This is a genomic window from Paenibacillus ehimensis NBRC 15659, from assembly GCF_004000785.1.
GTDB classification, from domain to species: Bacteria; Bacillota; Bacilli; order Paenibacillales; family NBRC-103111; genus Paenibacillus_G; species Paenibacillus_G ehimensis.
On sequence record NZ_BILX01000058.1, the window covers coordinates 1 to 41,618 of the forward strand.

The following is a 41,618-nucleotide window of genomic DNA, read 5'->3' on the forward strand; positions in this document are numbered from 1 at the left end:
CGCCCCCTCACTTATGGGGGGCTGTTTGTTTAGTAAAATTTTTCTATATAAAGTAATGGATTTATTGTATATTTAGGATAATATTGTATCAAATTCCCTTTAAAGAGATTATTTTGCTGATATGTATGAAAACAACAACCTTAAATCAGATTGGGATTTTTGCCGTTAATCACAGGGCCCAGACGATCAACGGCTCCATCGCAGAGTGCAGGGGGAATTCATTCTATTCGGAGGTGCAAAAGATGGCGCGTGTGTTGGTTGTGATTACTCCGGCGGAAGGTCATGTTAATCCGACGCTAGGGTTAATAAAGCAGTTGACGGACAATGGCGAGGAAGTTGTCTATGTGTGCACGGAGGAGTATCGTACCCGTATTGAACAAACCGGAGCCGAGTTGCGGACGTATCCTTTTCCCGAGGACGCTTTTTCCCATGATCCGGTGCTAAAGCCGGCGGAGTACAAGCATCCTTATCAGTTCGTCTATATGATGGTTGGCGGGATTATTCGGAAGATGATCCCGGAAGTGCTGCGGGTTACGGCGAATGAGAAGTTCGATTATTTGATTTTCGACTCCTTGATGGGCTGGGGAGGCACGATCCTTGCAGAAAAGCTGGGAATTCCTGCGGTATGCTCCATCGCTTCCTTTGCTTTCGTAGAGCCTTTGGGGACCGATCAAGGCTTGGACGAGAAGCGTGCGGACGTCAAGGAGCTGTATGAGGCCACGATGAAGTTGACGCGGCAATTAGCCGACGAATTTCAAGTGCGTGCTCCCGCTATGGATGAGATTGCCAAACATGCGGGGCAATTAAAGCTCGTTTATACTAGCCGCTATTTTCAACCGCAAGCGGAAAAGCTGGACGATAGCTTTATTTTTGTCGGTCCTTCGATCGTACCGCGTCAAGATGCTCCGTTTTTCCCGTTCGAACAGCTGCGTGCCCGGTATCGTCAGACGGTTTACATTGCCATGGGAACCATCTTAAATAAAGACTTGGATTTCTACAAGCTATGCTTTGACGCGTTTCAGGATTTACCGGTGCAGTTCGTCTTATCTTCAGGCAAAAATACGAATATGGAACCGTTGATGGATCGGATCCCCGATAATTTTATTGTAAAGCCCTACGTTCCACAGCTGGACATGCTGCAGCACGCTGATGCCTTCATTACCCATGCAGGAATGAATAGCACAAGTGAGGCCTTGTATTACAATGTGCCTCTCGTGATGATTCCCTTAACCTCGGATCAGCCTCTCGTGGCGAAGCGGGTGCAAGAGCTGGGAGCGGGCATTACTTTAGATAAAAATAACCTCAGCCCCGCTGCTTTGAGAGCTGCCTTAGCGGAAGTACTGGGCAATCCGGCTTATAAGCAGCAAGCTCATGTGATCGGCGAATCTTTACGCCAGGCCGGCGGCTATAAGCGGGCTGCCGATGCCATAACGAATTATTTTGGCATTACCAACAGATAAAGTGAGGATATCCCATAGAACAGGTGCATCATGGCGCTTGGAACGAAACCGACGCCCGGTCAGGCCGAAGGCAGCGGACGGCCCGAGCAGACCGGAGCCGGAGTCCGGGCGGACAACGGCGCAGCAGCCAGGCCGCTTACCCCAAGCGATGTCGGTCCGGTATGGATGCGGTAGGATGACAGAAAGTTACGGCCGGTTTCCGGCGGAACCGCCGGCATGGTGCAGGCTCCGGTATTCACTCGGGGATACGGTCGTATACTTTTTGAACAGATTGGAGAAGTAAAAGCGCTCCAGACCGATTTTTCCGGCAATGTCTTCCACAGATAAGTTCGAGTGGGTGAGCAGCCACTTGGCTTTCTCGATCCGGACTTTGTTGATGTATTCGCTTGGGGATACGTGAAAGAGGGTTTTGAAATACCGGCAGAAATAATTCGGATTATAATGAAACGCGCCGGCCAGCCTTTTCGGTGTCAGCGACTCGGAAAGATGGTCCTCGATGTACCGCAAAATCTCGTTCGTCCGGAAGGCGGACGGCGACGACGTCAGGCGGAGCGTCTGAGACGGCGCGTTGTCCATGTAATATGACATAATCTCGTAGAGGATTCCGTTCGTTTTCAAGGAGGAAGTCATCTGATTTTCCGCCTGGCCGGCGATCACGAGCCGTTCGAACAGACGCACGAGCTCGGGCAGATCGCTTTCCTTCACTGGAATGAAATAAGGAAATTCGATCAGTTGGGACAGATGGCAGCTGCCGACCTTGGCCAAGAAGTGACACCAATACTTCGTGAAGGTGTTGGGACTTACCGTCCCGTAGCTAAGAGGAGTGTCGGCAGGCAAATAATAGAGCTGTCCCGGGGCGGGGAAATATTCCTGAAGGCCGACCTGAATCCGTCCCTCGCCGCCGAGGATCAAGTAAAACCGATTGTACCCGTCCTTCCTGAGCGGCCTTCCCCAGTTCGGAGAGACACGCTCGCTGAAGCGGGCGACGATGAGCTCCATCTGCAAATTTTTGAAGCAGTTTCGAATGACCTCGTTCTGACTTCCGCCCATGCGTAGGTCCCTCCCTCCAGCCCCTAGTGTATCACATCTCAGGCTGCCTCCGGTAGCGGGGGAAGGCGGGCCCGCTTTACAGGCGGACAGTGGACAAAGTCTGCGGCTGCCGGGAGGGAAAAGAGCAAGAAGAGGCTTTTCTCTCGATTCGTTTCCTGTATAATGGAATGAAAGCAATTACAATTGCTATCGGGGAAATGCGGGAGGCGTGCCAATTGCGACGAAAAGGAATTCGTTTCAACAAACATAGCGTGATCGTCACGTGGCTCATTTCCTACATTTCGGTGCTGCTTGTTCCGGTTATGATCAGCGCGATTTTATATGCCGCCGCTTGGCATGTGGTAGAATCGGAAATCAACCGCGCCAACGAATCGATGCTTCGGCAGATGGAGCAGGCGATTGACGGCAATCTGGCAGGGATCGAACGGTTAAGCCTCGAAATTTCGTTGAATCGGAGGGTAGCCGGATTTATCAATGCGCAGCAGCCGCTTACGGACAGCGACTATTACGATTTGGTCAGTATTGCGGGCGACCTGCGGGTGTATCAGGTGGCCAACGATTTTATCGAACAGATCTACGTTTATTACAAAAACAGCGACACCGTGTTGTCGGCCCGGGAACATATCGACAGCCGGACGCTGTACGGAAAATTGCGCGTGAAAGACGAAACAAGCTACGAGGAATGGAAGGCATTCTTCAGCAAGCGGTACATTCAGGAATATGTCCCCGTCACGATGCGCGGAGACGGCGAGCCGGTCAAGGCCGTCATGTACGCCAAATCGGTCACTCTCGACCATACGGATCAGCCGGGAGCGGTGATACTGTTCGTCATCAAGGATTCGAAGCTGCTGGACAATATCGCGCCGGCGAATCAAGCTTCGATCGCCGTCGTGGATAAGCAGAACCGCCTGGTTGCCTCGAACGGCTTTGACCATCACCCGGCTGCGCCGGTTTACGATCGTCTCTCGAACAAGCACGGCCTCTTGTATGAAACGATTTCCGGCAAAAAGGTTGCCGTGTCCTACACGACGTCGGACAGCACGGGCTGGAAATACGTTTCGATGATTCCCGCCGAGCTGTTCGACGACAAGATGAAAACGATGAAGCTGCTTATCTATTCCAGCATCGGCTTAAGTCTTATTGTCGGCGGAGTCGTAACGTTCCTGTTCTTGCGAAAAAATTACAATCCGATCAGTATGCTGATCCGCAGCCTATCCGTAAAATCGGGCATCTCCTTCGACGAAGGGTCAAACGAGTACGGGTACCTGGAGGAGGCGCTCAATACGACGTTTGCCGAGAAGGAGAAGATCGACCAGCGGCTTCGCCGGCATCGTGACGCCATCCGTTCCCATTTGTTCCAAAGTCTGCTTAAGGGCAGGCTGGAGCAAAACGTTCCGGTACACGAGTCGTTGGCCGCCCACGATATCCGGTTGGCTTCGCCATACTTTGCCGTCCTTCTGTTTCACGTCGATCATTACGGCAAACTTGATCCATCGGGTTATCCCGATCCCCGGATGGGCAGGCTGCTGCATTTTATCATCATGAACGTGGTGGAGGAAGTGGCCGGCAGCCGCCATCAGGCTTTTACGACGGAAATGGACGATATGCTCGCTTGCATCGTCAATTTTGGGACGGCCCCCGATGAGGAGGAGCTTCAGCGAATCGCGGCACAGGTCAAATCGTTTCTGCTCGATCATTTCCATATCCGCCTGACCGCAGCGATCAGCGGCATCCATCAGGAGCTGTACGGGATTCCGCGCGCCTATCAGGAAACGCTGGAGGCGCTGGAATACCGTCTGGTGATGGGGAGCGGGGAAATTATCCGGTATGGCGATCTGCCTGGTTCGGATACGGCGCATCCGGCCGGCAGCTACTACTATCCGTTGCATGTGGAGCAGCAGCTGATTAATTTCGTCAAGACCGGCGACAACGAGAAATCGAGTGCGATGATCGACGAAATTATCGGCCTTAACGTCACCGGCGCGTCGCTGTCCGTTCCGCTGGCCAAATGTCTCATGTTCGATATGATCAGCACGCTTCTGAAAACGATGGACGAAATCGGCGCAGGAGGCAAGCGGGATTTCCTCGAGCGGGTCAATCCGGTGGAGCGGTTGACCGGCTGCGAAACGATGATGGAGATGCAGGTACAGATCCGCGAGGTGCTGGGCGAGGTATGCCGCTTGATCCAGGAGGAGCGCAGCCAGGAGCAGAGCAATCTGCTGAGTCAGCAGGTCCTCTCTTATATAAGGGAGCATTACAACGATGAAAACCTCAACATCTCGATGCTCGGCGAAGCGTTCGGGTTGACTCCGTCTTATTTGTCGAAGCAGTTTAAGGCTCAGACGGGCCAGGCGCTGCTTGATGTGATCAGCATGACCCGGCTGGAGGCAGCGAAGCGGCTGCTTCCGGATGCGAAGCTGTCGGTTGCGGAAATCGCCAGAAAGGTCGGCTACGCCGACATCAATACGTTCAACCGGATTTTCAAAAAGTTCGAAGGCATTACGCCGGGAAAATACAGAGAGCTCTAATGATTGCTGGCCCGTCCAGAAAAAGCCGTTCAAGCATGCTTGCGCGGCTTTTTCGGTTTTTGCACAGGGATTGCGGAAAAGCGCGGCGCCCGACTGCCAATTTTAACGGTGGAGTTTCGATTTTGAATATAGCTTGGAGACGCGCTTCGTAGCATAATAGCGCTAAGGTGCAGCAAAGCGAGTGCACACTTTCTCAAATCGTAGGGGGATTCGCATGAAACAAAGCTCTGCCGGCAAATCGTTTCGCGCAGCGGCATGTATCGTCCTGGCTTCCAGCCTGGCCGTCGCATGCACCAAACAAAATATCGGGGATGGACAGAATGCGCCGAAAGCGTCGCCGTCATCGGAAGCAGGCAAGTACCCCATCCAAACGAAGGAAACGCTGACCTCGTGGGAGCAAATCAACACGAACCTGATCACTTTCGTGCCCAACCTGGCCGACTCGCCGTTCGGCAAACAGCTGGAGAAGGAAACAGGCGTCAAAGTCAAATATGCGCATCCGGCCGACGGACAGTCGAAGGAGCAGTTCAACCTGCTGATCGCGTCGAACAAATTGCCGGACGTCATCGAATACGACTGGAACAGCTCCTACCCCGGAGGAGCGGAGAAGGCGATCGCCGACAAGGTCATCCTGCCGCTTAACGATTATATTGACAAGTATGCGCCCAATCTGAAGAAAAGGCTGCAGCAGGACCCGGAGCTCGACAAAATGGTGAAGACGGACAGCGGCAAATATTATGTATTTCCGATGATCCGCCCCGACAACGGGCTTGTATTCCGCGGGCCGATGATCCGCAAAGACTGGCTGGACGAATTGAAGCTGCAAGTGCCGACGACAATCGACGAATGGTACACCGTTTTGAAAGCGTTTAAAGAACAAAAGGGAGCGTCGGCTCCGTTCACGGCGATGTACAGCAACGAGTTTAATATTCAAGACACGTTTATCGGCGCCTACCGTACGGCCAACCGGTTCTATATCGACGATCAAGGCAAGGTAAAGTACGGGCCGATCGATCCGCAGTTTAAGGAAGCGCTTGCTCTGCTTCGGAAATGGTATGCGGAAGGGCTGATCGATAAGGATTTTGCCTTGAACACGGACTCGAAGACGCTGGACAACAAAATGCTGGGCGAAAATTCGGGGGCCACCGTCTCTCTGCTCAGCGGCGGCATGGGCCGTTGGATGGAAACCGGGAAGAAGAAAAATCCGAAATTCCAGCTCGTTGCCGCGCCGTATCCGACCTTGAAAAAAGGGGAGCGGGCCTTCATCGGGCAGCGTGATTTCAAATACAATCCGTCCGCCAGCAAAGCGGTAACCGCCGATACGAAGCATCCCGAGCTGGCCGTCCAGTGGCTGGATTACGCTTTCAGCGAGAAGGGCAGCCTGCTGTTCAACTTCGGGATTGAGGGCGAGAGCTATTCGATGAAGGACGGCGCACCGCAATTCACCGAGAAGATGACGAAAAACGATAAATATAACTTCCAGCAAATGGTATCTCAATATACGAAGCCCAACGGGCCGTTCCCGGGGGACAGCCGGAAAAACTTCAACACGTTCCCGGAGCAGGATGAAGCCGTGAAGATCTGGTCCGAAACCGACGCCGCCAAGCATGTGATGCCGCTGTTCATTACGCCGACGGTCGAGGAAAGCAAGGAAGTGGCCAAGCTGAATACGGCGATCGCGAGCTACAAGGAAGAAATGTTCGTGAAATTTATTATGGGCAAGGAACCGATCGACAAATTCGACGATTACGTGAAGCAGATTCAATCGATGGGAATCGATAAGGTGACGAAAATTTATCAGGAAGCGCTGGACCGGTACAATAAACGATAATTCGGGCTTGGAAAGGAGAGAGAGGATGAGCGCAATGACCCCGGAAACGACGATTGCCGCCATTACACCGAAAAAACGTGCGGGCATCGGCCTGCTGGTCGATATCCGGAAAAATAAGCTGCTGTACGTTATGCTGCTTCCGGTGCTGCTCTTTTATGTGGTATTTCATTATGCTCCGATGTATGGGGCCGTCATCGCGTTTAAAGATTTTTCGCCCCGGCTCGGGATATGGGAGAGTCCATGGATCGGCTTCGAGCATTTCGAGACGTTTTTCACCGGGGCTTATTTCTGGAGAACGATAAAAAATACGCTGCTGATCAGCTTCTACGAGCTGCTGTTCGGCTTTCCGGCGCCGATCGTTCTTGCTCTGCTGCTTAATGAAGTGAGACATACGCTATTCAAGCGCACGGTGCAGACCGTCACCTATTTGCCGCACTTCATCTCGCTTGTCGTCATTTGCGGCATTGTGAAGGACTTTACAGCCAGCGATGGCGTCATCAACGATATTCTCGTCTACATGGGGGGAGAACGCCTTTCGCTGCTCCTTGAACCGGATATGTTCCGCACGATCTACGTCTCGTCAGGGATATGGCAGCATATCGGCTGGGGAACGATCATCTTTTTGGCTGCCTTGACCGGCATCGATCCCGAGCAGTACGAAGCTGCCAGGATGGACGGTGCCGGACGGTGGAAGCAAATGCTGCATGTGACGATTCCGGGCTTGATGCCGACGATCGTCATCCTGCTTATTTTGAACATCGGACGGCTGATGAACGTCGGATTCGAGAAGATCATCCTGCTGTACAATCCGAGCACGTACGAGACAGCCGATGTCATCTCGTCGTATGTGTACCGGGTCGGCTTGCAGGATTTCAATTACAGCTTCAGCTCGGCGGTCGGGTTGTTTAATTCCGCAATCAATTTCCTTCTCGTGATCTTTTCCAACTGGCTGAGCCGCAAGCTGAACAATACAAGCTTATGGTAGAAAGGAGGAGCAGCCGATGCTGAACCGGCGCACCGTTTCGGAAAGATGCTTCGATGCCGGCAACGTCGTCTTTTTGACTTTGCTGATGGTGCTCACCATTTACCCGATCGTGTACGTAGCGTTCGCTTCCGTCAGCGACGCCGCAAGCTTGATGGCGCACAAAGGCATGCTGTGGAAGCCGCTCGGATTTTCGCTCGAGGCGTACGCGAGCGTGTTTAACAACCCGATGATTTTGAAGGGCTACGGCAATACGCTGTTCGTCGTCATCGTCGGCCTTGCGTTCAATCTGTCGCTTACGGCCTTCGGGGCGTATGCCTTGTCGCGCAAAAGCTTGCGCTACCGCAAGCCGCTTATGCTGTTCATCGTCTTCACGATGTTTTTCAGCGGAGGACTGATCCCGTTTTATTTTACAGTCAAAGGAATCGGGCTTGCCGACTCGCTGTGGGCGCTTATTATTCCGCATGCGATCAATACATTCAATCTGATCATCATGAAAACGTCGTTCGAGGCGATCCCCGACAGCCTTGAGGAATCGGCCAAGATCGACGGAGCGAACGATTTCGTCATCCTGTTCCGCATCATGCTGCCGCTCTCGATGCCCGTCATCGCGGTCATGATGCTGTATTATGGCGTCAGTCATTGGAATTCCTGGTTCCATGCGATGATTTTCCTGCAGGACCGGTCGCTGTATCCGCTGCAGCTCGTGCTCCGCGAGATTTTGCTCCAGGGCGAAGCCAGCTCGATGGCCGTCGGCGCGACGGACAGCGATGTGGCGATGCTGTCGGTAACGCTGAAATATGCAACGATCATCGTCGCGACGGTGCCGATTCTTCTGGTATATCCGTTCCTGCAAAAGTATTTCGTGAAGGGCGCGCTCGTCGGCGCAATCAAAGGATAAGGAGCGAAACCCGAGGGATGAGTGGAAACGAAACGGAAACTGTCCGCCTGGAGCTCGATTGGGAGCGGTTTATGGCCGATAACGATATGGAATGGGTCGTTAAGCCCGTCAGCTGGGACGAAGGGGCTTTTATCGGCAATGGGCTGATCGGCGCGATGATTTATGGGGAGGAGAACGCCAGGAAGCGGAACGTGCTGCGGTTCGTTGCAGGCCGGACGGACGTGACGGCGACCCGGACGGACTGTGCAGGCTTCCGCCCGCGCGTGCCGATCGGCGAGCTCGATCTGGAGCTGGAAGGGATGATTTATCATCCGACCTCGCTGCGGCTGGATTTGTGGCATGCCGAGCTGCGGGGCGTATTGACGACGACCCGCGGAGAGGTCCGGGTCCGGGCTTTCGCCCACAGCGAAGCGGAAGTGATGGCTATCGAGCTTGAAACGACGGAAGGAGAAGCGGACGCACGCCTGGTATGGTATGCGAATTCCGAGGTGGACCCGGTGCTCAAGCATGCCGACGGCATCAATATGAACCAGTACATTCCTGCGGAAACGGTGGACAAAACGGCCGGAAGCGGCGGGATATCCTTCTCCGTCCAGCGGTATGCCCCGAGCGAGAGCGAAGGCTGCGTCACGGCTTGGAAGGAAATACGGGCGTCCGAAGGCCGCCGCAAGATCTGGTACGTCAGCATCGTCAACGGCCATGACGAGAGAGCAAAGGAGCAAGCTGCGGCCGCGGTGAGGAAAGCTTCGGAGAACGATTTCGGCGCGTGGGTCGGTGCGCACCGCCGATGGTGGCACCGGTATTACCGGCAAAGCTTCGTTTCGATCCCGGACGGGCGGCTGGAAAGCTTCTATTGGATTCAGATGTATAAGCTGGCCTCGGCCACGCGGGCCGACCGGCCGCTGATCGACAATCAGGGACCGTGGCTTGCCCCGACGCCTTGGCCGGGAATCTGGTTCAACATGAACGTGCAAATGAGCTATTCGCCGGTATATGCGGCCAACCGGCTGGAGATCGGAGAATCGCTGGTGCGGGCGCTCGACGAGAACAGGGAGCATTTGACCGCGAACGTGCCCGAGCCGTTCCGGCATGATTCGGCGGGACTCGGCCGCAGCTGCAGCTTTGATCTGAAAAGCGAGGTAGACGACGAGGTCGGCAACCTGGCCTGGATATGCCACAATGTGTGGCGGCATTACCGGTATTCTATGGATGACGAGATGCTGAGAAACGTGCTGTATCCGATCTTGCGGGGAAGCGTGAATTACTATATCCACCTGCTGGAAGAAGAGGAAGACGGCAGGCTGCATCTGCCGCCGACCATCTCCCCCGAATACGGCTCGTTTATGCGGACGAGGGTGCGCGATTGCCATTACGATCTGGCGCTTCTCCGTTGGGGCTGCGAAACGCTGCTGGCGATAAGCGAGCGATTGGGGGAAGCGGACCCGTTGTGCTGGAAATGGCTGCACGTTCTGGACCGGCTGGCTCCGCTGCCGGTGGACGAGACCGGCTTCATGATCGGCCGCGATACGCCGCTTGCGTACGGCCACCGGCACTTCAGCCATCTGCTCGCCGTTTTTCCGCTGCACCTGATCGGCTGCGACAAGGAGGAGGACCGGGAGCTGATCGCCACCTCGCTTCGCCATTGGATCGGCAAGGAGGGCGATCTGCGCGGCTTCAGTCTGACCGGCGCCGCATCCATCGCCGCGACGCTTGGCTGGGGGAATGAAGCGCTGCGCCTGCTGCAAGCGCTGCTGCTGATCGTCAAGCCGAATACGATGTACAAAGAAGCGGGACCGGTCATCGAGACGCCGCTTGCGGGAGCGGAGGCGATTCATGACATGCTGCTGCAAAGCTGGGGCGGCACGATCCGCATTTTCCCGGCCGTCCCGGACGAATGGCGGGAAGCGGCGTTTCACGATCTGCGCGCCGAAGGGGCTTTTCTCGTCAGCGCCGTGCGCAGCGAGGGCAGAACCCGGTTTATCCGGGTGAAAAGCTCGGCCGGGGAGCCGTGTATTGTCCGGACCGGGTGGACGGGCGTTGTCCGGTGGCGGAAAGCCGGAACAGCCGTCCCGGAAGCGACGGTTGATTTGGGAACGCAACAAGGGGAAATCGCTTTGAATTTGCAAAAGGGAGAGGAAGCGATTCTGTATCCGGACGGCGAGCTTCCGGATCTGCGAATACGGCCGGTATCGCCGTCCGGAAGACCCGTCCGCTATTTCGGCGGGCATAAGCCTTGGCGGCTTTACGGCTTTCCGTTTCGGGATCGGGAATGACCGGCGCCGGGGAGAAGGCCGAAAACTGCAGATTTTAATGATCTTTTTGGCATTTTGATGATTTCTTTTGCCCCGTTTTTCTTTGTACAATAAAACCGGAGTGCACTCTGCAATCAAAAAAAAGAAGGAGCGATGAAATGATACGACGAACAAAGCTATTTACCGTTTTTGCATGCGCTTGCTTGCTTCCTGCGCTTATTCCTGCCGCCCCCGGCTACGCAGCGGATGCCAAGCTGCCGGTTCCGGCGTCTGCCGTAACGGCAAGTAAGGACGACGGCAACGTTCCTGCCAATACGGTAGACGGCAATCTGGCCACACGCTGGTCCGCCAGCGGCGACGGGGAATGGATCAAATTCGATCTCGGCGCCAACAAGAAGGTCAGCTATATGAAAATGGCATTTCTCAACGGGGATACCAGAACCTCCAAGTTCGATATTCAAACCTCGACCGACAATGTGAGCTTTAAGACGGTGAAGGCGAATGTGACGAGCAGCTTGAACGCGGGCCTGCAAACCTTTGATTTTCCCGATGTCAACGCGGCCCGGTACGTAAGGGTTATCGGACACGGCAACTCGGCCAATGCCTGGAACAGCTACACCGAAGTGGAGATTTATGGGGAGGGCGCCGAAGGCGTGCCGGTTTCCACCTCTGAAGAGCTGACTGCGGCTATTAAAAATGCGGCTGCAGGCACGACGATTGTGCTCGCCGACGGTACCTATACGCAAAATGGTCCCTTCGTCGTAAGCGGCAAACACGGCATGGAGAATAGCCCTATTACGATCAAGGCGGCGAATCCGGGACGGGCCGTTATTTCCGGCGGGGCCTCGTTCAAAATTCAAAATTCGTCCTACGTTACGATTGAGGGCTTGAAGTTTACGAACACCGGCAACAAGGCCGTCCTCCTTGACGGCTCCAACAATATTCGGGTGACCCGGAATCGATTCGCTTTGCCGGCAACCGGAAAAGACTTGATCTGGCTGCAGGTGAGCGGAGCGAACAGCCATCACAACCAGATCGACCATAATGATTTTGGTCCCAAGAGCGACACTGGCCCGCTCATTGCCTACGAAGGCGACGGCGATGGGAACATTTCGCAGCACGACAAGATCGAATACAACTACTTCCACGATATCGGCCCGTGGGTAGACAACGGCAAGGAAACGATCCGCCTGGGGCTATCCAAAATCTCGTTATCCAAAGGCGACAACTTCATTCAATATAATCTGTTCGAGAACTGCGACGGCGAACCCGAAATTGTCTCCGTCAAAAGCGGCGGCAACACGGTCCGTTACAATACCTTCAAAACCTCGAAAGGGGGACTGACTTCGCGGCACGGCCATAAAAACGAGTTTTACGGGAACTTCTTCCTTGGCGACGGCGTAGAAACGGAGCAATCGGGAATTCGGGTATATGGCAACGATCATAAAATTTACAACAACTACTTCGAAAATCTTACGGGAACCGCCATCCATCTCGACAGCGGCAGCTTTGACGGCGGCGCCGACGGGAACCCGCCCAATGTGACGCCCGATCAATTGAAAGCGCATTGGAAAATTTACCGCGCCCAAGTCGTCAACAATACGATCGTCGGCAGCAAGACGGGAGTTGTCATCGGATCCGGGAAGAGGTCTTTCGCTCCTCAAGACAGCATCATAGCGAACAACATCGTGAAAAATTCCACGGGCACGCTTTATAACGAAGCGGTCGCCAGCAACACCGTATTCGAAGGCAACCTCGGGTATGGCAGCAAGCTGAGCAATAAGTCGAGAACGGCTTCGGAGATTCGTAACGCCGACCCGTTATTTCAAACCGTGAACGGATTGCAAAAATTATCCTCCGCCAGCAAGGCGGCGATTGACGCCGCCGTTGGAACGTACAGCTATATCAAGGAGGATATGGATGGCGAAGCCCGCACCTCCGCCCATGATATCGGAGCGGACGAATATTCCACGGCTTCGACCTTCAAGAATCGTCCGCTGCAGAAGACCGATGTAGGGCCGGACGCGCCATAATTTCAATTTTACATTTGCCGCAGAAAAAAGGAAAAGTGCCATCCCCGCGGGGAGAGGCACTTTTTCTCGTCCAGAGCTGCCTGATGGCAGCCTTATTTCGCAATGTAAAAGGCATTATTTTCAAACTTTGTCGTCAAGCCCAAATCCTCGACGGCCAATTTCCAGGTCATCGGGAAATAGGTCACATCATTGAGAACAAGCAGCGGATACGCTTCTGCCGAATTGTCGAACCAGGCATCGTTTACAAATACGTTGAAATCGGGAAGCTTGGCATATAGCTTTGCAGGCGGGGAACCAAGATCGGGATTCAGTTTGGCTGCTTTATTGGCCGTCTTCCGGATCACAAATCCCGTCTCTTTATCCCATTTGGTTTCTAGCCCCAAAGCCTGCGTATAGCTCCAAGTCATAGGGAAGTACGTAATATCCTTGTATGTGATGAGCGGATACTGCGCAGAAGCATTGGAAACCTCCTGATTATTTACATACACCTTAAAAGCCGGTAAATTCACCTTAATCATGCCGTCCGGGACTTCTTCCTTTGCCGGGGAAGGTGGAGCGGGCTTCGGCGAGCTTGTTGTGGAGCCGGAGGCGCCGCTGGAACCGCTTCCTCCGTTGTGATAATGATATTCGCCGTCTTCAAGCCCCCATTTTGCACAATTGGTTCTGCACGTGTGCCCTCCGTTTTTATCCGTTCTCCCGGGATGAGCGTTCGCGATCGGGGAAAAAGAAAGACTGAGTAGTGCAATCCCTAAAACGACATGCTTTAGTCTCATGAATACGACCCCCTATGTAGTTCTATCTTCTTATGATTTTACCATCCATAGGAAAATAGAACAATTGGATCAAGCAAATTTTAACCATGATGAAATAGATTAAATCGACGTGACGGGTTTTTGCTCATTATTCAACGACAATCCGCGAAAAAGTTATCATTTGCATGAATGTGATACGATTTAGGGGAAATCAACTTTTGAACAAAGGATGTGTTATACGATGAAACTGAATCATCTCAATTTGACTGTCACGGACGTTCCAGCCGCACAACAGTTTTTGGAAACTTATTTCGGACTCAAACCGATGGATACGAGCGGAGATGCGCGCGGCACTTCGTTCGCGGTGCTGTTTGACGATAACGGCATGGTGATCACGTTAATGAAAGGAGCCCAGGTTGAATACCCTAAGACGTTTCATATTGGCTTCATCCAGGAGAGCGAAGAGAAGGTGAACGAGATCAACCAACGGATGAAGGACGACGGATTCGAGGTTAAGCCGCCGCAAAGGTCGCATGGGTGGACGTTCTATGTGAAAGCCCCAGGCGGTTTTACCGTCGAGGTGCTCGCTTAAGGGAAACTTCGATAGTGCAAGAGCAAGAGTACGAGCCGGTCGAAGGCCTATTCCTTCTGCCGGTTCGTTTTTTTGCTTTCCGATTGAGAATTTTGTCGAAAAATGCAACAAAAAGTACGCCTTTAGTTTTGTTTCGGCTTGGGAAAAACAGGACAAACGACGGATGGATTATCTTATTATAAGTCTACCGGTTCAAAAACATTGGCATAACTTGTCATCGGAATCGTTTGAATGGAATAATGAAAGGGTCGTGTCGGCCGCAGAGGCTGAAGCCGAAGAGCATGAGGCAATGCTGCCGGGCATCCCCCGGCGGTGGAAGGACAACAGCCCGGTGCGGATCGAGTCGGCCGACGTTGCGGAGGATAAGCGGTCCGTCCGCATCCGGTCCCGGAATCAGCTGCGGACGTTGGAGTATACGAAGAAAGACGGCAGACTGCCGCCTAGGGGCAACGGAAACCGGAGGAAACGGCATTCCGCCAAGGCGTCAACGGCGATTACCTTCTTTGGGTGGAGGACGGAAGGTTTTGCATGTATGACCGCGGTTGCATCGATAACGAAGAAGAGGAGCGAACGAAATGACAGAGATGGAAGACCGATTCGAAGAGGATGGAACCGAGCAAGAGGCGCAGGACGATTCCGGTTTTGCCCGGGTTTATATGGTGGAGCTGCTGTATAAGACGAAACCGGAGCTGTCCCGCGAGGCGCTGTACGCGAAGATGGAGGCTTATACGGGGCACGTTGACGTTCCGAATGATGATGCCGAGAACGAAGAGGACGAGGCTGAAGCTGAAGACGATCCGGCGGACGTTCCTGGTCTTGCCGTCTGGGAAGCGGAAGCTTCGGACCCAAACAACGACACGCTGATGTTTTTCCATCTGAACTATAAAGTCGCTTATGAGGAAGGCGAATTTCCGGCGCAAACGTGCGTATTCCGGGCCAACGGGGAGACGAAGCCGGAAAAATACGAAACGGCCATGCAGCAAGCCTGGCATTGGCCGGAAGCCCGCGGGACGGTGGAAGCCTGCCGGCATTCCGTGCTGCTTACCGATTTCTGCGCCGCAGGCCTTCCTTATAAAGAACGGCTGGAGCTGTTCCAGAATGCGCTGCGGGCTCTGCTGGAGGTGGCCCCGTGCGACGCTCTCTACTGGAGCGCGAGCGACAAACTCGTAGAACCGGAGCAGTATCTGGGCGCTGTGGCGGAAGGGCAAACGCTGTATGGAGCGATGAACGTCAGATTTTATAACGTTCAGGGCAGGGGGACGGAGCGCCGGGAATTTTTGATGGATACCACCGGACTCGCCGCACTGGGACTGCCGGACCTGCAGTGTCATTTTTACGATATGGAGCCGGGAGAAGTCGCCTCTGTCCTGGGTGATCTCGGCTATTACTTGTATAACCGGGGAGACGTCATTCAGGACGGCGAGACGGTTGGCTGGACGGAGCAGCAGCGCTGGCGCTGCGAGCATCAGTATGCATTGGCCGAGCCGCGCCGTTACGTGCTGGACTTGGATCCGGGCGAGCCTTACTATGCTGGCAGACAGCATCACGACGGAAACCGATAAGGCGGGAGGCGGAACTATCGTATGGATAGCATGCTGGAAGATCTCATCAACGAAATGAAGCAAGCCATTGAGCAATGGTTCGACTTCATTGGCGATAAGGATGCGCAGCACATCGTGAAGCGTACCCCGCTGCAGGTCGGGATTTATGACTACGGCCTGCTGGAGTACGCCAAGGGCAGGGTCAGCGTGACGGACACGGAGCTGGATTTCTTGTCGCCCAAAGTCAAAACCCCACTGGGCGAGCCTGCCGAGCTATTGTCCGAGGAACAGGTCCGGGAGAAGATCGTCCCCCGCTTGGCTGCATTCATGCAGCAGCAATTGGACAACCTTCCGTCCCCGGCCATCATCGATTATAAATTTACGTTCTGGGGAAAGTTTCGCGTGCGTGAAGGCGAAGTGAGGCTCCCGATTCTCCGGCATATCGATGAGGCGAAGAAGGAGCGGCTGCTGGAAGCCGTCGCGTCCTATATTGAAACGAAGCTCGATGGCGGCAAGTATCCTACCAAGCCGCTAGAGACGTTTTTTCTCTCCAGACACCTGCTCGACGAGCAATTATTTCCCGATCCGGATGCAGGACGGATCATCTCCGTGTTCGAGAACATTTTGGAGCTGAATAAAGGGAAGAAGGAGCGGCTTGCAGAGCATCGGTCGAACATCGTGAACGCGCTGCGGAATTGGGTGGAGGAAACGTTTCTTCCCCGTTATTTCGAGATTCGCAAGGATGATTGGCGTCAAGCAGAGTATACGAGAAAAAGCGATGTCCAGCTTGAAGAGACGGAGCAAGGACCGATTGAGCTGTTGTTATATACGGCGGTGTCCATTATTAAATATGAGCCTTCTTACAGCAGAAGTACAGGTCTTGCCTTCCTGGATCGGGCGGTCGAGCTGGGAAGCGCCCGGGCAGCGCGTTTCATGAAGGAAGGCAGCGGAACGTTGGCCAAGGAAGATGTGTATTTCCGCGACGAGCTTGTGGAATGCGCCGCCAATGACGTATTTGCAACGGTAACGATTACGATGAAGCAGGAAACCGAGGAAAGCTACGCGCGTGCGCTCCGGTTTATTTGCCGCTTGCTGCGGCAAGGCTTCCCCAAAAGCTATCAGATTAAGCTGAAATCCGGCGTGAAGCAATTTTTGCCCGTCAAAGGATTAGCGAAGTCGGGCACGCACCGTTTCTTCGCCAACGCCACGGCATACCCGAATTTGTACCCGCTGCTGGAGGAATATGCCCGCGAAGCGATGGAAGAGTTCGAATGGTATGTGGATACGGAAGGCGAGAAGAGCTGCATGCCGGGGAGCTATGCCGTCTTCGGTCTCGGATTGGCGGACCGGAGCTATTTTGCGCTGGTCGAGGAGTATATGAAGCAGGTCGATGACGAGCACCAGTCCGTGCAAAATGACTTCACGGCCGCCTTCGTCGAACAGCATGGCGTGAACGCGGAGACCATTCCCACGCTGGTAACGTGCATGCTGCACGGCACCGACTCGATCAAGCTGAAGATCAAGCCGGCGATGGAGGAGGATGCCAATGCAAGACTGCTGCTCGACAAGGTTAGCGGCCTTCGGCCATATGAAGTGGAGCGTATCGTCTATATGATTTGGGGCGGCGTGGACAAGCTTAAGACGGCTGCCGCCAAAGCCAAAGGGGAGAAGGCGGAGCTGCTGTCCGGGCTTGCGCAGGCGGCAACCGGCCCACTTTCCGGGAGAAGAAAATAGCCAAGCCGTGGGGCATTCCAACAAAACTGTGACCCGCAAGATGGATACTTTGAAAAAAGTGCCCCTCCTGCGGGTCGTTTTGTGTTTTGACGAGCGGCGAGGAGAAGGAAAACCGAAACGGGCTATATTTTTTTTGCATCGTTTCTATGCACAATATATATTTCACGATTGGAAGGACACTATGTAAAAATAAAGGAAACCGCAATAGCAGCGGCACACTTGTCGGAGGGATACAATATGAAAGAAACCGGAAACGGTCAAGTCAAGAACCGGCACCAAGCACTGGGTCTATCGGATCGGCAGGTTCTTGAAATGTATCAGAATATGGTTTTGGCGCGAAAAGTAGATGAACGGATGTGGCTTCTAAATCGTGCGGGAAAGATCCCTTTTCTCGTTTCTTGCCAAGGTCATGAAGCGGCACAGGTAGGAGCGGCTTATGCGTTGGATCGAACGAAGGATTTTCTTTGTCCGTATTATCGGGACATGGGAATGGTCATTGTTTTCGGGATGACGGCAAAGGAATTGATGCTTTCCGCTTTTGCCAAGGCGGGAGATCCCAACAGTGGCGGACGCCAAATGCCAGGGCATTATGGGAGTAAAAGACTGAACATTCTTTCGGGGTCCAGCGTCGTAACGAGCCAAGTGCCGCATGCTGTTGGAATCGCTTTATCTGGAAGAATAGAGGGAGAAAACCTTGTCGTATTAACGGCCTTTGGGGAAGGGGCCAGCAATCAAGGGGAGTTTCACGAAGCGGCGAACTTTGCGGGGGTGCACAAGCTTCCTGTCATTTTCTTCTGCGAGAATAACAAGTATGCCATTTCCGTCCCCTACTCCAAGCAGGCGGCTTGCGAAAGCATCGCGGATCGGGCAAAAGGCTATGGGTTTCCCGGCATCAGCGTGGATGGCAATGATCCCCTGGAAGTATATAGGGTCACGAAAGAGGCGGCCGATCGGGCAAAAAGAGGAGAAGGGCCGACGCTGATCGAGGTGGTCGTCTATCGGTTGGTTCCGCATTCCAGCGACGACGATGATCGAACCTACCGTTCCCGTGAAGAAGTGGAAGAAGCCAGGAAGAAGGATCCGCTGGTATCCTTTAGCCGTTATCTTCAAAATCTGGGAATATTAGATGAGCCTAAGGAGAAGGAAATCCATGACCGGATGCTCATGGAAGTCGATGAGGCCACGGAATATGCGGAGAATGCTCCGGACTCGGCTCCGGAAGATGCCCTTAAGCACGTTTATGCAGAATAGGGGGAGTGAGAAATGGCCGTCATTTCTTATGTTGATGCCGTGACCCAAGCTCTTCGGGAGGAAATGCAGCGAGATCAAAGGGTATTCGTATTAGGAGAAGACGTCGGGGTACGCGGGGGCGTGTTTCGGGTTACCCAGGGATTCTATGAGGAGTTTGGAGAACAACGGGTCATCGATACGCCGCTATCGGAAGCGGCCATTGTAGGGGTATCGGTCGGGGCAGCCGCTTATGGCTTGAGGCCTGTAGCCGAAATTCAGTTTGCCGAGTATATCATGCCTGCCGTAAACCAAGTTGTGAATGAAGCGGCCAAAATGAGATACCGCTCGAACGGAGACTGGAGCTGTCCCTTGGTCATTCGTGCTCCTTATGGAGGAGGAGTTCACGGCGCCCTCTATCATTCGCAAAGCGTCGAAGCCATGTTTTGCAGCATTCCCGGTTTAAAAGTGGTCACGCCTTCCACCCCTTACGATGCCAAAGGACTGCTAAAAGCAGCCATCCGCGATGAAGATCCCGTTCTTTTCTTTGAACATAAGCGATGTTACCGGTCGATCAAAGGAGAAGTGCCGGATTCGGATTACATCGTTCCTATCGGGAAGTCGGATATTAAGCGGCAAGGAGAAGACCTCACGGTTATTTCTTACGGACTTGCCCTGCATTTTGCGTTGGAAGCGGCAGAAAAGCTTTCCCGGGAAGGGTACAGCGCTCACATTCTGGATTTGCGCACCCTCTATCCGCTCGATAAGGAATCGATTGTAGAGGCGGCCCGTAAAACCGGCAAAGTATTAATTGTTCATGAAGACAACAAAGAGGGAGGCGTTGGGGCGGAAGTTGCAGCTGTGCTCGCCGGGGAATGCCTTTTTGAATTGGATGCCCCGATCCAACGCCTGTGCGGTCCGGACGTCCCCGCTATGCCATATAGTAAGCCAATGGAGAAATTTTTCATGCTCAATCCGGATAAAGTATATCTGGCCATGAAAGACTTGGCCGAATTTTGATCCGATCGGGAGGAGAGTATGGCCGAGAACATCGTCATGCCCCAGTTAGGGGAAAGTGTAACGGAAGGAACCATCTCCAAGTGGCTCGTCAACATTGGGGATAAAATCAAAAAATACGATCCTGTATGCGAAGTGATTACAGATAAAGTGAATGCGGAGGTTCCTTCTACGTTCAGCGGCACGATATCCGAAATTGTCGTTCAAGAAGGCGAAACGGTACCGGTAGGAGCTTTGATTTGCCGTATTGCGGTGGAAGATCAAGCGATCAAGCCGGTTGAATCCAAGACGGCAGCCGCCGCCCAAGATCAGGGAGCCGCTGAGGTGACAGCGCAAGCGGCCCTGAGCCCACGCTATTCGCCGGCCGTGCTTAAACTGGCGCAAGAAAACAACCTGGATCTTTCCCGTATGGAAGGATCGGGCGCTGCCGGACGCATCACCAGAAAAGACATCTTGGACATTTTGCAAGGAAAGAGGCAAGCCGCAGCCGCCCCCGTTCCAAAAGCAGAACCACCGTCTAAGCCGTCCCAACCGGCAGAATCGGCCCGCGAAATGCCGCAGCCGTCCGTTTCGGTTGAGGCGTTGTCTGCCATCCGTTCTCCGTTAAATCCAGCCGACGAGACGATCCCGGTTACCGCCATCCGCAAAACGATTGCCGAACGAATGGTAAAAAGCAAGCAGGAGATTCCCCACGCCTGGCTTATGGTTGAATGCGATGTTACCAATCTGGTACGTTATCGGGACCGGATCAAAGAGGAATTTAAGCAAAAAGAAGGAGTCCATTTAACTTATTTGCCATTCTTTATCAAGTCGGTTGTAGAAGCCCTGAAGGAATTCCCCAGCTTGAATGCGCAGTGGGCAGGCGATCACATCATCGTCAAAAAAGCGGTTCATATGTCGATGGCCGTCGCCACCGATCAAGCGCTATTCGTGCCCGTCATTAAAAACGCCGACCAAAAAAGCATTTTCGGTCTTGCCAAAGCCATAGACGAATTGGTCAAGAAGGCAAGGGAGGGCAGGTTAGCGCTGGAGGATATCACCGGCGGAACGTTTACCGTCAATAACACAGGCTCTTTCGGCTCCGTTCTTTCAGCTCCCATCATCAATCCTCCGCAAGTGGCCATTTTAAGTGTCGAAGCCATCGTAAAACGTCCGGTCGTCATCGATAACATGATTGCCGTCCGCGACAGGATGAACATCTGTCTTTCCTTGGATCACCGGGTGTTGGACGGTCTTGTATGCGGCCGCTTCTTGAACAGCGTCAAGCAAAAGATTGAAGGTTACGGCACGGACACCGGGCTTTATTAACGATTCAGAATGTTTAAGTTGGGGGCGATGAACGATGCATTTTGATTTAACCGGGGAACAAGCGTTGATCAAGAAGATGATGCGCGATTTTGCGGAAGGCGAGGTGGCTCCGGGCGCAGATGAACGGGATCGCACAAAGCAATTTCCGGTTGATGTTTTCGACAAATTAACGAAGCTGGGAGTCATGGGTCTGCCTTTTCCCGAACAATATGGCGGCGGGGGAGCGGATACCATAAGCTTTGCTATCGCGGTAGAAGAATTAAGCCGGGTATGCGCCTCCACAGGGATCACGTATTCCGCCCATATTTCGTTAGGCGGGGCGCCCATCTATTTATTCGGAACGGATGAGCAAAAGGAAAAATACTTAACCCCTCTTTGTAAAGGCGAATACTTGGGCGCGTTTGGGCTGACGGAACCGAATGCAGGCTCCGATGCAGGCGGAACCCAAACGACAGCGAAACTGCAAGGGGATCAGTGGATCATTTCCGGTTCCAAATGCTTTATTACCAATGCAAGCTTTGCCAAAAATCTGGCGCTCACGGCCGTAACGGATCGCTCCAAAGGGACGAATGGAATCAGTGCGTTTATCGTGCCTACCGATGCGCCAGGATTTACAGTCATCAGCAATTATGAAAAGATGGGTCTTCACGCCTCGAATACAACGGAGCTGGTGTTGGACAATGTAACCATTCCCAAAGAAAATCTCCTGGGGAAAGAAGGAAACGGGTACAAGCAATTTTTAGCTACGCTTGACGGAGGGAGAATCGGAATCGGGGCCATGGCGGTCGGGATCGCCCAAGGGGCTTACGAAAAATCGCTCCAATATGCCAAAGTAAGAAAACAGTTTGGCCGCAGCTTATCTGCCTTTCAAGCCATCCAATTTAAACTGGCCGACATGGCCATGAATATTGAAGTAGCACGCAACATGGTTTATAAAGCGGCATGGCTTAAGGATCAAGGAAGAGGATTTAAGAAGGAAGCGGCGATGGCCAAATTATTCGCTTCGGAAATGTGTATGAAGGTTTGCGATCAAGCCGTTCAGATCCATGGCGGGTATGGTTATATGAAGGAATACCAAGTGGAGCGGTTCTTCCGGGACGCCAAGCTTTTAGAGATCGGGGAAGGCACTTCGGAAATCCAACGAATGGTGATCGCACGCCAGATCGGCTGTTAAAGGGGGTGGGTTCTATGTTCAAGAAGATTCTAATCGCTAACCGCGGGGAAATTGCGGCCCGGGTGATCCGTACCTGCAAATCGCTGGGTATTGCCACCGTCTGCATCTACTCGGAAGCGGATAACAATGCCCCTCATGTCAAGATGGCGGATGAGGCCCACGGGGTGGGAGGTCCCAAAGTATCGGAAAGCTACTTAAATATCGACAAAATTTTGGAAATCGCCCGTCTGTCCAAAGCGGACGCGATTCACCCCGGATACGGCCTTCTCTCGGAAAATGCCGAATTTGCCCGCCGCTGCGAGGAAGCCGGTATCGTATTCATCGGTCCGTCGGCGGATGTCATCTCCCGCATGGGCAGTAAAATTGAAGCCCGGAATATCATGGAAAAGGCAGGCGTGCCTGTCGTTCCCGGCATCTCCTATCCGTTAGCGGATGCGGAAGAAGCGGCGCGGGAAGCCGGACGTATCGGCTATCCGGTCATGCTCAAGGCTTCGGCCGGCGGTGGCGGGATCGGCATGCAGATCGTTCATAGCGAAGCGGAAATTCAAAAAGCGTTTGAAGGGAACCGGAAACGCGCCTCCGATTTCTTCGGAGATGGGGCCATGTATATCGAGAAGGTTGTGGAAAATCCCTGGCACATCGAAATTCAGATTTTGGCCGATTCCCATGGGAATATCGTTTACTTATGGGAACGGGAATGTTCCATTCAGCGCCGCCATCAAAAAGTGGTGGAAGAAGCCCCTTCTATTTTTTTGGATGAACTCACACGCGTCAAAATGGGCGAAGCGGCGGTAAGGGCGGCTAAATCGATCGGATACCGGAATGCAGGAACCATCGAGTTTTTGGTTGACGGGAACAAAAATTTCTATTTCCTTGAAATGAATACTCGCCTACAGGTCGAGCATACGATTACAGAAGAGATTACCGGCTTGGACTTGGTTGCGGAGCAGCTCCGAATTGCGGCCGGACATCCCTTGAATTTTGGCCAGTCCGATGTGAAACGCGACGGTCATGCGATTGAAGTGCGGATTTATGCGGAAGATCCGAAGACGTTCTTCCCGTCTCCGGGAACGATTACGAAGTTTGCCATACCCGAAGGACCGGGAATCCGTCATGAGCTGGCTGTACATGAGGGCTCCGTGGTCACGCCTTTCTATGATCCGATGATTGCCAAGCTCGTGGTACGAGGGAAGGATCGCGACGAGGCGATTGACCGGCTTCAAGAGGCGCTAGCCCATTATCAAGTTCAAGGAATCAAAACAAACATCCCGATGCTGCAAGACGTCATCGCGCATCCCGCATTCCGTTCCGGCGATACGACAACGGGTTTCGTCGATAAGTATTTACGATCGTAAAACAGGAGGTTATTCAGGTGAGCAAAATCGTAGCGGTTATGGCGGGCAATGTGTATAAAATTCTTGTCAAGCCCGGGGATCAAGTCGAAGCGGGACAAGATGTGGCCGTGTTGGAATCGATGAAAATGGAGATCGTGATTACGGTTGGTTCCGGCGGGACGGTGAAAGAAGTAAAAGTGAGCGAAGGCGACTTTGTGAATGAAGGAGATCTATTGATCGAGCTGGATTAAACGTATGCTGGGGGTCGGGAAGATGAACTGGCCGGCGAGTGTGACGATTAAAGAGGTTGGTCCTAGGGATGGGTTACAGAATGAGAAGGTGTTTGTTTCCACAGAGGATAAAATAGCATGGATCAACGAATTGTCCGGCACCGGAATGAAGTCCATCGAAATCACCTCGTTTGTGAATCCAAAGTGGATCCCGGCGCTGGCAGATGCCGCTGAAGTTGCGAAAGGAATTGAACGGGTGCCCGGCATCGTTTATTCGGCTCTCGTTCCGAATCGTCAAGGGCTGGAGCGTGCGTTGGAAGCCGATGTGGATGAAGCGGCCGTTTTTATGTCTGCCAGCGAAACCCATAATCAAAGGAACATAAACAAGTCCGTTAGCGATACTTTTCCTATCTTAAGAGAAGTGGCGCAAGAAGCTCTTTCCGCAGGAAAGTCGGTCCGCGGTTATGTGTCAACCGTCTTCGGTTGTCCCTATGAAGGTGCTGTTTCCATCGACGGAGTGATCCGGGTATCGGAAACGTTGTTCGACATGGGGATTGGCGAGTTATCTCTCGGGGATACGATTGGCATTGCCAATCCTAAGCAGGTGCAAGGTGTATTGGAACTTCTTTTAAAGCGTTTTGATGCCAAAAAACTGGCCCTGCACTTTCACGATACGCGCGGGACGGCTCTGGCTAATATTCTGGTGTCCATGGACATGGGGATCACGACGTTTGATGCCTCCGTCGGCGGTTTAGGCGGATGCCCGTATGCGCCCGGGGCCTCGGGCAATGTGGCTTCGGAAGATTTGCTTTACATGCTGGATGCGATGGGGATTCAAACGGGTGTAAATCGGGAAAAGCTGCTCTCCGCGGCCCGTTTTATTCAGGAAAAGATAGGAAGAGCTTTACCAAGCCGTAATCTTCAGATCGGCAGCTCGAACGGATAGACAGGCATGGATTCGGTTCATCAGGGAAGGAGGGGGATCATGGAAAAAGCTGTCTTGGCCACCAACCTGGGAAATGGAATTATGCTCCTAACTTTAAACCGGCCGGAAGCCGCCAATGCGCTATCGATCAAGATGCTGGAAGAATTGCGTGATGTGGCTGCGGCATGTAAATTCGACCGGTCTGTTCGCTGCATCATGGTCACAGGGGCTGGAGAGAAGGTTTTTTGCGCAGGTGCCGATTTAAAAGAGCGCGCAGGCATGGACATGAATCAGGTGCGCAGGACGGTTGGTTTGATTCGCCAGAGCCTCAATGAGTTAGAAGCCTTGCCCCAGCCGGTCATTGCCGCCGTGAACGGAGCCGCTTTTGGCGGGGGAACGGAATTGGCGTTGGCCTGTGACATTCGGATCGCCTCCGAAACGGCAGCATTTGCGCTTACGGAAACGTCGCTTGGGATTATTCCCGGCGCAGGCGGAACGCAGCGGTTGCCGAGGCTGATCGGGAAGGGGCGCGCCAAGGAGCTTATTTTCACCGCAAGAAAAATCGGTGCCAAAGAGGCTAGGGACATGGGGATGGTCGAGTATGTGACACCGCCTGAAGCCCTTCTCGATAAGGCGCTGGAAATCGCGGGCCGAATTGTTCGAAATGCTCCTGTCGCCGTGGCGCAGGCCAAGTTCGCCATCGATAAGGGATTTGATGTGGATCTAAGCACCGGGCTTGCCATTGAGCAAAATGCCTATGAAGTCACGATTCCGACAAAGGACCGCTTGGAAGGACTGCAGGCGTTCAAAGAGAAGCGTCCCCCCATATTTAAGGGCGAGTAACAAGCATTATGGAGATAAGGAGGAACAGGGGATGTCCATGGAAATCAATCCGGAGGAACTGCAGGAACGGATGTCGCGGATCCTCAAAGGGGGAGCGCGGGCTTATCATCAAAAGAATGCGGAGCAAGGAAAACGATTTGTTCGCGACCGTTTGAAGCTATTGTTTGATCCGGGCTTCGAGCTGGAGGATGCGTTATTTGCCAACTGCCTGGCAGAAGACCTTCCGGCGGATGGCGTGGTGACGGCGATGGGAAAGATTAACGGGAGAACCGTTTGTGCGATGGCCAACGATTCCACCGTCAAAGCCGGTTCTTGGGGATCGCGTACGGTAGAGAAGATTATTCGAATCCAAGAGACGGCTGACAAAATGAGAGTACCGCTGATTTACCTCGTGGATTCGGCAGGCGCCCGCATTACGGACCAGGTCGAGATGTTCCCCGGACGGCGCGGGGCGGGCCGTATTTTTTACAATCAGGTCAAATTGTCGGGTAAAATTCCCCAAATTTGCCTCCTCTTTGGTCCTTCGGCTGCAGGCGGGGCCTACATTCCGGCATTCTGCGATATCGTGATTATGGTGGATGGCAATGCATCCATGTATCTCGGTTCCCCGCGGATGGCGGAGATGGTTATCGGAGAAAAGGTTACGTTAGAAGAAATGGGTGGAGCACGCATGCATTGCTCGGTATCCGGATGCGGTGATGTGCTGGCCAAAAACGAAGAAGAAGCCATTGCGATGGCACGGCGGTATCTCTCCTATTTTCCCGCCAATTTTTCCGAAAAACCGCCGGTCGTGGAAGCGGCGGCACCACCATACTTTGAGAAATCATTGGAAGAGCTCATCCCGTCCAATCAGAATGCCCCGTTTAATATGTATGACCTGATTGACCGGATTATTGACGAGGGATCATTCTTCGAGATGAAGAAGCTGTTTGCCGGCGAGCTGATTACGGGGTTGGCCCGAATGAACGGAAAACCGGTTGGGATCGTTGCCAACCAACCGCGGGTGAAAGGAGGCGTGCTGTTTCACGATTCGGCGGATAAGGCGGCCCGGTTTATTACCCTGTGCGACGCGTTTCATATCCCGCTTCTGTTTCTCGCCGACGTCCCCGGTTTTATGATCGGCACCAAGGTGGAGCGGGCAGGAATTATCCGCCATGGCGCGAAAATGATTTCGGCCATGTCCGAAGCGAGCGTGCCTAAAATCTCGGTGATCGTCCGTAAAGCATACGGAGCAGGCCTCTATGCGATGGCCGGTCCTGCGTTTGAACCGGATTGCTGTCTCGCCTTGCCTACGGCGCAAATTGCGGTGATGGGACCGGAAGCTGCGGTCAACGCCGTCTATGCCAACAAAATTGCTCAACTGCCTGAAAACGAGCGGGCCTCTTTTATCGAACAAAAGCGGGGGGAGTATAAGCAGGATATTGATATTTACCGGCTCGCCTCCGAAATGATTATCGACGGGATTATTCCGGCCAATTCGTTACGTGACGAGTTAGTGAACCGATTCGAGGCTTATTCCTCTAAGGCTATCGTCTTCACCGAACGGAAGCACCCGGTATATCCGGTTTAATTCGCCGGTATTTCCGAACAGCACCATGCGTTTAGCGACGCGCCGGTGCTGTTTTTTGCGTGGACGGCATATCATAATCTTGAGCCGGAGGATGTATGGTTTGGATACCGCTTTGCCTATAGAGGAAGGAGGCAGATCCGGATCGGATGGATATTAGACAGCTTCAATATTTTGCAGAGGTGGCCAAGCATAAAAATTTTACAAAAGCTTCGCAGGTTCTGTTTGTTTCCCAGCCATCGATCAGCAAGATGATCAAAAGCCTGGAAGACGAATTGGGGGTTATTTTGCTTGACCGTTCCGAGAGGGAGGTTGTACTTACGGATACGGGAAAGCTGGTTAACGAGAAGGCTTTGACCATTTTGCAATTGCTGGAGGAATTATCTTCTTCGGTTCATGAGCTGGTTCAAGGGCAAAGAGGAAACGTGAAAATGGGAATCATGCCTACAATCAGCGCATTACTTTTCCCAAAAATCATTGCCGGATTCAAGAAGAGATATCCCGGGATTGAGATTCAAATGATAGAATACAGCGCGAAACAGGTAGAGACGCAGATGGAGCAAGGAAATATCGATTTTGGAGTCACGGTGCTGCCGGTGAACACCCGGCTGTATGAAACGGTTTCCTTGTTATCTGAAGAGCTGGTAGTCATTGTAAGCCGTCATCACTGGCTTGCCGGAAGAACATCCGTCAGTTTAGCTGAATTAAAGAATGAGCCGTTTATTTTGTTCACCAAGGAATTCGCCCTTCATGACGTCGTTTGGCAAGCATGCTTGCAGGCCGGATTCGAACCCGAGGTAGCTCATATGACCTCCCTGTGGGATTTCTGCTGCGAGATGGTGGCGTCTCAGCTAGGAATTTCATTGATCCCCAGATCGATGGCGAACCGTTTGCATCATCTGGCCGTTCATACCGTTTCAATTTCCCATCCGCAGATGGCATGGGAGCTGGCGCTTATTTATCCCCGGAATAAATACCTTTCTTATGCATCCCGGGAGTTTATTGCCTATATCCAGGCCAATCCGCCGAATCAACCGGGTTTATGAACAGCGGCTGCGGGCGGGGAGCACTTGTGAATATTAGTGTGTTTGCATTAAGATTGCTCGATGTGGTTAAATCAAATTACGTACCTATGTACAATATTACTTCATTCATTTTCTGGACAGTCCGATCATGGTAACCGTAGAAGAAGAATACGAGAATCGGAACAAATTCATCGACGAATTAAGGCCGGGACACGCGACCTAGACAAAGCGAGGATACTATGGAAAGAACGTTAACGGACAGAATCACTAACAAAACATGGTCGATTCGACAAAGCGGTAATCAAGTTTACATAGCGAGCAACGGCGGTAAAGCGAAAGAAAAAGGGTTTGACGAGCCCGAGCAAGCGGCGAAGTATGTGCAAAAGGAAACGTGGAGCAGACTGAAAAAAGGCTTTGTGCTGCATAACCCGCAAGCAGGGGCCGGGCAGCCGGTCCTGCATCGCTATATCGGAGGCGGCTACACCGGGTTTATGCCGCTGGCCGCGACCCAGGATACAAATACCTTCTTCTGCAGCTATGTGATAGGTCAGTTTGAAAAAGCCGAGATTTATCTCATGGACGATCAAGGGGAGAAACAAACAACCTGCGAGCTTCCGGGAAAGCAGCTCATCTTCGATATGCGGTGCTGTGCCGCACAGAAGATACTGCTGTTGAATGCTGATCATCAGATTGCAGGGCTATCTCTCGACAATGGCGAGATTGAGCGATATACGCCCATGATGCCGACGAGCACGCTTTCGGTATCGGGCTCGTCGGCGCTATGGTACGATAAGTCCAGCCTTGTGGTCTACGATCTCGGAACGAATACCGTCCGTTATACGAGACAAGTGGAATGCGAGAAGTATGGAGGACATAGTCTGCAGCTTTGCGCCGTATTGTCGCATGACGGCCGCTTGATGGCCTACTGTACACGAACCGACGAAATCGTAATCGTCGATATGACGACCATGCAGGAACGCACGATCGCAAAAGACAAAAATGCGATGACGTCGAGCATGGCTTTTTCACCGGACGACCGATGGTTGTTCACGCAGGAGCAGTACGGCTCATGGTCGCTCAAGTGCTACGACCTGAACACCATGACCGGATGCAGGGACTGGATCACCCCGGAGATTAAAAGCTTTGCGATCCATGAACGCAGAGGACTGCTCGCCGTGTACAATTACGGCAAAATTCAACTGTTCGACCTCCACACCATGAAACCGACGATTGCGTTTGAGGTCGAGCATGTTGTGAAAAACTGCACCCTTACTTTTACAAAGGATTATCTTGCCGTCTATACGGATTACGGCTGTGTGAGCCTCTACGCGCTTGCATAACGAAAAAACAAGCCGGAGCGCAATTCGTTTGTGCTCCTGGCTTGTTTTTCATTTGTTTTATAGCTGATCCGCATTGGAAGACGGCTTGCCAAAAGGATCGAGATTTTCGTCCCCGATGAGATCGACATAATCCTTGGCGCCTTCGGGAACAGTCAATAAATCTGCTGCTTCCGCAGTGGTCTCAAGATTTTCAATGCCTGCTTGCGTTTCTCTATCCATATTTACCTCCTGTATTTATTCAATCGAGAATCCATCCAATTTTTCACGATCTCCGATTTCCTGCGTATCATCCGTTCTGAATCCATCGCGTTCATGTGACGTAAGGTCCTCATAGACCGTTTCCGGATTTCCGTCCGTTTCTTTTTCCAGCTTATCCTGGGGCATGGCTTCATCTCCTTTACACTGGATATCATTTACAGCGAGCGGCATTTTTATTCTAAATAAAAAAGACCGCCAATCACGGCGGTTCAATTCTCCCGGGTCCGGTAGACAACCAGGATCGTGCTTCTTTGATATTCCCCTTTGTCGGGTTTGCTTTTGATAATGGACCCGTAGCTTATGCTTACAATTTGATCTTCCGCCAATGTGGCCAGAAATTCATTGCAGCTTTTCTCGGCAAGCCGATTGTCGGAATCAAGGAATTCTTTAACTTGAATCATGCTTTTCACCTTTCTTGGCTTATGATTTTGATCCGTCATACATTAAATGTAAAAAACCGCTTTCATGCAGTAAGGCATCCCGCCCGATAGAGAGTGGAATGCCTTACCAATTGACCATAACATATAACAATGATGGAGTCAAACCTGCTAGATTCTAACCTTGAATACTATCAAATTGTGGAAATGACATTTTGAATTGGTTATGATGAAGAAGGGGAAGTTCCGTGAAACAAGTTCATTTTCAGGAGAGTGGAGATTTCATGGCATGGACATTGGATAGTGCCGTCGAACGTCATAAAGAAGCGCCATATACTTTCTATATTCCGAGCGATGAAGTCTTGGACCGGCTGCAGGCGGGCGACTTGGTCAAGCTAATCTTTATGGCGGAAGAAACGCTGGATAACGGCTGCGAAGCCGAAAGAATGTGGGTGAAAATCGTTGAGCGGAATGCGTCCGATTTCCGTGGGGAATTAGTCAATCATCCGGTTTATTTGGATTCTCTGCAATATGGAGATATGATCCGCTTTAACGCCGTACATATTTGCAGTACGCAATTGGAAGATCCGCATGCGAAAGAGATGGATGATTATTACAATTACAAGGTCATCGTGAGTAAGGATGTTCTGGAGAGAGAACAATTTAATTTTATGATGAAAGACGAGCCTAATAACGAACACGATACGGGATGGACCTTTTTCAGCGGGTACGAGGATGACGACTATAATGCGGACAGCACAAATTTTCAAGTCGTTTCCTTGGGGGTCGTATTAAATATGGACGATTCGATCATCCCTTATTTGGATGCCGAGCCTCCGAGCGCTTACGAAAGAGACGTTGAATCCGGCAAGTTCGTATTCGTCGAAGATTATGATTGGGACGCGTACTATAGTGAATCGTGAAGCTGAGAAATTGATGAATAAAGCTTGCCAAAGGGGGCCATAGATGATGGTGGAATGTCCGAACTGCACTAAGCCTACAGCGTTTCAAAGGCACTGCTCCCATTGCGGAACCATTCTCAAGCATACGGTCGAAGAGAAATTCGAGCTGCTTGGCGAGGCTGTCGAGAAGGCGCTTAAGAAAGAGCGGCAAAAGCGAAAAAAGAAGAAGCGGGTCAAAATGCTGATTGCCGGAGTGATCATTTTGCTGGCGGTTTATGTCGGAATAAAAAGCGTCGGCGCGTAAAAACATGAGGAGGGGGGCAAGCGATGAAAAAAGATGATTTTGGAAACCGGATGAAGGAGTACGAAAATGCGTTCCGGCACAGCTTGCCGCGCCGTCTTCCGATTATTGTAAGAATCGACGGCTGTCATTTTCATTCTTTTACCCGTGGCATGAAGAAGCCGTTTGATGAGACATTAACCCATGCCTTGTGGGAGACGTGCAAGTACCTTGCGCAGAATATTATGGGATGCAAAATTGTTTATCATCAAAGCGACGAGATTTCCTTATTGCTCACCAATTATGATAAATTAACGACCCAGTCATGGTTCGAAAATAATATTCAAAAGATCGTTTCCGTATCCGCCTCCATGGCCACGGCAAAGTTTAACGAAGAGATGCGAAAGATCGCTCCGGATAAGCCTTTGGCGACGTTCGATAGCAGGGTATGGGTGCTTCCGCACGATGAAGTCGCCAATTATTTTGTATGGAGGCAGCAAGACGCCACGAAAAACAGTATATCGATGGTGGCGCAGGCCAATTTTCCTCATCAAGAATTGCAGGGACTCGATGGAAAGCAGCTTCAAGATAAGCTCTTCCTGGAAAGAGGGATCAATTGGAACGATCTGCCTGTGTGGCAGAAGCGCGGAGTATGTATCACCAAGCAGCCGTACTATAAAGGCGAAGCTTTAAGAAGCAAATGGGATGTGGATGACGAGACGCCTATCTTCACGCAGAATAGGGAATACTTGAATCAGTATGTTTATTTGGATAAGGGGGAGTAGGCTTGGAGTGCGTCCTCTTCATTGGAATTCAGGCTTCCGGCAAATCGACCTTCTATAAAGAACAATTTTTCAATTCGCACATCAGAATAAACTTGGACATGCTCAAGACCCGGCACAGAGAAGACATCTATATAGCCGCTTCCATCCAAGCGAAGCAGCCTTTCGTCGTCGATAATACGAATCCCGGCGCCGAGGATCGAAAAAAGTACATTGAGGCTGCGAAGCGGGGGAGGTTCAAGGTTATTGGTTATTATTTTGAGCCGGATTTTGCGGAATCCGTGAAGCGCAATGAACTCAGGGCGGGGGCCGCAAAGATTCCGGAGATCGGCATAAAAAGCGTGCTTAAGAAATTGACCCCGCCCGGCGCAGATGAAGGATTCGACGAATTGTACAAAGTGACTTCGCAGAACGGCAAGTTTATCGTAACCGAGCTATAACCAAAGCGATCCTCAATTTACCGTAATTTTTCTTAGCGCCGTTAAGGTCCGCAGTCCGGAGAGCAGATGTCTTTTTTCGGACTCGTTCATCATAAATTTAACGCCGTAATGAGAGAGCGCGTTCGTGGATTGCAGCTGCCAGCGAATCGAACCGTTGAGCTTCAAAAGCTCTTCTTGCAATTGCACGTGCAAAATAATCTGCAGCTGGTTGTTGGCCGCGTTTAAATTCAAGGGTGTCACGATTTTGCAGCCGGAGTTGCTGATATCCATCAAGGTTGCTTTGACCGGAGTGCTTGACGTCGAAGTGCCGTTAACTTTTGTGACTTCGAAATAGCAAACTAACGGGGTATTTAAACTATATCTGAAAGTATCGCTCCGCTTGTTTTGATACATGACGCACCGCCTTCAATGGTATTGGATTGTGAACCACATGGGTGTAGTTTATACATATATCGGTAATTATGATGATTTATTTAATCTTTTAGTAATAACTACAGGAACCCCTTGATTGGAGTCCCGATCGTGACAGTTTTACAAATCTACAAAAATAGATATAATGATGCGTATGGATCCTTCATTGATATATAAAGCGTTGTCGAACGAGACCCGTCGTCAAATTATGGTGTGGTTAAAAGATCCCGAGCAACATTTCGATAAAAGTCCTTATATCGAACACGGTATCGATTTCCGCATCGGCGTGTGTGTATCGGATATCCAAGCCAAAGCGGAGCTTGCCCAATCGGTCGTCTCCAACTATTTGTTAACGATGCAAAAAGCCGGCTTGCTGGAAGCGGAGCGGTATGGGAAGTGGACGTTCTATCGTCGGAACGAAAAGACCATACAGCAATTTGCCGAGTATATTCGGACCGAACTTTAAAAAGAAAGGAGAGACTCTCTTTTTTTTGTCTTTATACATATTCATATCTAGATATATGTATTTGGGGATTACATAGGAAATGGAGATTGTTGTGATAAACAAGATCGATCCTTTGCTTATCCTCGTTCTGGCATTGGGCGTATTCGGAATTATAACGACGGAAATGGGAATTGTCGGGGTTCTGCCCCAGGTTACGCAGAAGTTCAACATCCCCGCCTCGCAGGGCGGATGGCTGGTCAGCATAGTTGCTTTAGTTTGGTCAGCCCGAAAGCTGCGGTCAGGAAGCCGGGGGCGGCGCGCCATAGCCGGGTGGCGCTAATAGGCGCATGATGCTATAGCAAGTTTTTTCTTTCTTTCAGGTGTGCTAAACTTAGTAACACAAGGATGGAGTCTTCCGGGACCTGACCATCGCTCACATGGAGAATAGCGCAGGGGATTCATCCTATTTTACAACGCAATATGCGCAGCACTGTTCCAACTCGAAAGAAAGGAGCTTTGACCGATGCAAATATCCGATTTTTTGTTCCCAAAGGAAAAAGTGGCCTACATTATCTCGTCTGCTACGATGCAGGAGGCCTTGGAAAAGCTGGAACAAAGCCAATACACGGCGATTCCCGTTATTGACGGGGAGGGGAAATACATTGGCACCCTCTCGGAAGGGGATCTATTCTGGAAGATGAAGAATACCCCCGGATTAAGCTTTCAAAACTTGGACATCATCAAAGTTCATGAAATTAAACGCCGTATTCATAACGAGTGCGTTTCGATCAATGCGCACCTGGAGGATATGCTTCATCTGGCTGCCGATCAGAACTTCGTTCCCGTCGTAGACGACAATCAGGTCTTCATCGGTATCATTCGTCGCAAAGATATCATCGAGTACTACACGAATAATATTACGGACTAACAGCCGGGGCTTGTTGAGATTGCCGAACTGCCTGCGCAGGGAAGAGTCCCCTCTAAGCGGACATTCTTGAAAAAGAGTGAGCTTGGAGGGGATTTTTGTCTTTTTAAAATATTGTAAATGATAGATTAAAAGTAAATATAATATAAATTTGTAAAATATTATTGTATACATGGTAATATTATGATATTTTGAGTTTAGTATAAGGTGCACATTATACTAAACTATTATGAAGGAGTGACTTTATGAAAAAGCTTCTGATTTCCGCTATGGTTACACTCACCTTGATGACCCCCACAAATATTTTTGCAGCTCCCGCCGATTCTGTCGCTTCCATTGCAGCGGCTGAAAATAGCGGCTCCGCTTGGGTTGCGAGATTTCCCGGCTCCAAAAGTGTCGATGACCTCAACGACCCGTTTAAAAGCAATGTCAAAAGATTCATAGCCGCACTTCACGAGGCGGGCATCTCAACGAGCATCGAATCTACTTATAGACCGGTAGAACGGGCTTATTTGATGCATTGGTCGTGGAAGATTGTGAATAAGAAGGTAAGCCCGAAGGATGTGCCTGCCAAGGCCGGCGTTAATATCAAATGGGTGCATGACAATGATGATGCAAATTACAGCAAATCGATCGCCGGAGCAAGAGCCATGGTCAACGGCTACGGGATTTCCAACCTAAACGTCGCCCCGGCGCTGAACTCCAACCATACCGCAAGAAACGCGATCGATCTGGCCACGTCTTGGTCGAAGGCCAGCGTTGTAATCACGGATGCGAACGGCAAAAAAGTAACGATCAATTCGGGAGCCAAAAATAGCACGAATCCAACGCTGATTTCGGTAGCCAAAACGTATGGCTTGGTACATTACACTCCGGTTAACGATGATAAAAACCATTTTTCGCCTAACGGGCGCTAATTCCCACGAGAGAGTCGGATTTTATTCGACTCTTTTTTAATTAAAGCTGCGAAGGCTCCATAAAAAACTTGACATATCGATAATTTGCGATATTATAATGTGTATGGAGCCGATTGAAGTTTTTAAAGCACTGTCCAATGAGTCGAGACTGCAAATTTTGCATTGGTTGAAGGATCCCGAAAAACATTTTACGCCCCACGAAGGGATTGATATGAGAAAAATCGGGGTATGTGTTAGTCAAGTCACAGATAAGTTGAAGATGACACAGTCAACAGCTTCTCAATATTTATCGATACTCCAGCGAGCAGGTCTGATTAAGACGGAACGGATCGGTAAATATACGTACTACAAAAGAAACGAGGAAACGATACGCGAAATCGGTGCATTTTTTAATAACGAAATCTAACGACAACAAACTGGATGCTCTCCTGAGGATTCGGTTTGTTTTAAGCCTACATATCGAAATATTATAATATGTAGATTTTTTAGCAGAACACATCGATAATTTATAATATATAGATGTGAATAATAAAAGGAGTGGTAGTTTGATGGCAAGCACTTGGAAAGTTTATTTTTTGGCAATTGTCAGTTTTTTGGTAGGGACATCCGAGTATGTCATTTCGGGTATTTTAGATAAGATCTCGGATACAATGGGCATTTCTATTACTTCGGCTGGGCAGCTCGTTACCATTTTCTCCTTTGTCTATGCCATTTGCACCCCCATCTTGATGGCGTTGACGGCAAAAATAGAGAGGCAGAAGCTGCTTGTTGGTGCGCTGGGAATCTTCGTGTTGGCCAATGTTTTGTCTTTTGTGCTGCCGGGATTCGGACTTTTTATCCTTGCGCGCGTGATGATGGCTTTAGGCGCAGGGATGGTTGTTGTAACCGCTCTGGATATAGCAGCGAAAATCGCGCCTGAAGGGAAACAGGCCAGCTCCATTGCAACCGTGGTTATGGGTTTTACGACGTCATTAATTATCGGTGTTCCTCTCGGACGAATGATCGCTGCGGCCTACGGCTGGAAATCGGTGTTTGGTTTCATTGCCGTCATAGGGCTTCTGGCCATCTTTGTTCTATATCGAGCGATCCCGCGGGTGCAAGGGGATGCCCCCGTACCTTTATCCAAACAGCTTGCTCTTCTGAAAAGCAGAAAAGTGGCTCTTGGCCTCTCGATCACTTTCTTTTGGCTCGGCGGCTACTCTATCGTGTTTACCTACATTTCTCCTTATCTTCTCAAGGTTGCGGGCTTGAATGAAGGAGTGCTCAGCGGAGTGCTGTTGGCGTTCGGCGTGGCCAGCTTAATCGGTTCCAAATTCGGCGGCTACAGTACGGATAGATGGGGAGTTTCTTTCACGTTAATCGGGGGAATGCTCCTGCACATCGCGGCCTTCCTGTTACTCTCTGTTACAGTCGCTCTAACGAGTTCTTGGGCGGTCGTTGTTCTCGTCCTTGTCTTATGGTCGTTTTCAGCCTGGTCGTCCGGTCCTACGCAGCAATATAATTTGATCCGAATTCATCCGAATTATTCGGGAGTCCTGCTCGGACTCAACCAGTCTACGATGCAATTAGCGATGGCAGCGGGAGCGGGAATCGGCGGCCTCGCCGTGGATCACGTATCCTTGTCATCCATTCCGTGGTTCGGGACGCTCGGCGTGGCGATTGCCGTCTCGGCTTCGTTCTTATTATTTTCTTGGTTAAGGGAAGAGGCGGGAAAAGCGGGTCATTCGCAAGAACATGCTTTGTCAGACTGATTCGGATGCTTCTCCAATCGTTCAATCGGAAATCCGGCGGTAACGTCAAAATTACTTTGTAAACCCATGTCAGGCAGATATGGGTTTTTCTTTTGTTTCAGCCTCTCGTAAATGAAGGATACCCGTCACGGCAATGCGAATATTAAGGGATAGAGGCGAACCGAATGGATAAAGAAACGATCTCGAAAGACAAACAAATATAGTGCCTTGTAGGAAAGATCGGAACTTTGACGAACAAAGAGTGGTTTTTCTTGCCAGATTACAATAGAGGAGTTAGAGTATATCAAGAGATGAAAAAATGACGCCGAGGCAGAAAGTCCGGAGTTCATACTGTTTGACTTATATCATTCATTCACAGATCAGCATCATATGGTTTTATTTGGAGTACGCTGCGTTGAGCCTGGTAACATAAAAAAATTCATGTTGGATTTACATAATCGGAGTGAGCCAACCAGCAATTTTATAATAAGTGAAGGAAGCGATTTAAGCAGAATGGCCGATGGTTCAAATTATCCCAAAATAATAAAATATGGCGAACAGCGTTATAGCCAACGCCTCGAACTGTATGTAGGCAAAGGACTTATGCATAATGAAAAATAAAGTAATTTCCATAGCGACTATTGTATTTATTCTATTCGTTTTATATTTTAATCAAGGTTGGATTCTAACAAACCTTTCAACGCCGGCAGAAAAAGAAGAGGTTATTCTTAATTTTCCATCGGATCGTTTCCCCGAGACGGCCGCACACATCAAAGCGGCGATTGAGCATGGGAAATCCTCTATTTGTACAATCGATCGAAAAGGCGCGGAAGCCAATCGGAAGGAATCTCTAAAAGGAGTGCCCACAAAGCCTAATCTGGATCGGGACGAGTTTCCCATGGCTATGTGCGCAGAAGGCGGCAAAGGAGCCGATATCATGTATATAAGCCCTTCCGACAACCGAGGAGCCGGATCTTGGGTGAGCAATCAATTGGAAAAGTATCCCGATGGGACGCAAGTGAAGATTGTTGTGAAATGAAGTACGGCCAATGGCTTAAGCCCATTGGCACCGGAATAAAGCTGCTATTCATTTATTTTACTAATCGCGATGGTGTTCGTTAACTTATGAATGGAGTAACCATTCAACATAAATTGTACGATACTATCGTTAAATTTTACTTCGGAGCCTTCTTCAAATGTAAATTTATAGGCTTCCAAAGGATTGTCGGTATGTTTAAGGTTACGCATGAGCTCGAATATGGCATGAACCGGGTCGACATATAAATAGCCGCGATCAGGATGATACAATAAATAATTCACGCTTTGCTCAATAATCTTATGCATCTTTACGCACTCGCTCCAATCAATAAGCAATTTATTTTTTGCGGTAAGAATGAAAGCACAAAGAGTATATCACAATTTTTGGAATTGGTCATTAGACATTTTGATGATTATTACATTAGGACGCAATAAATTCATCATTGAACGAAAAAAATACGGATTTTTTTTGACATTGTAACAAACAAAGCGAAATATGTTAACCCACAAACCCCGGTTCCGCTGATCTATCTGGTAGAATGAAAAATGTTCATTTTTTGTTTAGTTCCTCCTTGTATATTAACTTAGGTCTTGAATATACAGGAGAGGAGGAAAAAAATGTATCCGTCATGGAAGAAATATGCGGCCGAATTCATCGGTACTTTGGTACTCGTGCTGATCGGCTGCGGAAGTGCGGCTACGGCTGGAAGCGAGCTGGGTTATCTCGGAATCGCGTTCGCGTTCGGTCTGTCCATCGTTGCGATGGCTTATGTGATCGGTCCGATATCCGGATGCCATATTAACCCTGCAGTTTCGTTGGCAATGCTCATACGCCGGAAGATGCCCGGAAAGGAATTCGTAGGTTATGTGATTGCCCAAACAGCCGGAGCCGTTATGGGTTCGGCGCTGCTATCCGCTATTATCCAATCGTCGGGCAAGCCCGTGACCAGCTTGGGGCAGAACGGATTCGGCGAAGGCTATGGGATTGGTATCACCGGTACAATGGCGTTCATCGTGGAAATCGTATTGACGTTCATCTTCATTTACACCATTCTGGGTGTCACATCCGATTCAGCCAACAGTCATGTTGCAGGTTTGGTGATCGGCTTGTCGTTAGTGCTGGTTCACATTCTGGGCATCGGCCTTACCGGCACTTCCGTTAATCCGGCCAGAAGCTTCGGACCGGCAGTAATATTGGGCGGGGAAGCCTTGGCGGAACTGTGGGTCTTTATTGTGGCTCCTCTCATCGGAGCGGTGCTGGCCGCCATTGCGTATCGGCGGTTGAATGCCAATCATGAGGCATAATTCGTTTTGCGCAAGCGTTATATCTAAATAACCATTGCTTTACCCCCTCCGATACAAGGAGGGGGTATTTGCGTACTCCCTGTGCCATTGACATTATTGTGTATATTGTATATTCTGTGTATGTAAGAGATACACAGTTGTGATTTGTGGAGGCCATATGAAAATAATTATTTCCAATACGTCCGACCCGCCGATCTATCAGCAAATCAAAGATCAAATCAAGGATGCGATTATTCGCGGCGAATTAAAAGAAGGAGAAATGCTGCCTTCGATCCGTGCATTGGCCAATGATCTGCGCGTCAGTGTCCTTACGACTCGAAGAGTATATGACGAGCTTGAATCGGAAGGATTTATTACAACCAAAGCAGGCAAAGGGTCATTTGTCGCCAAGGAAAACTTCGAACTGCTATTGGAATCGAAACGGCATATGGTTGAAGTTAAGCTCACGGAAGCGTGGAAAACGGCCCGTTCGTTAGGCATCAGCAAAAGCGAATTGGTCGCCATGATGGATTTGTTGTTTGAGGAGGGGGAAGAATGAAGCCAATTTTAGAGGTAGCAGGACTAAAGAAAGATTTGGGTAATTTCAGGCTGGACGATGTCGGTTTTTCGTTGATCGAAGGCTGTATTACGGGATTCATCGGGGTGAACGGAGCCGGAAAAACGACGACCATTAAACTGATTCTCGGATTAATGTTGAAGGATGCGGGAGAGATAACCTTTTTCGGAAAAGATATTGAAAGGCATGAACGGGAATTCAAAAACCGTATTGGAATTGTTTTGGATGAAGGTTATTTCTATGACGAGCTAACCTTGCTGGAGATGAAAAATGTTATTGCTCCGGCCTATTCCAATTGGGATAACGCTTTGTTTAACCGGAATATGGAACGATTCGGATTGCAGCTGAATCAAAAAATAGGGACGCTTTCCAAAGGCATGCGTATGAAGTATGCCATCGCGTTGGCGATTTCCCATCAGGCGGACTTATTAATTATGGATGAGCCGACGAGCGGTCTCGATCCGCAGGTGAGATCGGAGCTGATGGACATCCTGCTTGATTATGTGAAGGACGGAAAGAGTGTCTTTTTGTCGTCCCACATCACCTCCGACTTGGATAAAGTTGCGGATGCGCTCATTTTAATTGACAACGGGCGAATCGTATTCAACGAAGAGAAGGACATCTTATTGGACAGGCATGGATTCGTCAAAGGAGATAATAACGAACTGAATGAGGTTACGAGAAAAATGTTTATTACCTTGCACGAAACCGAGTATGGATTTTCCGGTGTGACGAATGATAAAGCGGCCGTTCGTCAGCATATGACCAAAGCGATCATTGAAAGGCCGACCGTTGAAGATATTATGTTAAGCTACATCAGGAGGTGACCCCGATGCTTTTTCATCTTGTGAAAAAGGATTTCCTGCTCGCGAAAAAATATTGGATCTTCATGCTGCTTGCGGCAACGGTGCTTCCGGTTTTCATGCATACGAAGCTCAACTTCATTGCAGGGGAGTTTCTGCCTTTTTTTCTAAGTACGCTGTACATTAGTTTCTTGCTGTTCAGTACAGTTTCCATGACGGACTATAAATACAAAGGGTCCACGTTTCTTTGTGCGACTCCGTTTACACGAAAGACGATCGTGATATCCAGATATTGTTTTATCATTGCGATATTTATCGGTTGCTGCTGCTTATATACTCTTGTGGCTCTGATCAGTCCGTTGAAAGTCGGGCTGCTCGATCTATCCGATGTAGGCCGAACGTTCTTCTTGATCAGTATCATTTTTGGAGTCATGATCCCGGTTCAATATCGTTTTGGGTACGAAAAATCAAGATATATTTTCTTTTTTCTGATCTTCCTGGCGCCTTTCGTATTGCCGAACCTCATGAAGGTCTTACAGCATAACGGAGCCGTGTTCCCGGTCTCGCTGCCTGTTTCACCATTCGTGCTGGACGCGCTCCTTATTTTATTGGCCTTTGTTATCGGGGGGATATCGATGGTCCTATCGATTCGGATTTTTTCCAACAAAAATCTGTGATACTGGAGCATAGCCATGAACTTCAACCGGAAAAAATCTATTACTGTTTATTAGGAACTATTCTTGCCGTGAGCGCCTTGAGCCAAGTGATGCATAAAAGTTACCTTGCTATATTTCCGCTCCTGG

42 protein-coding genes and 2 pseudogenes are annotated in these 41,618 nt (G+C 50.6%); 37 read left to right on the top strand and 7 right to left on the bottom strand.

Translation table 11 applies throughout. The annotated features are described in order from the left end of the window. Positions 1-242: 242 nt before the first annotated feature. On the top strand, positions 243-1,460 hold the full coding sequence (locus tag PEH01S_RS25040) for a macrolide family glycosyltransferase (RefSeq protein ID WP_127488708.1): 1,218 nt from the start codon (positions 243-245) through the stop codon (positions 1,458-1,460). Between the two features lie 30 nt (positions 1,461-1,490). After that, entirely contained in the window at positions 1,491-1,634 is a 144-nt protein-coding gene (locus PEH01S_RS34765) for a hypothetical protein (protein ID WP_164828039.1), read from the top strand. A 12-nt stretch (positions 1,635-1,646) separates the two neighbouring features. Here PEH01S_RS34765 and PEH01S_RS25045 read toward each other — a convergent pair whose 3' ends face one another. Further along, complete coding sequence (locus PEH01S_RS25045) at positions 1,647-2,510, bottom strand: helix-turn-helix domain-containing protein (RefSeq protein ID WP_127488710.1); 864 nt, start codon at positions 2,508-2,510, stop codon at positions 1,647-1,649. 215 nt (positions 2,511-2,725) lie between these two features. Here PEH01S_RS25045 and PEH01S_RS25050 point away from each other — a divergent pair, with 215 nt between their 5' ends. The 6 genes from PEH01S_RS25050 (at position 2,726) to PEH01S_RS25075 (ending at position 13,037) form a co-directional block, all read left to right on the top strand. Next, entirely contained in the window at positions 2,726-5,038 is a 2,313-nt protein-coding gene (locus PEH01S_RS25050) for a helix-turn-helix domain-containing protein (RefSeq protein ID WP_127488712.1), read from the top strand. A 214-nt stretch (positions 5,039-5,252) separates the two neighbouring features. After that, complete coding sequence (locus PEH01S_RS25055) at positions 5,253-6,869, top strand: extracellular solute-binding protein (protein WP_025844209.1); 1,617 nt, start codon at positions 5,253-5,255, stop codon at positions 6,867-6,869. 25 nt (positions 6,870-6,894) lie between these two features. Beyond that, positions 6,895-7,854 (top strand): ABC transporter permease, encoded by a 960-nt coding sequence (locus PEH01S_RS25060; protein ID WP_025844211.1) that lies wholly within the window; start codon positions 6,895-6,897, stop codon positions 7,852-7,854. A gap of 16 nt (positions 7,855-7,870) precedes the next feature. Continuing rightward, on the top strand, positions 7,871-8,752 hold the full coding sequence (locus tag PEH01S_RS25065; protein ID WP_036712063.1) for a carbohydrate ABC transporter permease: 882 nt from the start codon (positions 7,871-7,873) through the stop codon (positions 8,750-8,752). Positions 8,753-8,769: 17 nt separating this feature from the next. After that, positions 8,770-11,025, top strand: a complete 2,256-nt coding sequence (locus tag PEH01S_RS25070) for a glycosyl hydrolase family 95 catalytic domain-containing protein (protein ID WP_127488714.1) — start codon at positions 8,770-8,772, stop codon at positions 11,023-11,025. A 137-nt stretch (positions 11,026-11,162) separates the two neighbouring features. Beyond that, a complete protein-coding gene (locus PEH01S_RS25075; RefSeq protein ID WP_127488716.1) occupies positions 11,163-13,037 on the top strand; it encodes a chondroitinase-B domain-containing protein in 1,875 nt (624 codons plus the stop codon). 92 nt (positions 13,038-13,129) lie between these two features. Here PEH01S_RS25075 and PEH01S_RS36025 read toward each other — a convergent pair whose 3' ends face one another. Both PEH01S_RS36025 and PEH01S_RS36030 read right to left on the bottom strand, forming a co-directional pair. Then, complete coding sequence (locus PEH01S_RS36025; RefSeq protein ID WP_307720122.1) at positions 13,130-13,555, bottom strand: hypothetical protein; 426 nt, start codon at positions 13,553-13,555, stop codon at positions 13,130-13,132. A 129-nt stretch (positions 13,556-13,684) separates the two neighbouring features. Further along, a pseudogene (locus tag PEH01S_RS36030) lies at positions 13,685-13,810 on the bottom strand (YHYH domain-containing protein); the annotation flags it as partial. Between the two features lie 220 nt (positions 13,811-14,030). Between PEH01S_RS36030 and PEH01S_RS25085 the strand changes: the two are divergent. From PEH01S_RS25085 to PEH01S_RS25150, 14 genes are all read left to right on the top strand, one after another. Continuing rightward, complete coding sequence (locus PEH01S_RS25085; RefSeq protein WP_025844217.1) at positions 14,031-14,381, top strand: VOC family protein; 351 nt, start codon at positions 14,031-14,033, stop codon at positions 14,379-14,381. A 575-nt stretch (positions 14,382-14,956) separates the two neighbouring features. Further along, positions 14,957-15,943 carry a DUF4261 domain-containing protein gene (locus PEH01S_RS25090; protein ID WP_127488720.1) on the top strand — a complete coding sequence of 329 codons (987 nt, stop codon included), beginning with the start codon at positions 14,957-14,959 and terminating at the stop codon, positions 15,941-15,943. Between the two features lie 21 nt (positions 15,944-15,964). Then, positions 15,965-17,656, top strand: a complete 1,692-nt coding sequence (locus PEH01S_RS25095) for a DUF6138 family protein (RefSeq protein WP_127488722.1) — start codon at positions 15,965-15,967, stop codon at positions 17,654-17,656. 237 nt (positions 17,657-17,893) lie between these two features. Beyond that, the gene (locus PEH01S_RS25100) at positions 17,894-18,907 is read left to right on the top strand and encodes a thiamine pyrophosphate-dependent dehydrogenase E1 component subunit alpha (protein WP_025844222.1); all 1,014 of its coding nucleotides are present in this window, start codon (positions 17,894-17,896) and stop codon (positions 18,905-18,907) included. A 12-nt stretch (positions 18,908-18,919) separates the two neighbouring features. Then, entirely contained in the window at positions 18,920-19,903 is a 984-nt protein-coding gene (locus tag PEH01S_RS25105) for an alpha-ketoacid dehydrogenase subunit beta (protein ID WP_127488725.1), read from the top strand. Between the two features lie 18 nt (positions 19,904-19,921). After that, a complete protein-coding gene (locus PEH01S_RS25110) occupies positions 19,922-21,208 on the top strand; it encodes a dihydrolipoamide acetyltransferase family protein (protein ID WP_127488727.1) in 1,287 nt (428 codons plus the stop codon). Positions 21,209-21,242: 34 nt separating this feature from the next. Further along, positions 21,243-22,382, top strand: coding sequence for an acyl-CoA dehydrogenase (locus PEH01S_RS25115; RefSeq protein ID WP_127488729.1), 1,140 nt, complete (start codon positions 21,243-21,245; stop codon positions 22,380-22,382). A 14-nt stretch (positions 22,383-22,396) separates the two neighbouring features. Further along, positions 22,397-23,737, top strand: coding sequence for an acetyl-CoA carboxylase biotin carboxylase subunit (locus PEH01S_RS25120; protein ID WP_127488731.1), 1,341 nt, complete (start codon positions 22,397-22,399; stop codon positions 23,735-23,737). A gap of 17 nt (positions 23,738-23,754) precedes the next feature. Further along, positions 23,755-23,967, top strand: coding sequence for an acetyl-CoA carboxylase biotin carboxyl carrier protein subunit (locus PEH01S_RS25125; protein ID WP_127488733.1), 213 nt, complete (start codon positions 23,755-23,757; stop codon positions 23,965-23,967). Positions 23,968-23,989: 22 nt separating this feature from the next. Continuing rightward, entirely contained in the window at positions 23,990-24,892 is a 903-nt protein-coding gene (locus tag PEH01S_RS25130) for a hydroxymethylglutaryl-CoA lyase (RefSeq protein ID WP_127488735.1), read from the top strand. A gap of 39 nt (positions 24,893-24,931) precedes the next feature. After that, positions 24,932-25,714: an enoyl-CoA hydratase gene (locus PEH01S_RS25135; RefSeq protein ID WP_127488737.1), complete on the top strand. Its 783-nt coding sequence runs from the start codon at positions 24,932-24,934 to the stop codon at positions 25,712-25,714. A 31-nt stretch (positions 25,715-25,745) separates the two neighbouring features. Beyond that, positions 25,746-27,284, top strand: a complete 1,539-nt coding sequence (locus tag PEH01S_RS25140) for an acyl-CoA carboxylase subunit beta (RefSeq protein WP_127488739.1) — start codon at positions 25,746-25,748, stop codon at positions 27,282-27,284. Positions 27,285-27,430: 146 nt separating this feature from the next. Then, positions 27,431-28,327, top strand: a complete 897-nt coding sequence (locus PEH01S_RS25145; protein WP_025844232.1) for a LysR family transcriptional regulator — start codon at positions 27,431-27,433, stop codon at positions 28,325-28,327. Between the two features lie 218 nt (positions 28,328-28,545). After that, the gene (locus PEH01S_RS25150) at positions 28,546-29,646 is read left to right on the top strand and encodes a WD40 repeat domain-containing protein (protein ID WP_127488764.1); all 1,101 of its coding nucleotides are present in this window, start codon (positions 28,546-28,548) and stop codon (positions 29,644-29,646) included. 57 nt (positions 29,647-29,703) lie between these two features. Here the strand turns inward: PEH01S_RS25150 and PEH01S_RS34770 are convergent, their stop codons facing one another. The 3 genes from PEH01S_RS34770 to PEH01S_RS25155 form a co-directional block, all read right to left on the bottom strand. Further along, positions 29,704-29,865, bottom strand: a complete 162-nt coding sequence (locus PEH01S_RS34770; RefSeq protein ID WP_164828040.1) for a hypothetical protein — start codon at positions 29,863-29,865, stop codon at positions 29,704-29,706. 15 nt (positions 29,866-29,880) lie between these two features. Continuing rightward, positions 29,881-30,030: a hypothetical protein gene (locus PEH01S_RS34775; RefSeq protein WP_164828041.1), complete on the bottom strand. Its 150-nt coding sequence runs from the start codon at positions 30,028-30,030 to the stop codon at positions 29,881-29,883. An 83-nt stretch (positions 30,031-30,113) separates the two neighbouring features. After that, positions 30,114-30,305, bottom strand: coding sequence for a sporulation protein Cse60 (locus tag PEH01S_RS25155; protein ID WP_025844236.1), 192 nt, complete (start codon positions 30,303-30,305; stop codon positions 30,114-30,116). Positions 30,306-30,565: 260 nt separating this feature from the next. Between PEH01S_RS25155 and PEH01S_RS25160 the strand changes: the two genes are divergently transcribed. The 4 genes from PEH01S_RS25160 to PEH01S_RS25175 are packed head-to-tail and all read left to right on the top strand — an operon-like array spanning position 30,566 to position 32,685. Beyond that, on the top strand, positions 30,566-31,204 hold the full coding sequence (locus tag PEH01S_RS25160; protein WP_127488767.1) for an immunity protein Imm33 domain-containing protein: 639 nt from the start codon (positions 30,566-30,568) through the stop codon (positions 31,202-31,204). Between the two features lie 43 nt (positions 31,205-31,247). Beyond that, positions 31,248-31,487, top strand: a complete 240-nt coding sequence (locus PEH01S_RS25165) for a hypothetical protein (protein ID WP_127488769.1) — start codon at positions 31,248-31,250, stop codon at positions 31,485-31,487. Positions 31,488-31,510: 23 nt separating this feature from the next. Then, the gene (locus PEH01S_RS25170; protein WP_127488771.1) at positions 31,511-32,248 is read left to right on the top strand and encodes a tRNA(His) guanylyltransferase Thg1 family protein; all 738 of its coding nucleotides are present in this window, start codon (positions 31,511-31,513) and stop codon (positions 32,246-32,248) included. A 2-nt stretch (positions 32,249-32,250) separates the two neighbouring features. Continuing rightward, positions 32,251-32,685 carry an AAA family ATPase gene (locus PEH01S_RS25175; RefSeq protein ID WP_025844241.1) on the top strand — a complete coding sequence of 145 codons (435 nt, stop codon included), beginning with the start codon at positions 32,251-32,253 and terminating at the stop codon, positions 32,683-32,685. 12 nt (positions 32,686-32,697) lie between these two features. Here the strand turns inward: PEH01S_RS25175 and PEH01S_RS25180 are convergent, their stop codons facing one another. Then, a complete protein-coding gene (locus PEH01S_RS25180) occupies positions 32,698-33,078 on the bottom strand; it encodes a PilZ domain-containing protein (protein WP_025844242.1) in 381 nt (126 codons plus the stop codon). 172 nt (positions 33,079-33,250) lie between these two features. Here PEH01S_RS25180 and PEH01S_RS25185 point away from each other — a divergent pair, with 172 nt between their 5' ends. The 11 genes and pseudogenes from PEH01S_RS25185 to PEH01S_RS25235 all read left to right on the top strand — a co-directional run bounded on the left by PEH01S_RS25185 (position 33,251) and on the right by PEH01S_RS25235 (position 41,492). Continuing rightward, complete coding sequence (locus PEH01S_RS25185) at positions 33,251-33,562, top strand: ArsR/SmtB family transcription factor (RefSeq protein ID WP_025844243.1); 312 nt, start codon at positions 33,251-33,253, stop codon at positions 33,560-33,562. Between the two features lie 94 nt (positions 33,563-33,656). Next, positions 33,657-33,818, top strand: a pseudogene (locus PEH01S_RS25190) (MFS transporter); the annotation flags it as partial. A 246-nt stretch (positions 33,819-34,064) separates the two neighbouring features. Then, the gene (locus tag PEH01S_RS25195) at positions 34,065-34,469 is read left to right on the top strand and encodes a CBS domain-containing protein (RefSeq protein WP_025844245.1); all 405 of its coding nucleotides are present in this window, start codon (positions 34,065-34,067) and stop codon (positions 34,467-34,469) included. Between the two features lie 242 nt (positions 34,470-34,711). Beyond that, on the top strand, positions 34,712-35,383 hold the full coding sequence (locus PEH01S_RS25200) for a hypothetical protein (protein ID WP_025844247.1): 672 nt from the start codon (positions 34,712-34,714) through the stop codon (positions 35,381-35,383). Positions 35,384-35,486: 103 nt separating this feature from the next. Further along, positions 35,487-35,789 (top strand): ArsR/SmtB family transcription factor, encoded by a 303-nt coding sequence (locus PEH01S_RS25205; RefSeq protein ID WP_025844248.1) that lies wholly within the window; start codon positions 35,487-35,489, stop codon positions 35,787-35,789. A 142-nt stretch (positions 35,790-35,931) separates the two neighbouring features. After that, entirely contained in the window at positions 35,932-37,134 is a 1,203-nt protein-coding gene (locus PEH01S_RS25210; RefSeq protein ID WP_025844249.1) for an MFS transporter, read from the top strand. A 589-nt stretch (positions 37,135-37,723) separates the two neighbouring features. Beyond that, positions 37,724-38,152, top strand: coding sequence for a NucA/NucB deoxyribonuclease domain-containing protein (locus PEH01S_RS25215; RefSeq protein ID WP_127488773.1), 429 nt, complete (start codon positions 37,724-37,726; stop codon positions 38,150-38,152). 617 nt (positions 38,153-38,769) lie between these two features. Further along, a complete protein-coding gene (locus PEH01S_RS25220; protein ID WP_025844254.1) occupies positions 38,770-39,456 on the top strand; it encodes an MIP family channel protein in 687 nt (228 codons plus the stop codon). Between the two features lie 157 nt (positions 39,457-39,613). After that, a complete protein-coding gene (locus tag PEH01S_RS25225; protein ID WP_025844256.1) occupies positions 39,614-39,994 on the top strand; it encodes a GntR family transcriptional regulator in 381 nt (126 codons plus the stop codon). Beyond that, entirely contained in the window at positions 39,991-40,839 is an 849-nt protein-coding gene (locus PEH01S_RS25230; protein WP_025844257.1) for an ABC transporter ATP-binding protein, read from the top strand. Before PEH01S_RS25225 ends, PEH01S_RS25230 begins: the two co-directional genes overlap by 4 nt. Before the next feature lie 5 nt (positions 40,840-40,844). After that, the gene (locus tag PEH01S_RS25235; protein WP_025844258.1) at positions 40,845-41,492 is read left to right on the top strand and encodes an ABC-2 transporter permease; all 648 of its coding nucleotides are present in this window, start codon (positions 40,845-40,847) and stop codon (positions 41,490-41,492) included. Positions 41,493-41,618: the final 126 nt, after the last annotated feature.

Excerpts from the sequence above, each read along its gene's own strand:
- PEH01S_RS25100 (WP_025844222.1), top strand. The coding sequence starts at position 17,894 with ATGAAAGAAACCGGAAACGGTCAAGTCAAGAACCGGCACCAAGCACTG.
- PEH01S_RS25115 (WP_127488729.1), top strand. The coding sequence starts at position 21,243 with ATGCATTTTGATTTAACCGGGGAACAAGCGTTGATCAAGAAGATGATG.
- PEH01S_RS25235 (WP_025844258.1), top strand. The coding sequence starts at position 40,845 with ATGCTTTTTCATCTTGTGAAAAAGGATTTCCTGCTCGCGAAAAAATAT.
- PEH01S_RS25165 (WP_127488769.1), top strand. The coding sequence starts at position 31,248 with ATGATGGTGGAATGTCCGAACTGCACTAAGCCTACAGCGTTTCAAAGG.
- PEH01S_RS25040 (WP_127488708.1), top strand. The coding sequence starts at position 243 with ATGGCGCGTGTGTTGGTTGTGATTACTCCGGCGGAAGGTCATGTTAAT.
- PEH01S_RS34775 (WP_164828041.1), bottom strand. The coding sequence starts at position 30,030 with ATGCCCCAGGATAAGCTGGAAAAAGAAACGGACGGAAATCCGGAAACG.
- PEH01S_RS25155 (WP_025844236.1), bottom strand. The coding sequence starts at position 30,305 with ATGATTCAAGTTAAAGAATTCCTTGATTCCGACAATCGGCTTGCCGAG.
- PEH01S_RS25205 (WP_025844248.1), top strand. The coding sequence starts at position 35,487 with ATGGAGCCGATTGAAGTTTTTAAAGCACTGTCCAATGAGTCGAGACTG.
- PEH01S_RS25135 (WP_127488737.1), top strand. The coding sequence starts at position 24,932 with ATGGAAAAAGCTGTCTTGGCCACCAACCTGGGAAATGGAATTATGCTC.
- PEH01S_RS25225 (WP_025844256.1), top strand. The coding sequence starts at position 39,614 with ATGAAAATAATTATTTCCAATACGTCCGACCCGCCGATCTATCAGCAA.
- PEH01S_RS25085 (WP_025844217.1), top strand. The coding sequence starts at position 14,031 with ATGAAACTGAATCATCTCAATTTGACTGTCACGGACGTTCCAGCCGCA.
- PEH01S_RS25230 (WP_025844257.1), top strand. The coding sequence starts at position 39,991 with ATGAAGCCAATTTTAGAGGTAGCAGGACTAAAGAAAGATTTGGGTAAT.
- PEH01S_RS25060 (WP_025844211.1), top strand. The coding sequence starts at position 6,895 with ATGAGCGCAATGACCCCGGAAACGACGATTGCCGCCATTACACCGAAA.
- PEH01S_RS25110 (WP_127488727.1), top strand. The coding sequence starts at position 19,922 with ATGGCCGAGAACATCGTCATGCCCCAGTTAGGGGAAAGTGTAACGGAA.
- PEH01S_RS25055 (WP_025844209.1), top strand. The coding sequence starts at position 5,253 with ATGAAACAAAGCTCTGCCGGCAAATCGTTTCGCGCAGCGGCATGTATC.
- PEH01S_RS25215 (WP_127488773.1), top strand. The coding sequence starts at position 37,724 with ATGAAAAATAAAGTAATTTCCATAGCGACTATTGTATTTATTCTATTC.
- PEH01S_RS25160 (WP_127488767.1), top strand. The coding sequence starts at position 30,566 with ATGGCATGGACATTGGATAGTGCCGTCGAACGTCATAAAGAAGCGCCA.
- PEH01S_RS25105 (WP_127488725.1), top strand. The coding sequence starts at position 18,920 with ATGGCCGTCATTTCTTATGTTGATGCCGTGACCCAAGCTCTTCGGGAG.
- PEH01S_RS34765 (WP_164828039.1), top strand. The coding sequence starts at position 1,491 with ATGGCGCTTGGAACGAAACCGACGCCCGGTCAGGCCGAAGGCAGCGGA.
- PEH01S_RS25045 (WP_127488710.1), bottom strand. The coding sequence starts at position 2,510 with ATGGGCGGAAGTCAGAACGAGGTCATTCGAAACTGCTTCAAAAATTTG.
- PEH01S_RS25095 (WP_127488722.1), top strand. The coding sequence starts at position 15,965 with ATGGATAGCATGCTGGAAGATCTCATCAACGAAATGAAGCAAGCCATT.
- PEH01S_RS36025 (WP_307720122.1), bottom strand. The coding sequence starts at position 13,555 with ATGATTAAGGTGAATTTACCGGCTTTTAAGGTGTATGTAAATAATCAG.
- PEH01S_RS25220 (WP_025844254.1), top strand. The coding sequence starts at position 38,770 with ATGTATCCGTCATGGAAGAAATATGCGGCCGAATTCATCGGTACTTTG.
- PEH01S_RS25210 (WP_025844249.1), top strand. The coding sequence starts at position 35,932 with ATGGCAAGCACTTGGAAAGTTTATTTTTTGGCAATTGTCAGTTTTTTG.
- PEH01S_RS25130 (WP_127488735.1), top strand. The coding sequence starts at position 23,990 with ATGAACTGGCCGGCGAGTGTGACGATTAAAGAGGTTGGTCCTAGGGAT.
- PEH01S_RS25180 (WP_025844242.1), bottom strand. The coding sequence starts at position 33,078 with ATGTATCAAAACAAGCGGAGCGATACTTTCAGATATAGTTTAAATACC.
- PEH01S_RS25070 (WP_127488714.1), top strand. The coding sequence starts at position 8,770 with ATGAGTGGAAACGAAACGGAAACTGTCCGCCTGGAGCTCGATTGGGAG.
- PEH01S_RS25140 (WP_127488739.1), top strand. The coding sequence starts at position 25,746 with ATGTCCATGGAAATCAATCCGGAGGAACTGCAGGAACGGATGTCGCGG.
- PEH01S_RS25195 (WP_025844245.1), top strand. The coding sequence starts at position 34,065 with ATGCAAATATCCGATTTTTTGTTCCCAAAGGAAAAAGTGGCCTACATT.
- PEH01S_RS25150 (WP_127488764.1), top strand. The coding sequence starts at position 28,546 with ATGGAAAGAACGTTAACGGACAGAATCACTAACAAAACATGGTCGATT.
- PEH01S_RS25200 (WP_025844247.1), top strand. The coding sequence starts at position 34,712 with ATGAAAAAGCTTCTGATTTCCGCTATGGTTACACTCACCTTGATGACC.
- PEH01S_RS25075 (WP_127488716.1), top strand. The coding sequence starts at position 11,163 with ATGATACGACGAACAAAGCTATTTACCGTTTTTGCATGCGCTTGCTTG.
- PEH01S_RS25065 (WP_036712063.1), top strand. The coding sequence starts at position 7,871 with ATGCTGAACCGGCGCACCGTTTCGGAAAGATGCTTCGATGCCGGCAAC.
- PEH01S_RS34770 (WP_164828040.1), bottom strand. The coding sequence starts at position 29,865 with ATGGATAGAGAAACGCAAGCAGGCATTGAAAATCTTGAGACCACTGCG.
- PEH01S_RS25090 (WP_127488720.1), top strand. The coding sequence starts at position 14,957 with ATGACAGAGATGGAAGACCGATTCGAAGAGGATGGAACCGAGCAAGAG.
- PEH01S_RS25145 (WP_025844232.1), top strand. The coding sequence starts at position 27,431 with ATGGATATTAGACAGCTTCAATATTTTGCAGAGGTGGCCAAGCATAAA.
- PEH01S_RS25170 (WP_127488771.1), top strand. The coding sequence starts at position 31,511 with ATGAAAAAAGATGATTTTGGAAACCGGATGAAGGAGTACGAAAATGCG.
- PEH01S_RS25120 (WP_127488731.1), top strand. The coding sequence starts at position 22,397 with ATGTTCAAGAAGATTCTAATCGCTAACCGCGGGGAAATTGCGGCCCGG.
- PEH01S_RS25185 (WP_025844243.1), top strand. The coding sequence starts at position 33,251 with ATGGATCCTTCATTGATATATAAAGCGTTGTCGAACGAGACCCGTCGT.